This window comes from Exiguobacterium sp. s48, from assembly GCF_018617395.1.
In the GTDB taxonomy this organism is placed as follows: domain Bacteria; phylum Bacillota; class Bacilli; order Exiguobacteriales; family Exiguobacteriaceae; genus Exiguobacterium.
The window spans coordinates 1668260-1725930 of record NZ_JACSKC010000001.1 but is presented as its reverse complement, the minus strand read 5'-3'; the positions used below and the strand labels follow the sequence as shown (position 1 = coordinate 1725930).

56 protein-coding genes and 1 riboswitch (2 of these 57 running past the window's edge) are annotated in these 57671 nt (G+C 50.2%); of the genes, 39 read left to right on the top strand and 17 right to left on the bottom strand.

Features of this window, described 5'->3' with window-relative positions:
* Both KNO66_RS08675 and KNO66_RS08670 read left to right on the top strand, forming a co-directional pair.
* Positions 1 to 966: the 3' portion of a universal stress protein gene (locus tag KNO66_RS08675; RefSeq protein ID WP_251128075.1), read on the top strand. Its footprint begins 114 nt before the window's first position; 966 of the gene's 1080 nt are visible here — the last part of the coding sequence; its start codon lies off the left edge, out of view; the stop codon is at positions 964 to 966.
* A 60-nt stretch (positions 967 to 1026) separates the two neighbouring features.
* Entirely contained in the window at positions 1027 to 1884 is an 858-nt protein-coding gene (locus tag KNO66_RS08670) for an SDR family oxidoreductase (protein ID WP_214742043.1), read from the top strand.
* A gap of 38 nt (positions 1885 to 1922) precedes the next feature.
* On the opposite strand, the gene KNO66_RS08665 is transcribed toward KNO66_RS08670, so the two are convergent.
* The 5 genes from KNO66_RS08665 to KNO66_RS08645 all read right to left on the bottom strand — a co-directional run bounded on the left by KNO66_RS08665 (position 1923) and on the right by KNO66_RS08645 (position 5813).
* Positions 1923 to 3455, bottom strand: coding sequence for a methyl-accepting chemotaxis protein (locus KNO66_RS08665; protein WP_214742042.1), 1533 nt, complete (start codon positions 3453 to 3455; stop codon positions 1923 to 1925).
* Between the two features lie 129 nt (positions 3456 to 3584).
* Positions 3585 to 4226 (bottom strand): TVP38/TMEM64 family protein, encoded by a 642-nt coding sequence (locus tag KNO66_RS08660; RefSeq protein ID WP_214742041.1) that lies wholly within the window; start codon positions 4224 to 4226, stop codon positions 3585 to 3587.
* Between the two features lie 78 nt (positions 4227 to 4304).
* Positions 4305 to 4736 (bottom strand): DUF1801 domain-containing protein, encoded by a 432-nt coding sequence (locus KNO66_RS08655; RefSeq protein ID WP_214742040.1) that lies wholly within the window; start codon positions 4734 to 4736, stop codon positions 4305 to 4307.
* A complete protein-coding gene (locus KNO66_RS08650) occupies positions 4733 to 5089 on the bottom strand; it encodes a DUF2200 domain-containing protein (RefSeq protein ID WP_214742039.1) in 357 nt (118 codons plus the stop codon). The genes KNO66_RS08655 and KNO66_RS08650 overlap by 4 nt, the downstream gene beginning before the upstream one ends.
* Before the next feature lie 58 nt (positions 5090 to 5147).
* Positions 5148 to 5813, bottom strand: a complete 666-nt coding sequence (locus KNO66_RS08645; protein WP_214742038.1) for a haloacid dehalogenase type II — start codon at positions 5811 to 5813, stop codon at positions 5148 to 5150.
* 69 nt (positions 5814 to 5882) lie between these two features.
* On the opposite strand from KNO66_RS08645, the gene KNO66_RS08640 reads away from it, so the two are divergent.
* The 6 genes from KNO66_RS08640 to KNO66_RS08615 all read left to right on the top strand — a co-directional run bounded on the left by KNO66_RS08640 (position 5883) and on the right by KNO66_RS08615 (position 11128).
* The gene (locus tag KNO66_RS08640; protein WP_214742037.1) at positions 5883 to 6476 is read left to right on the top strand and encodes an FMN-binding negative transcriptional regulator; all 594 of its coding nucleotides are present in this window, start codon (positions 5883 to 5885) and stop codon (positions 6474 to 6476) included.
* Between the two features lie 144 nt (positions 6477 to 6620).
* Complete coding sequence (locus KNO66_RS08635) at positions 6621 to 7664, top strand: iron-siderophore ABC transporter substrate-binding protein (RefSeq protein WP_353048553.1); 1044 nt, start codon at positions 6621 to 6623, stop codon at positions 7662 to 7664.
* Positions 7661 to 8686 (top strand): FecCD family ABC transporter permease, encoded by a 1026-nt coding sequence (locus KNO66_RS08630; RefSeq protein WP_214742036.1) that lies wholly within the window; start codon positions 7661 to 7663, stop codon positions 8684 to 8686. Before KNO66_RS08635 ends, KNO66_RS08630 begins: the two co-directional genes overlap by 4 nt.
* On the top strand, positions 8686 to 9714 hold the full coding sequence (locus KNO66_RS08625; RefSeq protein ID WP_483299185.1) for a FecCD family ABC transporter permease: 1029 nt from the start codon (positions 8686 to 8688) through the stop codon (positions 9712 to 9714). Before KNO66_RS08630 ends, KNO66_RS08625 begins: the two co-directional genes overlap by 1 nt.
* Positions 9715 to 10551 carry an ABC transporter ATP-binding protein gene (locus KNO66_RS08620; protein ID WP_214742034.1) on the top strand — a complete coding sequence of 279 codons (837 nt, stop codon included), beginning with the start codon at positions 9715 to 9717 and terminating at the stop codon, positions 10549 to 10551.
* Between the two features lie 178 nt (positions 10552 to 10729).
* Positions 10730 to 11128 carry a cytidine deaminase gene (locus KNO66_RS08615; protein WP_214742033.1) on the top strand — a complete coding sequence of 133 codons (399 nt, stop codon included), beginning with the start codon at positions 10730 to 10732 and terminating at the stop codon, positions 11126 to 11128.
* Between the two features lie 32 nt (positions 11129 to 11160).
* On the opposite strand, the gene KNO66_RS08610 is transcribed toward KNO66_RS08615, so the two are convergent.
* The gene (locus KNO66_RS08610; RefSeq protein WP_214742032.1) at positions 11161 to 12105 is read right to left on the bottom strand and encodes a M23 family metallopeptidase; all 945 of its coding nucleotides are present in this window, start codon (positions 12103 to 12105) and stop codon (positions 11161 to 11163) included.
* Between the two features lie 128 nt (positions 12106 to 12233).
* Here KNO66_RS08610 and KNO66_RS08605 point away from each other — a divergent pair, with 128 nt between their 5' ends.
* The 3 genes from KNO66_RS08605 (at position 12234) to KNO66_RS08595 (ending at position 13555) form a co-directional block, all read left to right on the top strand.
* Entirely contained in the window at positions 12234 to 12551 is a 318-nt protein-coding gene (locus KNO66_RS08605; RefSeq protein ID WP_214742031.1) for an ArsR/SmtB family transcription factor, read from the top strand.
* A 76-nt stretch (positions 12552 to 12627) separates the two neighbouring features.
* Positions 12628 to 13056, top strand: a complete 429-nt coding sequence (locus KNO66_RS08600) for a DMT family transporter (RefSeq protein WP_214742030.1) — start codon at positions 12628 to 12630, stop codon at positions 13054 to 13056.
* A gap of 16 nt (positions 13057 to 13072) precedes the next feature.
* Positions 13073 to 13555 (top strand): DMT family transporter, encoded by a 483-nt coding sequence (locus KNO66_RS08595; RefSeq protein WP_214742029.1) that lies wholly within the window; start codon positions 13073 to 13075, stop codon positions 13553 to 13555.
* A 37-nt stretch (positions 13556 to 13592) separates the two neighbouring features.
* On the opposite strand, the gene KNO66_RS08590 is transcribed toward KNO66_RS08595, so the two are convergent.
* On the bottom strand, positions 13593 to 14354 hold the full coding sequence (locus KNO66_RS08590) for an MBL fold metallo-hydrolase (protein ID WP_214742028.1): 762 nt from the start codon (positions 14352 to 14354) through the stop codon (positions 13593 to 13595).
* Between the two features lie 118 nt (positions 14355 to 14472).
* On the opposite strand from KNO66_RS08590, the gene KNO66_RS08585 reads away from it, so the two are divergent.
* Positions 14473 to 14889 carry an Lrp/AsnC family transcriptional regulator gene (locus KNO66_RS08585; protein WP_214742027.1) on the top strand — a complete coding sequence of 139 codons (417 nt, stop codon included), beginning with the start codon at positions 14473 to 14475 and terminating at the stop codon, positions 14887 to 14889.
* Between the two features lie 24 nt (positions 14890 to 14913).
* On the opposite strand, the gene KNO66_RS08580 is transcribed toward KNO66_RS08585, so the two are convergent.
* The gene (locus KNO66_RS08580; protein ID WP_214742026.1) at positions 14914 to 15813 is read right to left on the bottom strand and encodes a helix-turn-helix transcriptional regulator; all 900 of its coding nucleotides are present in this window, start codon (positions 15811 to 15813) and stop codon (positions 14914 to 14916) included.
* A 66-nt stretch (positions 15814 to 15879) separates the two neighbouring features.
* On the opposite strand from KNO66_RS08580, the gene KNO66_RS08575 reads away from it, so the two are divergent.
* Together KNO66_RS08575 and KNO66_RS08570 are read left to right on the top strand one after the other, a co-directional pair.
* The gene (locus tag KNO66_RS08575) at positions 15880 to 16413 is read left to right on the top strand and encodes a dihydrofolate reductase family protein (RefSeq protein ID WP_214742025.1); all 534 of its coding nucleotides are present in this window, start codon (positions 15880 to 15882) and stop codon (positions 16411 to 16413) included.
* A gap of 232 nt (positions 16414 to 16645) precedes the next feature.
* The gene (locus KNO66_RS08570) at positions 16646 to 17656 is read left to right on the top strand and encodes a GGDEF domain-containing protein (RefSeq protein ID WP_214742024.1); all 1011 of its coding nucleotides are present in this window, start codon (positions 16646 to 16648) and stop codon (positions 17654 to 17656) included.
* A gap of 72 nt (positions 17657 to 17728) precedes the next feature.
* Here KNO66_RS08570 and KNO66_RS08565 read toward each other — a convergent pair whose 3' ends face one another.
* The 6 genes from KNO66_RS08565 to KNO66_RS08540 form a co-directional block, all read right to left on the bottom strand.
* Positions 17729 to 18424 carry a polysaccharide deacetylase family protein gene (locus tag KNO66_RS08565; RefSeq protein WP_251128074.1) on the bottom strand — a complete coding sequence of 232 codons (696 nt, stop codon included), beginning with the start codon at positions 18422 to 18424 and terminating at the stop codon, positions 17729 to 17731.
* Between the two features lie 77 nt (positions 18425 to 18501).
* Positions 18502 to 18975, bottom strand: a complete 474-nt coding sequence (locus KNO66_RS08560) for a GNAT family N-acetyltransferase (RefSeq protein WP_214742022.1) — start codon at positions 18973 to 18975, stop codon at positions 18502 to 18504.
* Positions 18976 to 19096: 121 nt separating this feature from the next.
* Positions 19097 to 20596, bottom strand: coding sequence for a gluconokinase (gene gntK, locus KNO66_RS08555; RefSeq protein ID WP_214742021.1), 1500 nt, complete (start codon positions 20594 to 20596; stop codon positions 19097 to 19099).
* Between the two features lie 16 nt (positions 20597 to 20612).
* Positions 20613 to 21956 (bottom strand): GntT/GntP/DsdX family permease, encoded by a 1344-nt coding sequence (locus KNO66_RS08550; protein WP_214742020.1) that lies wholly within the window; start codon positions 21954 to 21956, stop codon positions 20613 to 20615.
* An 89-nt stretch (positions 21957 to 22045) separates the two neighbouring features.
* Positions 22046 to 22927, bottom strand: a complete 882-nt coding sequence (gene gnd, locus KNO66_RS08545; RefSeq protein WP_214742019.1) for a phosphogluconate dehydrogenase (NAD(+)-dependent, decarboxylating) — start codon at positions 22925 to 22927, stop codon at positions 22046 to 22048.
* Between the two features lie 137 nt (positions 22928 to 23064).
* Positions 23065 to 25515, bottom strand: a complete 2451-nt coding sequence (locus KNO66_RS08540) for a bifunctional diguanylate cyclase/phosphodiesterase (RefSeq protein ID WP_353048551.1) — start codon at positions 25513 to 25515, stop codon at positions 23065 to 23067.
* Between the two features lie 166 nt (positions 25516 to 25681).
* Between KNO66_RS08540 and KNO66_RS08535 the strand changes: the two genes are divergently transcribed.
* From KNO66_RS08535 to KNO66_RS08525, 3 genes are all read left to right on the top strand, one after another.
* Positions 25682 to 26530 (top strand): MurR/RpiR family transcriptional regulator, encoded by an 849-nt coding sequence (locus KNO66_RS08535; protein WP_214742017.1) that lies wholly within the window; start codon positions 25682 to 25684, stop codon positions 26528 to 26530.
* Positions 26531 to 26613: 83 nt separating this feature from the next.
* Complete coding sequence (locus KNO66_RS08530) at positions 26614 to 27000, top strand: hypothetical protein (RefSeq protein WP_214742016.1); 387 nt, start codon at positions 26614 to 26616, stop codon at positions 26998 to 27000.
* Positions 27001 to 27054: 54 nt separating this feature from the next.
* On the top strand, positions 27055 to 28629 hold the full coding sequence (locus KNO66_RS08525; RefSeq protein WP_214742015.1) for an FMN-binding glutamate synthase family protein: 1575 nt from the start codon (positions 27055 to 27057) through the stop codon (positions 28627 to 28629).
* Between the two features lie 123 nt (positions 28630 to 28752).
* Here the strand turns inward: KNO66_RS08525 and KNO66_RS08520 are convergent, their stop codons facing one another.
* Positions 28753 to 29610 carry a glycoside hydrolase family 191 protein gene (locus KNO66_RS08520; RefSeq protein ID WP_214742014.1) on the bottom strand — a complete coding sequence of 286 codons (858 nt, stop codon included), beginning with the start codon at positions 29608 to 29610 and terminating at the stop codon, positions 28753 to 28755.
* A 40-nt stretch (positions 29611 to 29650) separates the two neighbouring features.
* Positions 29651 to 29737: riboswitch (cyclic di-GMP riboswitch) on the bottom strand.
* 69 nt (positions 29738 to 29806) lie between these two features.
* On the opposite strand from KNO66_RS08520, the gene KNO66_RS08515 reads away from it, so the two are divergent.
* The 7 genes from KNO66_RS08515 to KNO66_RS08485 all read left to right on the top strand — a co-directional run bounded on the left by KNO66_RS08515 (position 29807) and on the right by KNO66_RS08485 (position 38418).
* Positions 29807 to 31033, top strand: a complete 1227-nt coding sequence (locus tag KNO66_RS08515; protein WP_214742013.1) for a nucleotidyl cyclase domain-containing protein — start codon at positions 29807 to 29809, stop codon at positions 31031 to 31033.
* Positions 31030 to 31944, top strand: coding sequence for a hypothetical protein (locus tag KNO66_RS08510; RefSeq protein WP_214742012.1), 915 nt, complete (start codon positions 31030 to 31032; stop codon positions 31942 to 31944). Before KNO66_RS08515 ends, KNO66_RS08510 begins: the two co-directional genes overlap by 4 nt.
* Positions 31941 to 33782 (top strand): DUF2194 domain-containing protein, encoded by a 1842-nt coding sequence (locus tag KNO66_RS08505; RefSeq protein WP_214742011.1) that lies wholly within the window; start codon positions 31941 to 31943, stop codon positions 33780 to 33782. The genes KNO66_RS08510 and KNO66_RS08505 overlap by 4 nt, the downstream gene beginning before the upstream one ends.
* Positions 33779 to 35197: a GT4 family glycosyltransferase PelF gene (gene pelF / locus KNO66_RS08500; RefSeq protein ID WP_214742010.1), complete on the top strand. Its 1419-nt coding sequence runs from the start codon at positions 33779 to 33781 to the stop codon at positions 35195 to 35197. The genes KNO66_RS08505 and pelF overlap by 4 nt, the downstream gene beginning before the upstream one ends.
* Positions 35139 to 36638 (top strand): exopolysaccharide Pel transporter PelG, encoded by a 1500-nt coding sequence (gene pelG, locus KNO66_RS08495; protein ID WP_251128119.1) that lies wholly within the window; start codon positions 35139 to 35141, stop codon positions 36636 to 36638. The genes pelF and pelG overlap by 59 nt, the downstream gene beginning before the upstream one ends.
* Positions 36639 to 36679: 41 nt before the next feature.
* Positions 36680 to 37696, top strand: coding sequence for a UDP-glucose 4-epimerase GalE (galE, locus tag KNO66_RS08490; RefSeq protein ID WP_214742410.1), 1017 nt, complete (start codon positions 36680 to 36682; stop codon positions 37694 to 37696).
* 107 nt (positions 37697 to 37803) lie between these two features.
* The gene (locus KNO66_RS08485) at positions 37804 to 38418 is read left to right on the top strand and encodes a flavodoxin family protein (protein WP_214742009.1); all 615 of its coding nucleotides are present in this window, start codon (positions 37804 to 37806) and stop codon (positions 38416 to 38418) included.
* A 36-nt stretch (positions 38419 to 38454) separates the two neighbouring features.
* Here KNO66_RS08485 and gnd (KNO66_RS08480) read toward each other — a convergent pair whose 3' ends face one another.
* Positions 38455 to 39381, bottom strand: a complete 927-nt coding sequence (gnd, locus tag KNO66_RS08480) for a phosphogluconate dehydrogenase (NAD(+)-dependent, decarboxylating) (RefSeq protein ID WP_214742008.1) — start codon at positions 39379 to 39381, stop codon at positions 38455 to 38457.
* 84 nt (positions 39382 to 39465) lie between these two features.
* Between gnd (KNO66_RS08480) and KNO66_RS08475 the strand changes: the two genes are divergently transcribed.
* The 15 genes from KNO66_RS08475 (at position 39466) to KNO66_RS08405 (ending at position 57409) form a co-directional block, all read left to right on the top strand.
* The gene (locus tag KNO66_RS08475) at positions 39466 to 40311 is read left to right on the top strand and encodes a YihY/virulence factor BrkB family protein (RefSeq protein WP_214742007.1); all 846 of its coding nucleotides are present in this window, start codon (positions 39466 to 39468) and stop codon (positions 40309 to 40311) included.
* 101 nt (positions 40312 to 40412) lie between these two features.
* A complete protein-coding gene (locus KNO66_RS08470; RefSeq protein ID WP_214742006.1) occupies positions 40413 to 41336 on the top strand; it encodes an LCP family glycopolymer transferase in 924 nt (307 codons plus the stop codon).
* An 89-nt stretch (positions 41337 to 41425) separates the two neighbouring features.
* Positions 41426 to 42631: an alpha-amylase family protein gene (locus KNO66_RS08465; protein WP_214742005.1), complete on the top strand. Its 1206-nt coding sequence runs from the start codon at positions 41426 to 41428 to the stop codon at positions 42629 to 42631.
* A 6-nt stretch (positions 42632 to 42637) separates the two neighbouring features.
* Positions 42638 to 43405, top strand: a complete 768-nt coding sequence (locus KNO66_RS08460) for a tyrosine-protein phosphatase (protein ID WP_214742004.1) — start codon at positions 42638 to 42640, stop codon at positions 43403 to 43405.
* Positions 43406 to 43718: 313 nt separating this feature from the next.
* Positions 43719 to 44870 carry an ROK family transcriptional regulator gene (locus tag KNO66_RS08455; protein WP_214742003.1) on the top strand — a complete coding sequence of 384 codons (1152 nt, stop codon included), beginning with the start codon at positions 43719 to 43721 and terminating at the stop codon, positions 44868 to 44870.
* A 166-nt stretch (positions 44871 to 45036) separates the two neighbouring features.
* Positions 45037 to 45483, top strand: a complete 447-nt coding sequence (locus KNO66_RS08450) for a hypothetical protein (protein ID WP_214742002.1) — start codon at positions 45037 to 45039, stop codon at positions 45481 to 45483.
* A 24-nt stretch (positions 45484 to 45507) separates the two neighbouring features.
* On the top strand, positions 45508 to 46809 hold the full coding sequence (locus KNO66_RS08445) for an ABC transporter substrate-binding protein (RefSeq protein ID WP_251127323.1): 1302 nt from the start codon (positions 45508 to 45510) through the stop codon (positions 46807 to 46809).
* 67 nt (positions 46810 to 46876) lie between these two features.
* Positions 46877 to 47830, top strand: a complete 954-nt coding sequence (locus KNO66_RS08440) for a carbohydrate ABC transporter permease (RefSeq protein WP_214742000.1) — start codon at positions 46877 to 46879, stop codon at positions 47828 to 47830.
* 12 nt (positions 47831 to 47842) lie between these two features.
* Positions 47843 to 48628, top strand: coding sequence for a carbohydrate ABC transporter permease (locus KNO66_RS08435; protein ID WP_214741999.1), 786 nt, complete (start codon positions 47843 to 47845; stop codon positions 48626 to 48628).
* Between the two features lie 18 nt (positions 48629 to 48646).
* Positions 48647 to 50635, top strand: a complete 1989-nt coding sequence (locus KNO66_RS08430; RefSeq protein WP_214742409.1) for a beta-galactosidase — start codon at positions 48647 to 48649, stop codon at positions 50633 to 50635.
* Positions 50632 to 52698: an alpha-galactosidase gene (locus KNO66_RS08425; protein ID WP_214741998.1), complete on the top strand. Its 2067-nt coding sequence runs from the start codon at positions 50632 to 50634 to the stop codon at positions 52696 to 52698. The genes KNO66_RS08430 and KNO66_RS08425 overlap by 4 nt, the downstream gene beginning before the upstream one ends.
* 22 nt (positions 52699 to 52720) lie before the next feature.
* Positions 52721 to 53905, top strand: coding sequence for a galactokinase (locus KNO66_RS08420; RefSeq protein ID WP_214741997.1), 1185 nt, complete (start codon positions 52721 to 52723; stop codon positions 53903 to 53905).
* On the top strand, positions 53902 to 54906 hold the full coding sequence (galE, locus tag KNO66_RS08415) for a UDP-glucose 4-epimerase GalE (protein ID WP_214741996.1): 1005 nt from the start codon (positions 53902 to 53904) through the stop codon (positions 54904 to 54906). The genes KNO66_RS08420 and galE (KNO66_RS08415) overlap by 4 nt, the downstream gene beginning before the upstream one ends.
* Complete coding sequence (locus KNO66_RS08410; protein WP_214741995.1) at positions 54903 to 56432, top strand: UDP-glucose--hexose-1-phosphate uridylyltransferase; 1530 nt, start codon at positions 54903 to 54905, stop codon at positions 56430 to 56432. Before galE (KNO66_RS08415) ends, KNO66_RS08410 begins: the two co-directional genes overlap by 4 nt.
* Before the next feature lie 14 nt (positions 56433 to 56446).
* Positions 56447 to 57409 (top strand): aldose epimerase family protein, encoded by a 963-nt coding sequence (locus KNO66_RS08405; RefSeq protein WP_214741994.1) that lies wholly within the window; start codon positions 56447 to 56449, stop codon positions 57407 to 57409.
* A 55-nt stretch (positions 57410 to 57464) separates the two neighbouring features.
* On the opposite strand, the gene KNO66_RS08400 is transcribed toward KNO66_RS08405, so the two are convergent.
* Positions 57465 to 57671: the final stretch of a 6-phospho-beta-glucosidase gene (locus KNO66_RS08400; protein WP_214741993.1), read on the bottom strand. The gene runs 1245 nt beyond the window's last position; 207 of the gene's 1452 nt are visible here — the last part of the coding sequence; its start codon lies beyond the right edge, outside the window; the stop codon is at positions 57465 to 57467.

Below are 57671 nucleotides of genomic sequence, written 5' to 3'. Positions count from 1 at the left end.
TTGATTGAGACACACGGGCGAAATGAAACAGAGGCGATGATCGGTGATCTACCGGTCGTCCCTCTTCTTTCGTTATTTTATAAAGGACACGAACTGAAAGAGTTAGACGTCGATAAGATCTTGTCGCTTTACCCAGATATCGTCCTCGTCGATGAACTGGCCCATACGAACGCCCCGGGCTCGATGCGGGCGAAGCGATACCAGGACGTACAGGTGTTGTTAGAGAATGGGATCGATGTATACGCGGCCGTGAACATCCAACATTTCGAGAGTTTGTTACTGACCGTGAAAGGAATCACGGGCGTCGAGGTAAGAGAACGCATCCCGGACCGATTCCTCAATCAAGCAGACGAAATCCTGCTTGTCGACGTGACACCACAGACGTTGCAAGAGCGGATGCGACAAGGCAAGATTTATCGCCCCGATAAGATCGAGCAGAGCCTGACCTCATTTTTCACATTGACCAACTTATCGAGCCTTCGTGAGATTGCGCTTCGGCAAGTGGCGGACGAAGTCGATGATCAAGTGTATCGAACGCGAAAAAATGTGGTGTCTGATCCAACGCTTCTTCAAGAACGGATCATGGTCTGTATTCAACTCAATGACAATGCGAGACATTTGATGTATCGGGGATTTCGCATGGCAAGTCGACTCAAAGCGAAACTCTATATCCTGTCCGTCCTCCATAATGATGAAAGGAAATTATCGCCCGAACAGACTGCCATTTTGAAAGAGGTTCGGGAGCAAGGTGAGTCCTTTCAGGCGGAAGTCATCGTCTTGAACGTACCTCGAAAAGAACTGACGAGAAGTCTGACAATGGCGGCACGCGAAAAACGCATTACGCAATTGATTCTTGGACAATCGGCAAGGACACGCTGGCAAGAAGTCATGCGTGGGTCGATTGTGAACGTCATCATGCGTGAGCTGAAACAAGTGGACATCCATATCGTCTCGGATCAAACGTGATAGGTGTGAGGGAGCGAATGAACGGGAAGAGTGAATCATGCGAACAAAGGAGGTTTTTTGATGAAATATTTAGTCACAGGAGCAACCGGTAAATTAGGATCGAAAATCGTAGAGGAGTTACTCAAATCAATCGATGCGAGTGACCTCGCAGTCAGTGTACGTAATCCGCAGAAAGCAGCATCGCTAAAAGAGCGCGGGGTTGATGTACGACACGGAGATTTTGATCAGCCGGACACACTCGATGAAGCGTTCAAAGGTGTTGAGCGTCTGTTGATCATCTCGGCAGATGGCGATAACGATACGCGCATTCGTCAACATACGAACGCGGTTGAGGCGGCGAAACGGGCAGGTGTTTCCTTCATCGCCTACACGAGTCTAGCCGATGCGACAGACAGTGAGAACTTGATGGCACCTCCACACGTCGTCACAGAGGAAGCAATCGTAGAATCGGGGATTCCGTATGCGTTTTTGCGGAACAATTGGTACTTAGAGAACGAATTGCCGAGCATGCAAGCAGTCGTGGACGGTGCGCCGTGGATCACAGCGGCTCGGGACGGGAAGGTCGGTTGGGCGCTTCAACAAGACTATGCGGAAGCAGCGGCGAACGTCCTGTTGAAAGAACAGCAAGAGAGTGCGGTGTATGAATTGTCAGGACCGCTCCATACGCAAAAAGATTTAGTAGATGCACTTAGTGAGGTGTTAGGTCGTGACGTCATGATGCAGGAGCTAAATCTCGAAGCATATGAAGAGACGATGCGCGGGGCAGGGATGCCTGATGACGTAGTTTCCCTACTAGCAGGCATTCAAAAAAGTATTCGTCAAGGGACACTCGAAATTCACGAGAGTGACTTTGAACCGGTTCTTGGACGCCCGGTCACACCGCTCGCGGACGGAATTCGTCAATTACTCGACCGATAATGAAAATGCCCTCGACCGCTTGGTCGAGGGCATTTATGTTAGGCGCGAGTGGCGTGATCTTCGAGTTGAGTCGTCACGTCTTCGAGCGAATTCGCTGTTAGAGCGAGTCGGTCCGACATGGAACTAAGTTCTTTTTGAATGGCGACTTGTTCTTCCGTTGCTGCGGCAACGTGGTGAATCTGTTGCTGGAGTTCGTTCGCCGCATATTTCGTCGATTCAAGTCGTGTTTCGAGTGCTTCCATTTGTGTCGTGACCTGTTGGCGTGTCTCTTGAATCGAAGCGATCTGTTCGTCGATTTCTGAAACATCTTCCGTTAGACGTCCAAAAACAGCCGTCACATCGTTCGTGACCGTTTGACAGTTTTCCGTCGCTTGTTTGAATAGATGCGCCGATTTGGAGACGACGGTCGTATCCTCCATCAACCCACCGAGGACACGGGTCATCTCGGATGCATATTCACGCGATTGGACAGCGAGTTTCCCGACTTCAGAGGCGACGACTGCGAATCCGCGACCAGCCTCACCAGCGCGTGCTGCTTCAATGGATGCGTTCAAGGCGAGCATATTCGTCTGTTCACTGATCGAGCCGACTTGTTGCAAGATTCCTTGGATTTCGGTTGAACGAGTCGACATCGTTGCGACGATTCGATCGAGCTGTTCCGACTCGGTGATGATTTCTTGTACTTTCGCTTCCATGAGATGCATGTCTTTGTTCCCGGCAAGGGCATCTTTAGCGATACGCGAGGACGCTGCGGCTGTCTGGGCCATTCGTTCTTGAATGAGCGCAGTCAATGAACGAATCGAGTGAATTTCATCAGCCCCTTGCGCCATGGATTCCTGTTGGGATGAAGCATGCGCGACAATCGGGTCGACCGTGACAGCGATTTGTTCCCCGGATTCGAGAGACTGATTCGAAGCGGATTCAAGCTCTTCTGCATGACTGTTTAAAGATTGGACAAGCGCACTGACATCGTGAATCGCATGTTGTAATAACTGTCGCGTTTCTTGCTCCTGTGCCTCGACACGTTCCGTCTCTTTGTTACGGAAGTGGATTTGCGCGACGAGGACGGTACTGAGAAGAATCAAATATACGGCATGGACGAGGAGTAAACTGAACGGATAATCGCTCGTCCCACAAATCATCTCAGGAATCAAAAAGTACCCGAGTAAATGTTGCGCAGCAAAGATTCCGGCGCTATACAAAATCAAATCAATTCGACGCATGAACGACAAAATCGCCAAGACGACAAAAATCGAAAAATGATACTCGACGAGTCCTTGTCCACCGGCAACGGTCGAGATGCTTGCGAAGGTGAGCGTCAACATCATCCAATAGGAAAAGGACGCAGAGTCTCGTTTTGCTGTAATGAGCATCATCCCGAATAAAGCGATCGGGATTGCGAAAAGGACCCATGTCACGCCGGAGTACACATAACCATCTGCACCATTTCGTAAAATTGTATAAGCATAGGCAAAGTCGGTAAAACGATGGAGCACATGAACAATAACCGACGTCATCACAATCAATAACGTCGTCAACAACATCAACTGATTTCGTTTCGTAAAACTCATCTTTCATTCCTCACATTCTCGTGTTCATTTGTTGTAGCTCTATACATATCGGACGAAGTTCACAGAAGTTTATACAAATTGCATGTTCGAAGCACAAAAAAAGAGCGCGTGGCTCCTTTTCACATGTTTTCAATTTAACCCGAGCCACTTTTTCACTGGTTCCCGGAAGATATACGTCACGACAATCAAGCCGACGAAGACGAGCGCGGCGATGAAGATCGTGGTGACACTGCCTGACGCGAGACTCGCTCCGAGGAAGCTGTAGGCGAACGTACCTGGAATCATGCCGAGCACGGTCGCCGGTACAAACGCACGGAAACGGACGCGCGAGATCCCTCCGGCGTAACTGAGTAAGTCAAAACTGACGAGTGGGATGAGCCGAAGGACAAACACGTACAGAAATCCACGACGCTCCATTTGGGTGAACAGTTTTTCGGACCATGGATAGCGCTCGACGTTGATGACCGAACGTCCAAAGAAGCGTCCCATGACGTAACCGGTCGTCGCGGCAGCAGTCGCGCCAAAAATAATATAGAGAACTCCTGGCCATACGCCGAACGCGAGTCCGGCTCCGAGTGACAGGACGGATGTCGGTAAAAATGCAACCGGACCGATGGCGTAAAGAAAAATAAAGAAGAGTGGTCCCCACCACCCGAACGACAGAACCGTATCGCGGATGTCAGACGGACGCAACTCATAGTGGAAATGGGTGATGTAGAACAACGTGCCGAACACGAGTAAAAATAGAGTGATTTTTAGCCAACGTGGCATGAGGCGTCCCTCCTTTTTTCTAAGCATACCGTATACTCGGCTCTAGAAAGAAAACGGATGTGCGAAAAAACCGAAGCGTTAGCCTCGGCTTCTTTCATAGCGTTGAATCCATTGCTCGACCGTCATCTTCTCGACAAGTTCCCCAACTAAGTCAAACGGAATTCGTTTCACGTTATTGAAGCGAATACAGCTTTTGCCCATATCGAGCTTCGTTGGGACCCGATTCGCATACTCCTGTTCGAACCAGGCGAGCAATTCAGGGTCGGAGTAGATGCCCATATGGTAAAGCCCGACGTGACGCTTTTGCGCGATCACGCTAATGAACGGGAGCGGTGTCCCTGGTGTGACGTGATAACCCGACGGATATCGATCGAGTGGGACGACGTAATGGACACCCTGTCCGTCCGTCGTCTTTTCAAAGCCTTCTGGCAAATGGTCATCGATAACTTCGATCAGATGAATAAATGAATCGAGTCGTTCCTCGTCGACGAGTGTCGTCACGTCCATCATGATTCGCCACCTCGTAAAATTTTCTCCATTTTCTTTCCTTTTGCCAACTCATCGATGAGTTTGTCCAAATAACGGATCTCACGCATAAGCGGTTCTTCCACGTTCTCGACGCGGACCCCACAGACGACGCCTTTGATGAGAGCACGATCTTCATTCAGGCGAGGTGCGGCAGAGAAGAACGTATCGAAATCAACCTCGTCAGCAATCTGACGCTCGAGCCCGGTTTGATCATAACCCGTCAACCATTCGATAATCGTGTCGACTTCTTCTTTCGTCCGTCCTTTTCGTTCGGCTTTGGCGACGTAGTGTGGATAGACGCTCGCAAAGCTCGTCGTGTAAATGCGGTGTGCCATCTGTATCCCTCGTTTCGGTCTTATTTTCTTTATTTTCTCATACTTTGACCGAAGCAGGTTACACCCATTCCAAGATTCCGTTCAAATCGTCATAAATCGTGTCTGGCGCTACATCAAATTCTTCGAAAGGTAAGGCATTCCGATTGATCCATGCCGCGTGGAAGCCGAAGTTCTTCGCCCCGGCGATGTCCCAGCCGTTTGACGATAAGAAGAGCACCTCGTCACGACGAAGACCGGATGTTTTGAACCAGTGCATATAGGCGGCAGGAGATGGTTTTGGTTGTTTGATGCCGTCAACGCTGACAACTTCATCGAAATATTCGCTCAGACTGGCGTTGTGAAGCAGTGCCTCGAGCATCTCGTCCGTCCCGTTTGAGAGAATGACGGTCTTTACGTCATGCAACTGTTTGAGGACCGATTCGACTTCCTCATACGGGGTGAGGTGCGCATACGATGCGATCAAGCGTTTCTCGATGTTCTCCGTCGATGTTGCATCATGCACGGCTAATGCGTAACGGAGTGCGTCCCGGGTCACTGACTCGAAATCTTCATAGCGTCCCATGATGTGGCGCCAAAAGAAATACTCGAGTTGTTTCGTTCGCCATACTTGGCTGATGGCATCTCCTTTTTCCGGGAACTCTTGTTCACAGGCATCCTTCACCGAATGAACGTCGAACAATGTGCCATATACGTCAAAGACGATGGCTTTGATGGGTTGTTTCATAAAAACATTCCTCCTTCTGTGTCGTTATACCCGTCTTTTGAGAATATAATAGGAGAAAGGGGGTTCGACATGTATATCCAAAACCGATATTCCGTCAACGACGAAGCTGATATCTATGCTTTTTTACATGCCCATCCATTCGGCACGATTGTGACACATGACGGGGACAAGCCGATTGCGACACATGTCCCGTTACGATTCGATGAGGCGAACAGTCAACTGACGACGCATATTGCGAAAGCGAATCCGCAGTGGCGAACGATTGAAGATCAAACTGTTCTCGTCATGTTTCAAGGACATGATGCTTACGTTTCGGCGTCCTGGTACGGACACGAGGACGTATCGACATGGAACTATCAGGCCGTACACGTGTATGGACGTGCGACGATTCTCAACGAGGACGAATTAGTAGAGGAACTTGCTAGTATGCTTCATGAGCATGAAGGGGAACGTGAGCATGCGGTACGTTGGGAGGCGTTATCGGAACCAGTGAAGCGGCAAATGAACGGAGTCGTCGGGTTTCGGATTGATATCACTGACATTCAGGCGACGTTCAAGTTAAGTCAAAACCGAAATGATATGGACCACGAGCGAATCGTATCAGAGCTTCAAAAACAAAATGAACCGATTGCAGACGTCATGAGACGGCATCGGAAGTCTTGACCCACCTGTCCTAAAACGACAGGTTTTTTCATTTTTCTAGACCGAATAGCGGTTGACATGACTTAGGAGCAGGTCTATACTCATAAATGATAATGATTATCAGTATCGACAAAATACAGAGAAGTTCGAAAAGGAGAAAATCACGTGAACAACACATTCAAGAAATGGTTACATATGTTTATCTTTGTGTCGGCATTTGCACTAATTTTAGCCGGTTGTGGTTCGGAAGAAGCTGAGAACGCTTCCACGAATGAAGGGACGGAAGAATCGGCAGAAGGGTTCCCAATCACAATCGAGCACGCATTCGGAGAGACGGTCATTGAGAAAAAACCGGAACGTGTCGCAACGATTTCATGGGGAAACCATGATGTCGCACTTGCCCTCGATGTCGTACCGGTCGGATTCTCGGCTGCGAACTACGGTGTCCAGGACGATAGCGGTATGCTTCCATGGACGTCAGAGAAATTGAAAGCACTCGGGGAAGAGAACCCGAACATCTATCAAGATACAGACGGATTAGACTTTGAAGCGATCGCGGATTCAAACCCGGACGTGATCTTGGCGGCCTACTCAGGCATCACGCAAGAAGACTATGACACGCTCAGTCAAATCGCACCGGTCGTGGCATACCAGGAAACACCTTGGGTCACGTCATGGCAAGACATGGTTCGCTATGATTCACTCGCGATGGGACTTGGTGAAGAAGGCGAACAATTAATCAAAGACACGGAACAGTTGATCACAGACAAAGCGACAGCCGTTCCTGAGATTGCTGGCAAGAAAGCCGCATTCGTCTCGATGAGCGCGGAAGACCTTTCAAAATTCTATATCTATACAACGGGTGACCCACGTGGTGCCTTCATCGAAGAACTCGGGATGGAGTATCCACAAAACATCTTAGATGAAGCAGAGAAAACAGACAGCTTCTATCTTGAACTCAGCAAAGAGAACGCTGACATCTTGAACGACGTCGACATCTTCGTCACGTACGGAAATGAAGACACGTTGAAGGCGCTTCAAGCAGACCCGCTCTACAGTAAAGTACCAGCCATTGAACGCGGATCGGTCGTTTTGATTGAAGATAACACACCACTCGCAGCGGCAGGAACGCCGACGCCACTCTCGATTGAATATACGATTGATGAGTACGTTTCACGCGTATCGGATGCCCTCGCGAAAGCTGAATGATGCAAACACAAATCAAACAGATGCATGCCCCGAAGTATTTCCCGCTTCTCTTGATCGGGACGCTCGTACTGACGGTGCTATGCATCGTGGCATCCCTTGCCTTCGGCTCACGAACAGTCGGGTGGAATGAACTGCTGGACGGTTTATTCCGTCCGGCTGTTCAGTCGTATGAGGCGGACATTGTCCGGGAGCGGGTTGTTCGGACAATCTTTAGTTTCATGTGTGGCGCGGCACTTGGCGTGGCGGGGGCGCTCATGCAGTCGGTGACGCGTAACCCGATCGCCGATCCGAGTATTCTCGGAGTCAACACGGGAGCGGCGCTCGCTGTCGTCATCGGGATTGCGTTCTTTAACATCTCGACAGCGAGTGCGTTCATCTGGTTCGCGCTCGTCGGGGCGCTATTGACGGCTATTTTCGTTTTCGGTATCGGTTCGCTCGGAAGAGGAGGGGCGACCCCGCTCAAACTCGTCTTAGCGGGAGCTGCGACAAGTGCAGCCTTATCCTCGCTCGTCATGGCGCTCATGATTCCACGTTCGAACGTCATGGATCAATTCCGTTTTTGGCAAGTCGGGAGTGTCGGTGCAGGAAACATCGATTCGATTTATACATTTTTACCGTTTCTTCTAATCGGTCTCGTGATTGCGGTCGTGACCGCGCCTTCCTTGAACGCACTCGCACTCGGGGAGGAGATGGCGAAAAGTCTTGGCGTTCGGACGGGTACGTTGAAGCTGACCGCCTCGTTCGCAGGCGTCATTCTATGCGGGGCGGCGACGGCGCTTGCCGGCCCGATCGGCTTTATCGGGCTACTCGCCCCCCATTTGATTCGACTCGTGCTCGGTCCGGACCAGCGTTATCTCATGCCGATGTCTGCTTTTGCGGGCGCCATCATCTTAACTTTCTCGGACGTCATCGGACGTTTGCTCGGAAGTCCGGGAGAGCTCGAGGTCGGGATTGTGACGGCATTTATCGGGGCACCGATTCTGATTCTATTGACAATGAAAGTGAAAGTAAGAGGACTATGATGCAACCAGCGATTGAACAAATCAGACAAGGTCGCATGAAGCGACGCCGTCGTTATGTCGGGATGACACTTCTTTTGACCATCATAGCGGTAGTATTGAGCGGGTTAATGCTCATGTTGGGCAATACGATTTATCCGATTCAGGATGTCATCCGTGTCTTGCTCGGGGAAGACGTAAAAGGGGCGACGTTCGCCGTTGAAGTGTTGCGTCTACCGCGTATGCTCGCCGGGATATTTGCCGGGGCGGCATTCGGGGCGGCGGGAACCATCTTCCAAACGATGCTTCGAAATCCGCTTGCCAATCCGAATGTCATCGGAATTACGACCGGCTCAAGTGCGGCGGCTGTCTTTTGTATCGTCGTCCTCCAGTCGAGTGAAGCGGTCATCTCGATTGCCTCGATCATCGGAGGACTGGTGACCGTGCTCGTCATCTATTTCCTATCGAAAGGTGCCGCGTTCTCCATTGGTCGTCTCGTATTAGTGGGGATTGGGATTCAAGCGATGCTGACAGCTGTCATCAACTACTTACTGCTCATCAGCCGACAAAATGATGTCGCGATGGCGATGCGGTGGTTGACAGGAAGTTTAAATGGGGTGAAGCTAGAGGAGTTGCCGCCTTTAATCATCACTGTACTCATCTGTTTACCGATCGTCCTGTTACTCACCCGTCAGCTTGAAATGCTAGAGCTTGGTGAAATGGCGGCGACAGGGCTCGGGATCAATACGAACCAAACCCGATTGCTTCTCATCGTTGCGGCGGTACTCATGCTCGCGCTTGCGACAGCGACGACAGGACCAATCGCCTTCATCGCCTTTTTGGCAGGACCAATCGCCAAACGGCTCGTCGGGACGAGCCACGCCGGGATCTTGCCGGCAGCGCTTGTAGGCATCATCTTAGTGCTCGCGGCCGACCTCGTCGGACAATTCGCCTTCACGGCACGCTATCCGGTCGGTGTCATCACCGGCATCATCGGCGCGCCTTATCTCTTATACTTGTTGATTCGGATGAACCAGAAAGGGGACTTCTAAATGGCATCCATTATGAAAGTGGAACATCTCACCTCAGGATACGAGGACAAAATGATTTTGAACGATATCAGTCTTGAAATTCCGAGCAATCAAATCAGCATCATCATCGGTGCGAACGGTTGCGGGAAGTCGACGCTACTGAAGACGATGGCACGCCTCATCAAGCCGAGTGCTGGTCAAGTGACGCTTTACGACAAGCCGATCTCGAAGATGGCACCGAAAAAGCTAGCACGTGTCCTCGGGATGTTGCCACAGTCCCCGGTCGTACCGGAAGGGATCACGGTCGCCGATCTTGTTGGTCGTGGTCGTTATCCGCATCAATCGTTCTTGAAGGGATGGACGAAAGCCGACTATGAGGCCGTCGCTGAGGCGATGGAGATGATGAACATCACCGAGTTTGCGGACCGTCCAATCGATGAGTTGTCAGGTGGGCAACGCCAACGCGTCTGGATTGCGATGGCACTGGCTCAACAGACGGACGTCCTCTTTTTAGATGAACCGACGACGTATCTCGATATCACGTATCAAGTCGAGATTCTCGACTTGTTGACGGACTTAAATCGGAAATACGGGACGACGATTGTCATGGTGCTTCACGACATCAACTTGTCGGCACGTTATGCGGACTATATCTTCGCACTCGATAAAGGGAAGTTGATTGCGGAAGGGAAGCCGTCGGACGTCATCACGTGTGATTTGATTCATCGGGTCTTCAACCTCCGCTGTTCGGTCATGTGTGATCCGGTATCCGGTTCACCGTCCGTGATTCCGATTGGTCGCCATCACGTGCAGACGGAAACGGAAGAGGCGCCTATCGCGCAGCTTGAATTGGTATAACTGCGTATAGACAGTTAAGAAGGGGTGAGCGCTCCTTCTTTTTTGTTTATTCATGAAAGCGTTTGTAAAAAAGTCATTGACTTCTATTTGGGCTGGGTGTATGCTAAAAATCCTGCCCAAAATGAGAGGCATGGGGACTGGCATCAGTTCATTCGATATTCGAGAGGAATGACTTAAGATGAACCAACAACAATTAGTCGAGCGCGCACGCCAATTGAAGGACAATGCGTATTCACCATATTCGAAGTTCCGCGTCGGGGCGGCACTTCTCATGAAGGATGGTACGGTCATCGACGGCGTCAACGTCGAGAACGTCTCGTTCGGAGCAACGAACTGTGCAGAGCGCACAGCCATTTTCACAGCGGTCGCCCAAGGATACAAAAAGGGGGACTTCGAAGCGGTTGCCGTGTCTGGTGACACGGAAGACTTCTTGCCACCATGTAGCATCTGCCGTCAGGTCATGGTCGAGTTTGGTGGTCCTGACTTCAAAGTACTGCTCACAAACGGCAATGCCGATGTGAAAGAAGTGACGCTTGGGGAGCTCGTCCCGCTCGCGTTCACCGATTTGGATATGTAATCGCAGACCCCTCAGATTTCTGAGGGGTTTTCTCATCTGAAAAAGTGAAAGAATAATCGCGGAATGGCCTGAATAATATAAAAAATCAATTCTAAGAAATCGAGGCCAGCGAGTCCATTTGACCAACTGTCCTCTTCGCGGAAAGTGACTACTTTTCCACGCACTGGTCGCTTTCGTCCTTTCCATCGAATCGGGAGAGCGGTCGCGTTGTCCACGTCCGGGTGATTCATGACACGCATATGCAAGCGTGGCTCTACTGTGTTTCCAGAGTGTCCGCAGCGGGCAATCAACTTTTTGGTTTTCACTTGGTCTCCAACTTTGACGGCGATCGAACCGCTCTCTAAGTGAGCGAGAAGCGTGTATTCATCATGTTTATGTTGAATGATGACGTGATTGCCAAGTGGATGATCAGTATTTGGTTCATCTGGTAGCCCATCGACGACCTGATGAACTGTACCATCGAGTGGGGACAGGACTTGTTCTCCAAACGCATACGAGCCATCGATTCCGACTTTTCTACGATTGTAAGGTTGCTGATCTTTTGTTTTTAAAAAGTCATAGCCATCACGTTTCTTTCGAATCGGTTCATGAAAATACATTCCGACGTTCGTTCCTTCTGAGACAACGAACCACTGCTCTTTGAATGGAAGGTGGTATTTGTTTTTCGTGAAAGGATTGGTCTCTTTTGAAGAGGATGTGACCGTCATCTGAATGGATTCAATCTGATTCACGCGATTAAATTGAACGCTCAATAACTTTTCTTTTCGGAAATCCGACCATAATACATATCGATTCCCATTCAAGACCATCTCATTGATTAGACGATAGCGACGGATTCCATGATGAAAAGAAGACGCTTCGTGATGAAACGTGTCCATGGAATAATGAGATTTGCACGAATCGGTCATTTGATGATAAATGTCATCGAATTGACCATCTTTGAATAAGTGGATGAACTGTATATTCTCATAATGCATGGGCATACCGCCTTTTTTTAAATTAGTCCTTTATACGAATTTAGGTATATGAATGTTCCGTTATGAATAAAAAAATCATTCGAGGAAGTTTTTTTGACATTTCGAGAATTATCGAATAACATGAGCGTATGAAAAATGCTGTGGAACTTTTTAAAGTGTTGGGAAATGAGACGAGACTCGAAATGTTGCATTGGTTAAAAGAGCCGATGCGTCACTTCGACAAACCGACAGCGCATCTTACGAAAAATATGAGCGAGAAAGGAGGCGTATGTGTTGGGGATATCCAGGAAAAGACTACGTTATCTCCATCGACGGTCTCACATTATTTAAAAATGATGCAAAGCGTTGGATTGTTAGAGTCTGAGCGACACGGGCAGTGGACGTACTATCGAAGAAATGAAGAAGTGCTCCAAGAACTGTCTCGGTATATCGGAGAAGAGCTTTGACTCTTTTCCACGCTTTTAATTTCGATTTTTCTCGAAATATAGATATAAGCAGCGTATGGAAATGGAGGAAAAGAGTATGAAATCAATTTTTTACGTCCTCGCTTTTTTAGCGGGTGTGGCGCTCAGTCTTGAGGGAGCAATGTATGCGAGTTTAGGAGAAACGATTGGAAAACTCGAAAGTAGTTTATATAACTTTGCCGTCGGTACGATTATTTTAGGTGTGGCGCTATTATTCTTCGGCAAAGGCAAATTGTCTTACACGAAAGAAGCACCGAAGTGGCAGTTGACAGGAGGACTACTTGGATTGATTTATCTCACGATTCTTGTCGTCGGAATCCCGTTGATTGGAGTCGGTATGGCAATGAGTAGTGTCGTCGTCGGTCAATTGATCATGTCGATGGTAATCGAACACAACGGTTGGCTTGGAAGTCCGAAAGTCACAGTACGAAAAGAAAAAATTATGGCGGTCGCACTGATGATCGTATCGTTATTCTTAATCTATTAATCGGGAGGTTGTAAACATGTCTATCTTATTATTGCTCGTCACTGTGATTGGAGGCGCACTCCTCAGTGCTCAATCTTCGGTGAATGGCGCGTTTAGCCGTAAAGCCGGTACATTAGAAAGTGCATTCTTAACATTCATTACGGGAGCTATGATGTTGTTCTTACTCGTATTGTTCTTTGGCAGCGGGAAAATTTTAAGCATTTTAGACGCTCCTGTGTGGCAACTTAGTGCCGTGTGGCTCGGAGTGGGTTATTTATTTTTGACGATTTTAGCAGTACCTAAAATCGGTGTCATTGCAGCGAATCTAGCCGCGATCATCGGTCAACTTTCGATGGGAATGGTCATTGACCATTTTGGCTGGTTCGAAGGTGCTGTGATTCCATTCGACACGAAACGGTTAATTGCGTTGATTTTGATGATTGTCGCATTGCGATTATTGTATGTAGGGAACATAAAACAAGCGAAAGAAAGGTCTACTTCCAAATCGATCGCATCATAAGAAAATCTCCTGAAACACGAGTTTCAGGAGATTTTTGTTATAGACTGATTGATTCACCGTCTTCAGGAACAATTAGTGGATTGGCAAATTCATGCTCGTCTGCATAAGCTCGTAAGTCAGTCCGTGACAAGTTCCAGTGGTTCACTGCCTCCATATGGACGGCGATGATGCTAGCTTCCGGGGCAGCTTCTGCTACATGACGTACGTCCACTTCATTCATGACGAGCGAGCCACCTTCTAAGAATTGATTGTCTCCAGCATTAACGACGATCACCTCTGGACGATGTGATTGAATGGTGTCAGCGACACCTTCATACCAAACTGTATCTCCTGCGACGTATAACGTTTTTTCTGTTTCATGTGTAAAGACGACACCGCACACTTCACCAGTCAACGATAAGATGTCGCCTCGACCATGCTCACCGACCGTTTTGGAGAGATGAACATCTTCGAATTCGATCGATTCAGCCAGCACGCGCACGTCTTTAAATCCATCTTGTTGAATCGTGTTCTGGTCTGCCTCGTTTTGAACGAAAATCGGAAGCTCTTTTGAAAGTGCTTCTTTTGCGACTTCGTCATAGTGATCGAGATGAAGGTGAGTCAAGATGACGGCATCTATTCCGTATAGAAGGTCATCAATCGAAATCGGTAATTCGACGAGTGGATTTTGCTCATCTTGACGAGCCGAGTTTGGGAAAGGTGGATACGTGCCTTTCTTCGCAAGAAATGGATCGATGAGAAACGTTTTCCCAGCATACTCGAGTCGTAGTGTCGCGTTTCGGATCAATTGAATGTTCATAGATGATTCTCCTTTTTCCATGTAGTATATATGTAGTGTAGAGCCTACCCTGTTTGTAAGACATCACTTCGTTCAAGTCTTTTGGTCGATTTACTTGAATGATGAAAGGAGTGAACGTATGGACGCAACAGATCGACGTATCATTGAAGCCTTGCAACAAAACAGTCGTATGACAATGAAGGAACTAGGAGAACACGTTCACTTGACGGGGCAAGCAACAGCCACACGGGTGAAGAAGTTAGAAGACCTTGGAATTATCGAAGGATACACGATTCGAATCAATGAGGATCAAATCGGTTTGCCAATTCATGCGATGATTACGATTTACACGACGAGCACATTTCACGATCCCTACCTTCTTTTTCTTAAAGAGCATCGGCAATACGTACGACATAACTACAAGGTGAGTGGGGATGGATGCTATCTACTCGAGTGTCGTTTCCCAACGAATCACGAACTGAATGCATTTTTAGATGGACTCAGCAAATACGTGAACTATAAACTATCACTTGTCATTCATCAAAATACCCAGTGAATTCAATCGTTCACTGGGTATTTGTTAAGCGTACAAATTCATCAAGCGTTCCGCATGCTCCTTCATCATCTCCCGCAACGTACTTGGCGATTTGACCTCCACTTCAGCCCCTGCCTTCAACAGCTGTCTCGACAAAAACGGAAGCTCTTCTTCGGGTACGTCCCATTCATTCTTCTCTTCAATATCGGGTAATACATCTTCAAGTAAACGACGACCGAGTGACGTCAGCTCGAGTTGAACGGTCATACCGCCTCGTTCATCACTTGTCTGAAGCAAGGTCACCAAATCCTCTGACTCAAACGATTCTTCGAGCAACTTGACCGCTTCCACTCGATCAATCCGATATTGCCGGAATCCGAGATCGGAGAGCCCGAAGACGTACCACTTCAAGTCAAGAAGTGCCATGCCGACCGGTTCAACGATGAATGTACGTGATCCTTTCGTCGTTTGATACGTCATCTCGATCTTGTTCTTGCGCTCGACCGCCTGATAGATGTCCTTTGTGAACGGAGCCTTTGGAATCTGTTTGTTCCCGAGCCACAGGATATTTCGTTCTAAGTGATGAATCTTCGTTTCTAAGTCCTGAGGTAACTCGTTCACGTACCAGTCGGACAGGGTATTTCGTATATCACCGAACGGAACGTCCGGGATGTGTTCCATCCATTTGAGCGTAAGATAAAGGGCGACGGCTTCTTGCTCGCGAAGGTGGAGTGGTGGCAACAAGCGATTCGGTAGCACCTCATATCCACCACCAATCCCGGGCACACTCCAAATCGGATAACCGAGTTCTTCGAGCGATAGCATATCCCGTTGAATCGTCCGAATGGAGGCGCCTGTCTCTTGGGCCAGTTCTTCCGCCGTGAAACGTCGTCCGCGATTGAGTAGCCGAATCAGTTGCAAGTGTCGTTTTTTCAAAGTCATCATTCCCGTCATCTTTTGTCGTGTTTGTTCGTTAAGTTGAATGTATCACGAATCAAGGAGGAAAATATGATGCCGAATGTAGTGTTGTATATTGCGATGAGTTTAGATGGGAAGATTGCCCGGTCGAACGACCAACTCGATTGGTTGTTCGCCGTAGAGGGGGACGGGGACAATGGATACGCTGAATTTTTCAATACCGTTGGTGCTGTCATCATGGGACGGAAGACATATGAGGAAGTCCTTCAATTGTCAGAGGAGTATCCATATCCAAACATGCCGAACTATATTATGACGCGTCAGCCTGACCGTGCAGCCGAGCATGTCACGTTCACGGATGAATCAATCGAAGAACTGATTCATCGGTTGAAAGGAGAAGTCGATCAAGACATCTGGCTCATCGGCGGGGGAGAAGTCATCAAAGCAGCGATGGAGCATGACTTGATTGACCGGTATGAGATTGCGATTGCACCGGTCGTGTTGGGTGAGGGAATCCCACTTTTCCCAGAAGGCACGAAAGAAACGAAGCTTCGACTGACAAGTCAACGCGCATCCGGTCAGTTCATCATGGCGACATATGAGAGTTCAAAAATCGAGTCCAAATAAGGATTCGATTTTTTTATGACGAATAAAAATGAAGAATCGATTTACTTCTAAAGTAAAAATATTCTTTCAAATAAATAATAAAAACCTTAAAATGTTAGTAAATGATGCTAATTGGATATTAAGAAGAGAATAGTACTGACATGACGGATACCGAGGGGATCAACGTATGTTCATTAGTCTAATCGCTAACTCTTGTATTTCTTTTACCGGGATTTACTTCATTTCTAAAATCATGAATTATGATACAAAGCACGAAGGCGTTAAAAATATGCTGATTGGATTGCTATCAGGGTGTCTAGGAATTTTTTTGATCACACAAGGTGTGGTAGTTGAAGAGGTAATCAAAATCGACTTTCGTTTTCTCGTGCTCATTTTACTTGGTTTCTATCGATTAGTGTCTCCTTTGATTATTGCAGCGACGATTATTGCAGCTTATCGATTTAGTTACGGCATTGATTTTCAGTCCATTATGGCATGCATCTGTCTCGTCTTGATTGTGATCGGAATACTCATCTCATACAAAATGGTTTCACTAGAGAAGCAATTATTTCGATTCAGTCTCACTTTGAATCTGTTCACGTGTTCCATTGTCGGACTTTCAATATATACGAGTGGAACATTCAGTGAAAATGCTGCATCTGCTGCTTTACTAGTCGTCATGATTAGTTTTCCAGTTGGGTTGCTGATTACTGTCCTGAATATTGATTTATATCTCATCAACCACCGTGTGAAAGAGTATAAAATATCGGCTGAAACGGATCATTTGACGGGGCTTGCGAATCGTAGAGCATGGGAAATGCAAATGAAGAAAATCAGAGAACGTTACGACATATGCAACGTGTTGATTTTAGATATCGATCACTTCAAACAGATCAATGATCAATATGGTCACGCAAACGGTGATGAGATTTTGAAGCAGTTCTCGGAACTCTTGCATCGCGAAACGAGGGACCATGACATTAAAGCGCGAATCGGTGGAGAGGAGTTCGGTATTTTGATTCCGATGCTGTCGCAATCCGAGGTGATTGGAGTGGCGGAACGAATCCGGAATTGTATTTCAAAACATGCATTCAAATTACTGGATCAGCAAGTCATTCATATATCGGTCTCAATCGGCATCGCCAATGGAAAAAGTACGCAGCTTCATGAAATGGTTCATCTGGCAGATGACTGTTTGTACCATGCGAAGAATCAAGGCAGAAATCGTACCCACATCCATGGAGGTGTGGAATACGTCCAATGAAGCATTCACGTAAAAACGCATCGGATATTTCCGATGCGTTTTTTTGCACAAATGTAACGAGAAACTGAGCGATTAGTTCGTATAAGGTTCCCACACATCGGAAAAGTTGTGAACCGGTTCGACACCCTCTAATGTACGGAATTCATAGTCTCGTTCTTTCGCATAACGAATGATTGTATCGAGTGCTTTCGGCGTCATCGAGTGATCGTGCGCAAGGATGATCGAGGCAACCTGTGCGGCGCGATTCGCCTCGAGGCGGTCGAACACGCGTTGCTCGACGCGGGCATTGTCTTTCTTATACACATGGTCAAGACTGCCGACATTCCAGTCCCAAACTTCAAAACCGGCATCGGTCATCGCCTGCCAGTGTGCAGGTGTCATGCCGGCATCACTCCCGTAAATGGTGCGGGCCATGTTCGTATGAATGCCTGTCACTTTATAGATGAGTGCTTGTACTTCCTGCATCTGACGCACGGCCGTCAACGGTGTTTCATAAAATTCATCCCGGTCGTGTCGCATCCCGTGTAAGGCAATCAAATGACCTTCCACAATCATGCGATGAAGCAGATGCTCATTTCCTTCGATGTTCTTCCCGAGAATGAAGAAGGTTGCCTTCACTTGATGTTTCTTTAAGACATCGAGTAGCTTTCCCGTTTTCCAGTTCGGTCCATCATCGAGCGTCAAATAGATGAGACTCGGATCGTTATACGCTTTCGGCTCCGGGATTGCAGCCTGTGACAAAGTACCAATCAACAAAAAAATAGACATGAGTAAAAGAACGCGTTTCATCATTCAATTCAAAACTCCCTCAAATCAAAACCAAGCGACATGTGATACATACTTTATCATATGTTGGAGGCATCGAGACGATAAATCTGTTCGTCAAGTTCTGTCGTGAGATAGGTGAAGTTCAATTTCTTTAATAGCGCGATGGATGCTGTGTTCGTCTTGAGGACGCCGGCTTTGAACGCTTCTGCTCCGTGGTCAGCCAAGTGACGAATCAGTCCTGACATCACTTCAAATGCATAGCCTTGTCGAGCGCGTGTGGGGGTAACCGTGTAACCAATCCAATAGGTTGTGCCTTCTTGCTGGATATACACGTCCCCAATCAATTCATCGGTCGCTTGGTCGATGATGGCGAGTTGCATACCGTGTTGAAGCGATTGTTCGCCGAGTAGAGCGTTCTCGTATTCAATATAGCTAAGACCTTTAAACGATTGGTGCTGCATCCAGTCCAAGTCGTTTCGATAGGTCATGAACGATTCGATGTCTTGGCGTTCGAATGGGCGGATGAGGCAGCGGGTTGTTTTGAGTTGCATGAGTTTTTCCTCCTGTAACGTTTCATCCTTTCATCTCAGTGTACAGCGAATGATGGAGAGGGGATAGAGGATGGATGGGGAAAAAAGACCCGTCAATCGAGTGACTGACGAGTCTTCAAACTTATACATGCTTCCGCTGAAATGCTGAAATGGCTTCATATTCTTCTGACAAGTGACGTGACAGGCGAATGTAGATTGGCAAGAGCTCTCGATACACGTTCGTCGCTTCCATGTTCGGTGCGTGCTCGTGGGTCACTTGTGGCACTTCTTGGAATTCCTCGATGTCCCCGAAGGCGTACTCCCCGAGCATGACAGCCCCAAGGCATGAACTCTCGTGACTTTCCGGTACGACGACCGGCGTGTCAAAGATGTCTGCCATCATCTGACGCCACAGGCTTGATTGAGCAAAACCACCCGTTGCATGGATGCGGTTCGGTGCGCCTGTCAACTCATCGAGTGCGAGCATGACCGTATAGAGGTTAAAGATGACGCCTTCCAATACGGCACGGATAAAGTGTTCCCTTTTATGGTGAATGCTGAGTCCGAAGAACGAACCGCGAGCGTTCGAATCCCAAAGTGGAGCCCGTTCACCCATCAAATACGGATGGAACAACAGTCCGTCGGCACCAGGTTTGACCGTCTCGGCGATTCGTGTCAACACATCGTACGCATCGATGCCGAGTCGTTTCGCCGTCTCGACCTCACTTGCTGCGAACTCGTCACGTAGCCAGCGGAGGATGATGCCGCCGTTATTGACCGGACCACCGATCACCCAATGCTTATCTGTCAGCGCATAACAGAAGATGCGACCTTTTGGATCTTCGACCGGTTCTGAGACGACTGTCCTAATGGCGCCGCTCGTCCCAATCGTCACGGCGACGACTCCTTGTTCGAAGGCACCAACACCGAGGTTTGAGAGTACACCGTCGCTTGCCCCAATCACGAGTGGGAAGTCAAAGCCGAGCGTCTCGGTCACCTCAGGCGTCACTTGTAAAATCTCGGTCGTCGGCACGAGTTCAGACAAGCGCTCTCGTGTCACACCGGCGACTTCAAGTGCTTCTGTGTCCCAAACCTGTTGTTTCAAATTGAATAGCCCGGTCGCAGAGGCGATGGAATGATCGACGACGAAGCGTCCCGTCAACCGATAGAAGACATATTCTTTGATGGAGACGAACTTAGCTGTCTGTTCAAAGACGTCAGGATGTTCTGATTTCAACCAGCGCAGTTTCGACAGCGGTGCCATCGGATGGACCGGGGTGCCGGTGCGCATATGGAGCGCACTCGCATCAACATCGCGTTTGATTTCTTGCGTATATGGATTCGCGCGACTGTCGGCCCACGTGATACTGTTCGTGAGCGGACGTCCTGATGCATCGAGCGCGATCAAACTGTGCATCGCCGAACTGAACGATGCGAAGCGAATCGGACCGTCCGCTTTGGCGCGGACCGCCGAGACGGCTTCAAGCACGGCCCCGTAGATGACGACCGGGTCTTGCTCGGCCGTCTCCGTATCGGGCGTGAGAAGCGGATACAACACGTTATGTACCGCCAGTTGTTGATGACCGTTGAACAGGACGGCTTTCGTACTCGTCGTCCCGATATCGACCCCAATCGTAAACACACAATCACTTCCTAACTTAGATGATAAATAGGCTAATCAAGAACACAACGGCAAAGCCGGTGAGTCCGATAATCGTTTCCATGATCGTCCATGACTTGAGCGTGTCTTTCACGTCGAGACCGAAGTACCGGTTGACGAGCCAGAAGCCTGAGTCGTTGACGTGTGAGAGAACTGTCGCCCCTGAAGCGATGGCGATGACGATCAAACCGAGCGCTGCACCCGTGATATTTTGAATTTCAAGTAATGGCGTGATGAGTCCAGCTGCCGTGACCATCGATACCGTTGCCGACCCTTGGGCGACACGGACGACCGTCGCGATCAAGAAGGCGAGAACGATTGCCGGAAGTGGTGACCCGGCCATCATTTCACCGAGCACGTCACCGACACCAGAGTCGATGAGCACTTGTTTGAACACACCACCGGCCCCTGTGACGAGGATGATGATTCCGGCTGGTTCGAGTGCTTTCGTTGCGATTTCTTGTACTTCGTCACGTGAGTAGCCACGGCGTGTCCCGAGGAAGACGAACGTGAGGAGCGTCGCAATCGTCAAGGCGACGAACGGATGTCCGAGGAACGTCAAGAAGTCACGGATAGCGTTACCTTCATCCAAGAGAACCGCTGAGAGCGTGTTCGCTAAAATCAAGACGAGCGGAATCAAGATGAGCGACAAAATCATTTTGAAGCTTGGTAATTCTTTTGATGAATCGATTTCTTTAAATTCCATGTAATCCGGAATCGTCACATGAATCTTCTTAGCAATATACTTCCCAAAAACAGGACCGGCTAAAATCATGGCTGGAATCCCGGCGATAACACCGAACAAGATAACCCATCCAAGGTCGGCACCAATCAAGTTCGCAACAGCGATCGGACCAGGCGTCGGTGGGATGAAGCTATGTGTGACCGCGAGACCCGCGAGGAGCGGGATTCCATAATAGAGAAGCGAACGTCCCGTCTTTTTGGCGAGACCGTATACGATTGGAACGAGAATGATGAAACCGACATCGAAGAAGACAGGGACGGCAACGATGAACCCGGTGATGCCGAGCGCCCATTGTGCCTTATCTTCCCCGAACTTACTGACGAGCGTCTGGGCGAGGCGTTCCGCGCCACCTGACACTTCAAGCATTTTCCCGAACATCGCGCCGAGACCGACGACGACGGCGACGAAGCCGAGCGTTCCGCCCATCCCGCTCTGGATGGAGGCGATGACGTCCCCGAGCGGCATGCCAGCTGCCACCCCGACGATTAAACTAACAAGTAACAACGAAACGAATGCGTGAAGCTTTGTGCGAATGACTAAAAATAAGAGCAAGAAGATCCCGGCTAAGGCGATCAAAATAAGTGTTGAGCCAGACATTGAGTATTCCCCCTAAATTCCAAATATGTAACCGTTTACAGTTCCTGGCAAAGGAAAAGGCCATTTCCCCGTGACCTTTTCCGCATTTCTTACTTCTTGACGACTGCGTGACCACCGAACTCGTTGCGGAGCGCGGCGACGACTTTACCTGAGAACGTATCGTCTTCGAGTGAGCGATAGCGCATCATGAGCGACAAGGCGATGACGGGTGCCGCCGCCTGAAGGTCGAGCGCCGTCTCGATTGTCCATTTGCCTTCACCTGATGAATGCATGACCCCGCGAATCTCATCGAGCTTCGCATCTTTCTTGAAGGCATTCTCTGTGAGTTCCATGAGCCAAGAACGGACGACCGAACCGTGGTTCCACACGCGAGCGACTTGTTCATAGTCGTAGTCAAACGGACTCTTCTCCAAGATATCGAATCCTTCGGCGATTGCCTGCATCATCCCATACTCGATGCCGTTATGGATCATCTTCAAGAAGTGACCGCTTCCGGCAGGACCTGTGTAGAGATAACCATTCTCGACAGACAAGTCTTTAAAGATCGGTTCGATCGTCGGCCATGCATCCGCGTCACCCCCGACCATCGTACAGGCGCCGTTTCGTGCACCGTCCGTCCCGCCGCTCGTCCCGCAGTCAAAGAACTTGATGTCCTTCTCAGCAAAGTGTTCGGCGCGTGCGACCGATAGTTTGTAGTTCGAGTTTCCTCCGTCGATGACGATGTCGCCCGGTTCGAGTCGCTCATACAATTCGGCGAGCACGGATTCTGTGACGTCTCCGGCCGGGACCATCGCCCAGATGACACGTGGCGTCGACAATTGATTGACGACATCCTCAAGTGTCGGCACGATTGTGAACGCGTCCGATGTGACGTCCCCGACGTCCGTCCCGACGACCGTGTGTCCGTGGTCGCTCAAGTTGAGTGCCAAGTTGTACCCCATCTTTCCTAAACCAATCAAACCAATTTCCATATTGTCACCCCTGAAAAAGAATTTTTTTCCGTCTCTGCATTCATCATATCAAAATAAATTCGATTTACAAGTGTGATTACGGAATTTTTTTCTTTTTGAATAAAAAAATCAACCTCCACAATGGGAGGTCGAACGGATTAATTCGATGACGCTTTCTTATATTGTTGGAAGAAGACTTCGATTTCTTCAGCCGGCAACGGACGATTGTAAAAATATCCTTGCGCCTGATTACATGATTCGGCTTTTAGGAAGGCGACTTGATGTGCTGTTTCGACACCTTCTGCGATGACGTTCAAGTCGAGTTCGTGCGCCATCCGAATGATTGTTTTGACGAGAGCCGCGTCCTTCTCGTCGCTCTCGATATTTTTTGTGAAGTGCTGGTCGATCTTGAGCGTATCAATCGGGAACAGCTTCAAATAGCTGAGAGATGAATACCCGGTTCCGAAATCATCGATGGAGAGATGGACGCCAAGGGCGACGAGTTCATGCATCGTCTCGATGGCACGGTCCGCGCTTTGAATGACGCTCTCGGTCAACTCAAGCTCTAAATATTGCGCCTCGAGACCGGATGCGGCGAGGGCACGACTGACGACTTCCGGTAAATCTTTTTGAGCGAACTGGATGGCCGAGATATTGACGGCGACCCGGAACGGCGGAATCCCTGCATCTTGCCACGCCTTATTTTGACGACACGCCTCATTTAAAACGAACTCGCCGAGACGATGGATGCTCCCTGTTTCCTCAGCAATCGGAATAAACTCACCAGGGGAAATCATCCCGAACTCTGGATGATTCCAGCGGACGAGCGCTTCCATGCCAATGACCATTTCAGTCTCTAGTTGGATTTGCGGTTGATAGTGTACGGTGAACTCACCACGCCCAATGCCTTTCCGTAGTGCCATCGATAAGTTGGAGCGGCGGGAGACGGACTCATTCAATTCATTCGTGAAGAACTGATACCCATTCTTGCCGTCCGCTTTCGCCCGATACATGGCGATGTCAGCGTTCTTAATCAATTCCTCGGCTGTATCGCCGTCGGACGGATGGAGACTGATGCCGATCGAGGCACCTGTGAACACCTCTTCATGTTCAAGCTCGAACGGAGGATTCAGGACGTTGATCAGTTCTTGCGCACGATGGGCCGCGAGGTTACTTTTCGTATGCGGTGACAAGATGATGAACTCATCTCCACCGAGACGGGCGAGCGTGTCCGATTTTTGAATCGTCGACTGGATGCGGGTCGTCACTTGTTTTAAAAATTGGTCTCCGATGGAGTGACCGAAGCGGTCGTTGATGACTTTGAAGTTGTCTAAATCGATATAGTACAAGGCAAACTGTTCAGATTGACCTTGTCCAAGCAGGGCATCGAGCCGATCGCTGAACAGGCGGCGGTTCGGAAGTCCCGTGAGCGGGTCCAAATAGACAAGGTCGTTGATTTGTGCCTCGATCCGTTTCCGTTCACTGATGTCACGGATGATGCTACTAAAGAAGAGGCCTTTCTCTGTCTTCCACGTGCCGAGTGACATTTCAATCGGGACTTCGACACCGTCTTTTCGTAAGCCGATGAGTTCGACCGTTTGACCGATGACGCGTTTTTCACCTGTCGCTTCATAACGCTTCATCCCGCGCTCATGCGCGTCACGGAACCGTTCCGGGATGATAGCGACAATCGATTGCCCAATCATCTCGTCGTAAGTGTAGCCGAATAAGTCGGTAGCCCCTTGATTCCATTGGAGAATGACCCGGGTATGGTCGGCAACGATAATCGCATCAGATGCTGACTCGATGATGGATTCGAACTTCATCTCGAGTTCTTCAGATTGTGCCTCAAGTTGAGAGGCCGTTCGGAGTGAGATATACATGATCACAAATAAGGTCATCACGCTCGCCGCAATGACGTAGGCGAGAAGCGTACTATCAACCGAGTATCCATTGACCGGTTGCATTCCTCCGCTCATCGGTGTGAAACGAGCCGCGCCCATCCCAACGTAATGCATGCCGGAAACGGCGACCCCGATCAAGACTGAACTGGTAAGACGACGCCAATGGAATCGGGAGACGTTTGGGATATAAAAGAGAATGTATAGTCCGACGAGTGAAGCCACGAAGGCGACGATGGCAGAAGCGATCCACATGACCGGGTCGTAGGTAAGAATCGCGTTCATCTGCATCGCTTCCATCCCGATATAGTGCATCGAAACGACCCCGACACTGATTAAGAAAGCGCCAAAGACGAGCTGCGTCGGTCGCGTTTCAGGATGACTGATGATCCAAAAAGCGAGACCGGAGGCGACGACGGCCGGCACGATGGATAAGAGCACGATACCGAGGTGATACGTCACGTCAGCGTGAAGATGAAATGCCAACATGCCGATGAAGTGCATCGCCCAAATGCCGAGTCCGAGACTGAAAGCTCCCGCTGCGACCCAGCTGAATCGAGAGGCGTGCTTCGCATATTTCAAACGACTGCTAATATCGAGAGCGACACCGGCAGCAAAGATGGCGACGGCGATAGAGAGAATGACGAGTGGTAGGTTGTACGAGCTACTCAGGTGATGTTCGATGAGAAACAGTCCTTTCGATTTCAAATGGTACAAAGAGTGAATGAAAAAGTGCTTTATTAGAGTAGCACATTCACGAATGGCGCTTCTTGCTTACTTTTGTAAGGTGGGTCAATCATTTGCATGAATCACACATTGCGGAATTTTTTTCGAAACGGTATCGTTAAGTGAAGAAGAGAAAGGGTGATTCTTGATGGAAACGATGAACGGGACGGCCCGCATTCGTGGCGCCTATTCGACACTGAGCAAGAAAGAACAGCGCATTGCCGACTATATTTTGAAACAACCAGAACAAATCATTCATCATACGATCAATCAAGTGGCAGACGACCTCGATGTCGCCGAATCGACCGTGTTCCGCTTTTGCCAGCGTGTCGGGTTTAAAGGCTATCAGGCGCTTAAAATCGCGCTCGCCTCGGATGTCGTCGCTCCGCTCCAAGACATCCATGAAGACATCGCTGAGACAGATACCGTACTCGAAATTGCAGAGAAAATTTTTTCGACGAACGGGAAGACAATCGAGTCGACGCGTCAGATTCTAGAGGCTCCCTCTCTTGAAAAGACGGTCGAGCTATTCCTCAATGCACGTCGCATCGAATTTTTCGGGAGCGGCGGGTCGGCCGTCGTCGCCCTAGACGCGTATCATAAGTTTGTCCGAAGTGGGCTTCAAGTGAGCGCGATTCTCGAGTCGCATATGCAGCTCATGTCGGCCTCACAATTGACGACAACAGACGTCGCCGTCGTTATCTCGCATTCCGGTGCCTCGAAGGAGACACTCGATATCGCCAAGCTCTTAAAGGAGAAGGGTGTGCCGATGATTGCCATCACGAACTATGCGAAGTCCCCTCTCTCGAAACTGGCGGATGTGTCGCTCTATACCGTGTCACAAGAGACGGCGTTTCGTTCGGAGGCGCTCGCTTCCCGGATTGCCGAACTGAGTCTCATCGATGCATTGTTCACAGCCGTCATGATGCGCCGGGGCGAAGCGGCCCGTGCGTCTCTCCAACAGATGCGTGAAGCCATTTCGATGCGCCGAATCTGAAGAAAATAGGGTTAATTTCTACAAAAAGGTGGAAATTATAAACCTTGAGAGCAAAGTGAGGCTTAGAGAGAGAAGGTGGACCGATGAACCACATTGATTTTTTATCTTCCGATCACTACAACGAGTTCAAACGGTTGGCACAACGGCTCACGGATCCCGGCAGTACCGGTCGAGAATACTTCGCCGCACTGTATGTGATTGCGGGAAATGAACATATACGTGAATGCCTACTTCCTTACATGGATCTTGAATCGGGTAAGATTCGCACCTCAACGATTATCGATGACAATACGTTTGATAAACGAGAGTTTGTACTTGCTAAACTTGTCATCCATTTATATAACTCAAAAGAATGGGTTCTTCCCACTGAACTGATTGCATTACCGGAAGAGGATTATAAGTTGGCGATGCAAGCAATCACGCTTTGCCGAAATGAACAATTTGATGGGATCACCATCCCGAATCATTGACGACACCTTGTTTGACGACAAGGTGTTTTCGTCTCGGGAAAAGGAGGAGAAGGAATGTCTTTTAATACAGCGATGTTGACGATTTTACTCATACTATTGCTACTGATTATGACAACCCCACCGCTACTCCTGCTTTATTTGTGGCGTCGTGACCGAAACCAACGTGAACATTCTGTCCTCCGTAACTTCCCGATTCTCGGGAAACTCCGGTATATGTTCGAGAAGATGGGACCCGAGTTACGGCAGTATCTATTCTTAAACGATAATGAAGCGAAACCATTCTCACGGAACGACTATGAAGCAGCGGTCATTGCAGGGAAATACAAATCGCGCATCATCGGATTCGGCTCGGAACGTGATTTTGAGTCGGGCGGGTTTTATCTTCAAAACGCACTATATCCAACGAATCGGAACGAGTTACGGATCGATAATGAGACGAAAGTGGCGACATGGGTGTATGAGCTCGATGAAGATAATCTCTTCACCCGAAAAGAACATCTCGTCGAACGTGACATCTCACCCTATCTTTTAAAAGAAGAAGATACGGTCATCATCGGAGAAGGGACCTGTCGGGAACCGTTCCATGTCCGCGGGCTCGTCGGTCAGTCAGCGATGAGCTTCGGGTCGCTCGGGGACAAGGCGATCACGGCTCTCTCAATCGGACTCGGTCGTGCAGGTGGCACGTGGATGAATACAGGGGAGGGCGGGCTCTCCGACTATCATTTAAAAGGGAACGTGGATATCATCTGTCAAATTGGACCGGCCTTATTCGGTGTCCGAAATGAGGATGGCTCCTTCTCGATAGAGGCGTTTAAACAAAAAAGTGAGCTTTCTCAAGTGAAGGCGTTCGAGCTGAAACTCGCGCAGGGAGCGAAGACACGCGGAGGACATATCGATGGATCCAAAGTGACCGAGGAGATTGCAAGAATCCGTCATGTGAAAGTTGGCGAGACGATTGACAGTCCGAACCGATTCTCTGAGTTTCATACCCATGGGGAACTGTTGACCTTTATCGAGAAATTGCGTGACGTCGGTGGGAAGCCCGTCGGCATCAAACTCGTGGTCGGAAATTTGAAAGACATCGAATCGTTCGTCCAAGAGATGGCCATATCGGGCCGGGTGCCAGATTTCATTACCATTGACGGGAGTGAAGGGGGAACCGGGGCGACGTATCAGGAGCTGGCGGACACGGTCGGCTTGCCACTGAAAGCGGCACTCCCGTATGTTCATCGATTACTAATCGAGCATGGGCTTCGAGACCGCATCAAACTGTTTGCCTCGGGAAAACTCATCACGGCAGACAAAGTAGCGATCGCCCTCGCGCTCGGAGCGGACTTCGTCAATATCGCTCGAGGGCTCATGTTCAATGTCGGTTGTATCCAGGCGCAGGTGTGTCATACGAACCGCTGTCCGGTCGGGGTGGCGACGACCGACCCGAAACTGCAACGGGCCCTCGTCGTCGACGAGAAGAGCTTTCGGGTGACGAACTATATCATCTCGCTTCGGGAAGGATTGTACAATATGACGGCTGCGGCAGGCGTTCGCTCGCCGACGGAATTGTCTCAAGAACATGTGATTTATCAAGAGCCGGATGGTCAAGTAAGATTGATCCGTGATTTATATCACTAGAATGGAGAGAATCAATCAAAACATCCCACGCATTTGCCGATAAAGAAGGCAAACACGTGGGATGTTTTTTAGATTTTACATTGTAGAGACTACCAGATATTTGTACAATCATGTCAATGAAAGTTAGAATTTATTATAATCTAGTGAAGCATTTGAATGGAAATGGATAAACCCATTTTTTTCAGCATATGCGGCACTCTTAGGGCGTTGTTTCGAAGACACGGTCAACGCTTTGATGCCGTATCGTGCATCGAGGTCACGCAATTCTTGAATACGATCTTTTGACCATTGGTCTTTTGCTACAGTTGTATAGTTAAAGCTCTCCCACATCACACCATCCACGTATGGATACGTATACGTCTTCAATGTCGCGAATCCCCAGTTCTGAATAAGAGAAAGGGAAGGGTGAGTAGACTTGATTGATTTCATGAACTGACTCATCCCGGCGCGTTGCGCTTTTAGAATGGTTGGTTGTTCCGAATGCTCGTTATCGATATTGCCGACGGTATCGAGGAATGCGCCATCCAATCCTTTGGCGACGATTTGTTTCTCCACTTCACGCGTTAACAGTTCACGATAGTGTGTTGATGTCATATCGACCAAGTAAGAATCCCATTCCGCATAATGGACACGTTGTCCGTTGCGGTGGAAAAAGTCCGACTCATTCATCTGTTGGATGAAATCGACATTCCAATTGTCCGCTTCCATCGTGTTGATGTAGCCGTACACTTTTGTTCCGTACTTTTGTAATTCTTTGATTTGCGCTGCTGTATAATAAACAGGCTCGATGATAACAAGGTCATACTGTTGCATCTTTTTGATCTTTTTCTTACTTGGAGCGTCGTAATAAATTTTGTACGACTCGACGTTTGCGAGTGGATTGCTCGCTTCGGCGACTGCTTGGTGCGGCGTTAGAAACGCCAATCCAACGAGGAATGCACAACAGATGCTGACAATTCGTTTGGCTGAGAAAATACCCATAAAAAAACCCTCCTGATAGTTATCAGAGAGCGGCTGCGGCTATTGCAGACTGGCGATCGGTATCTATAAAGATCGACGACCCATGTCTTTGCGCCCTTACTTTTCAGTAAGTTTGCCCGTCTCGATATGAAATTTTTGTCGACAATCCATTGAATGTCCTACTACTAAAATACCACGTAAAGGAATGAGTGACACTATGATTTATACCCAACATCGCACATCTATCAAATGGATTGAAATGATTGTGACTATTTTACTTATCGGCATTTTGGACTATACATTTAGTCTTTCTTTGTCGGATTGGGCGATTGACCCGCTTATTTTTTACATTCTCCTGTTTTCGTTACGATATGGATTGCTCGGTGCGTTCGTCAGTTTCGCATTGACGTGTTTCTATCATTTCTCATTCCTTTTGATGGAAGGATCTGATTTGCTTTTATTCCTTTACGACACGAATGAGTTGGCTTGGATTTTACTACACTTCTTCGTCGCGCTCAGTGCGGGTGTCTTCAGTACGTCTTATCGAGAGCGATACCAGTCTCTCCACATTCGTCAAGAAGAAGTGGTCGATGAGAACGAACAATTGAAACAGACGATGCAACAACTTCAGGAGTCCCAGGGAGAAATGCGAAAACGGGTACTCGACTCGACTTACACATTGTCCAAAATTTATGAGATTGGGCTACAACTCGATCAAGATTCGACCGATTTGGTACGTGACCATTTGATTGGAACGTTTACTCGCGTCTTCCGTGCTCGTCAGATTGCCTTATATCATTTGGATGCGTCACGACGCACGCTTCGTCTTCATGTCCGTTCAGGGGATGTGGAGCGTTTGCCACAGACACTCTTTATCGATTCGGAACAAGGGATTTTCGCACGAATGTTCCAATCCAAAAAACCAACGATTCGTTTGGCAGATGAGTTAGATGGACCGCTTCTCGTCGCTCCGATTTGTTATGAGGGAGCGGTGAAGGAAGTATTGATCGTCCATGAGATTGATATTCTGCGCTTACGCAGCCATGAGATGAACATGATGAAGCTCGTCTTAGACTGGACGGGAACTCGAATCGAAAAAGCGGATGCACTCGAGTGGATGCTCGTCAGCGACCAGCTCGTCGACGGAACGCACATGTTCCGAATGGAAGCGTTTGAACAAAAAGTGGCCCAACAAGTGCTACGTCATGAACAATATGGCCAACCGTATAGTACGGTCACGCTACCTGTAAAAAGCGTAGACTTATCATTGATTGAGATGGAATTGATTTTAAGACAGTCCATGCGTGAGATTGATGTGATCGGATATGACGAAGACGAGCGCATCCTTCACTTCCTTCTCCCAGGAACACCGATTGAGTCGGCAGAACGATTCAAAGAACGGATTGAACATGTCTTCTATGTGAAAGGTGGGAATCGTCTATGACCGGTTGGATGATTCTCCTGTTCTTTCTTCTTCATACTGTCATCTTATTTGTCATCTACCGTCTTGTCGTCCGAACGAAAGTCGATGTGTCCGAGAAGGGTGTTTGGCTTTCCATTTTTCTCGTCAGTGCCGTCATTCCGGTGATCGGTGAGCTGTTTGGCTTGATCGCTTACGCCATCGCCCATCGCTTCGCCTCGTCGAAGACGCTTCTCGACTATGACGAATACATCCATTTCGATACAGTCAACGTGGAGCGATTGCAACAGCAGGCAAAAGAAGACCTCGATCTCGTTCCGTTAGCGGAAGCCCTGCAGATGGATGGGAAGAAGCGAAAACAGTCGATCACGCAACTCATGTCGACACCGCTCATGAATACGGAGGAGTACTTAAACTTAGGTCTCGAACATGAAGACACGGAAACGGTCCACTATGCGGCGACCGTCCGGAACACGTTGTTCGAACGATATGATGTGATGTTTAAACAGCGAATCGCACAAGTGAACTCCGAACGACCAGAAACGATTTATCCGGTCATCGAGACGGGTGTTTCCTTTTTAGGGAGTGGTCTTTTGGACCAAGATATGAAAGCGCGTATTCAGCAGCGTACGTTGTTTTATCTCGACCAATTAGGCAAGTATGATGCGACGGACGAGATTTATTTACGTACGAAAGCACGCTTGTCGTTCCAGTCTGGTGATATCGAGACAGGCGAGCGATTGGCGGAAGCGCTGACGTTCAATCACCCAAAAGTACCTGATGGTTATGTCATGTTGATTGAACATCACATGACGAAGGGGGATTGGGTCAAGTTACGCCCCATCCTCGATCGACTCCATCAGCATCTTGATTTGCAAGACGTTCCAGAAGATTATCGCTTTGTCATTCAACAGTTAGAAGGTGCCCATTCATGAATAAATCGATTACGACGTATCTCGCATCCTTGTTTTCCTTGCTCATCGCGATGATTGTCGTCGTCCAATTTTTACGGCTTGACTATGGTCATCGGCTCATCCCAAAAGAAGCGCACGAACCGAAGTCCTTTACGACACTAGCGGGTGAGGTAAGAACGGTGGAAGGAAATCCGATTCAGATCTATATTCATCAGAATGAAGATGCGTTGTCGACGGCCGTTTTGAATAACTTCAAATACGCACTCGATTATGCCAAATTGTCTTATTCCTCGATTGAAGCAGAGGCAATCGCATCAATCGAGCCGTCTCCGCAACACGTTCTCGTGGTCAGCGGGGAAAACACGAAGTCGTGGCCGTACGAGGCGATTCGATCGTTTGTCGAAAAAGGCGGACGTCTCTATGTTGCCGGACGATTCATTGATCAAGACTGGGCGGACCTCGTCGGCGTAAGGGATTTCGGAGACTTTAAAGATGGAATCAACGGGCTGATTTTCGAAAAAGAAATCTTCCCCGGATATGTTGATTTGCCCCAAGATTCTGGTTTGTTCGTTCACAGTATCGCTGACGTCAAATTAAAGGAAGAAGCGGACGTGCTCATCTCCGCTAAGAACGAACCGATTTTATGGCAATCTCCTTATGGGAAAGGAGAGGTCATGTTTTGGAATACGACGTCGTTGACGGACAAGAACTCACGAGGCTTGATGGTGCAATCGCTCTCGATGTTGTTCCCGGCACTCGTTATGCCACAAGCTGGCATCAAGGTCGTCCATCTTGACGACTTCCCGGCACCGGTGCCGAATTACTCGAATCCGGTCATCACGAAAGAATATGACTTGTCCATTAAAGAATTCTTCTCAGAGGTTTGGTGGAAAGATATGAAACAAATCAGTGCCGATTATGACGTCACTTATACGGGCTTCTTGATTGGCAGTTATAAAGCGACGAATGAGGAGACGACGGAACAACTCATTGAAAAGATTCGAGCACCGATGCTCGAATACGGTCGCGGTTTACTCCAAGAAAATGGGGAAGTCGGGTTGCACGGATTTAACCACCAACCGCTCATCACGGGAAATGAAACGATGGATCCGGAACTTGGCTATACGAGATGGAAAGACGGGGACGCAATGCGTTCCGCGATTGATCGTGTCGTCGAGGCGTTTGACTATTACTTACCGAATGAACGGATTCGTAGCTACGTGCCACCGTCAAACATCATCGGACAAACCGGACTCGCCGTGTTGAACGAGAAGTTCTCAGAAGGATTGATCGTCGCCGGGCTTTACAGCGGGGATGCGACGAAAGGAAGTTACATCCAAGAGTTCGGGCCCGATCCGGTATATCCGAACTTGTATGACTTTCCTCGTGTCTCGAGCGGGTACAATGAGACACCGGATGACTTGTTCGTCGTCATTGACGCTGTCGCTAACTTCGGTCTCGTCTCCCATTTCATTCACCCGGATGATGTGTTAGATGATGATCGCTCGAAAGGGAAAGGCTGGGAGATGATGAAAGAATCGTTTGGCGGTTTGTTCCAGACGCTCTACGCCAAGTATCCGCATCTCGAGGGCTTGAGCCAATATGATGCGTATCGGAAGTACAAACTATATCAAGATGCGCAAATCGATGTCGCTTACACGAACGATGCGATTGATATCAATGCCCAACAACTGCCTGTCCCGTCGACGTTACTTGTCCGTGTACAACCTGGCAAGCGTTTAAATACCGGGACATTCGAATTTGGCGAAGTCAAGCCGTTCGATGAAAGCGGTACGTTATATCAAGTCGAATTGAGAGACACGTCCGTCCGTCTCCCAATATTGGAGGATCGCCCATGAAAATAGGAATCGTTGTCGAAGGGAGTTATCCGTATGTGAGCGGAGGGGTATCGAGCTGGGTTCACATGCTGATGCAACAAATGCCGATGCATGAGTTTGAAATTATCTCAATCATGCCAAACCCGAAAACGGAGGCAGATTATCGCTATGCGTTACCACAGAATGTCACCGGCGTGACCACGCTCGCCCTTAATCAGCGTGCAACACGGAAACGTCGACCGGAGGAATTGTCGAAAACGGAGCGAGAACGAATCAAAACGTGGATGACATTCGGTCAAGTCGATTCATCCATCTATCCGCTACTTGAGAATCAAATCGGGACACCGGAACAGTTCTTTTCGAGTCGTCTCTTCTATCAGCTCGTCACGGAGAGCTATCAGGAAGAAGGACAGGCCGGTTCGTTCATCGATTACTTTTGGATGTGGCGCGGTATGTATGCGCCTGTCCTGGATTTGCTCCAATCCGAGTTACCTCAAGTCGACCTCGTGCACGCTGCCTCCACTGGATACGCAGGTCTGATTGCGAGTGCGATGAAAGAGCGACAGAACATCCCGTTCCTCCTGACTGAACACGGCATTTATTCACGTGAACGCGAAGAAGAACTGTTACAAGCATCATGGATTCCAACTGAGTTTCGCTCCCACTGGATTCAGTTCTTCCACCATATTTCCCGGGAAGCGTACCGGACAGCGGATGACGTCATCACGCTCTTTGAACGAAACGGCGAGTTGCAACGTCAGCTCGGGGCACCGGTCGAAAAGTTGAGTATTATTCCAAACGGGATCGATGTGACGGGATTATCCGCACTCGGTCATATCCAAGGGACGGATAAACTTCGAATCGGAGCAATCGTCCGCGTCGTGCCGATTAAAGATATTAAAACGATGATTTATGCGGCGAAACTACTTCAGGATATGCTTGTCCCGTTCGAACTGACCATCATGGGGCCGCTCGATGAGGATGAAGAGTATGCGGCCGAGTGCGAGATTCTCATCCGGCAACTCGAGCTCGAACAGTCCGTCTTTATGGTCGGAAAAGTGGATATCCGACAGCACCTTCCCGAGTTCGATGTTTGTCTGTTGACGAGTATCTCCGAGGGACAACCGCTTGCAGTTCTTGAAGGGATGGCTGCGGGCGTTCCGTGGATTGTGACGGACGTCGGGGCATGTGCGGAACTTGTGAACGGACGACCGGATGAACCGTTCGGTCCGGCCGGGTTCGTCGTTCCACCGGTCAATCCGCGCCGAATCGCGGAACGGTGTGTCTGGTTCCATCAGAACCGCGAAGATGCGCGCCGACTCGGACGAAACGGTCAAGAGCGCGTCGAGACGTATTATCGAACCGACCAGTTCATCGATGCGTATCTACATTTATACGAAGAGAGGAGAGCGGCATATGGCGGGCATCGGGTTTAAGTTACAACAGTTATTCCAAGAAGATTATTTTTCATCACGCATCAAAGCATACGCCTTTGCCGGTCTCGTCACGTCAGGGCCGTGGCTCATCGTCATCGTCACGATTGCCCTCATGCAGTGGCTGACGAGTTATCTGTCCATCGCGACACTCGAGGAACGGACGACATTCAATTTGATCGTCTCGTACAGTTTTATCTTTTCGCAAGTCGTGCTCGGTGTGCAACAGCTCGTCGTCACGAGATACTTAGCCGACTGTTTTTATGAGAAACGATATGAGGACCTATTTCCTGCCTTTATCGGCATGATGAAGACGACCGTCGGGATCGCTTCTGTGCTGTTCGCCATCTTCTTGTCGTTCTCTGAACTTCCGGCTTTGTTGAACGCGTTGGCGTTTGTTCTGTTCATGACGGTCAACTTGATTTGGGTACACTTCTTGTTCCTCAGTGCGGCGAAATTTTATCAGGCGGTCGCTTATAGTTTTGTAGCCGGTGGTGTCGTCGCCGTCGCCATGGTCCTCATCACGGACCAGTTCTTGATGCAATATTTGACGGAGTCTTACATGAAGAGTTTCGCATTGACGGCGAGTATGACGCTCGGTCTTGTCGTGACGTTGTTCGGCTTGTTCATGTCGATGCTCCTCACATTCCCGAATCGGAGTACGGTCGGTCAGTTTTCGTTCTATCGCTATTTTGACCGCTATCCCGCGCTCTTTTGGACCAGTTTTCTCTATAACATCGGGATTTGGGTCGGTACGTGGATCATCTGGTTCGCAGAAGGAGGAAGCGTCCATCTCGATACGTTCCGGTATCATCCGATTTATGACACGGCCATCTTCCTGTCCTACTTGACGATTATCCCGACGATGACAATCTTCGTCGTATCGGTCGAGACACGTTTTTATGAACGATATCGCGTGTTTTACGGATATGTGAACGAAGGGGGTACGTATCAACAGATTCAACGGTCGAAGGCGGCGATGCTTCTCGTCTTACGACAGGAATTACAACGACTGTTCCGAAACCAAGGGCTCGTGTCGCTTCTCTTTATTCTGTTCGCGGCCGTGTTGTTCCCGCTCCTCGGTCTATCACCTGAGATTCGTGACGTCTTCCAAATGACGACGATTGGGGCTTTCTCAAACGCCATGGTGCTCGTCCTCACACTCGTCTTGCTCTATTTTGAAGACCATCGTGGAGCGGCATATACATCAGCACTCTTCATCACGATGAATGCCGGGTTGACGTTCTTCCTATTACCACTCGGGCCGGACAGTTACGGTCTTAGCTTTGCGATTGGCTGCACCATTGCGTTCGCCTTCTCGCTCATTCGATTGATTCGATATGTGTCCGAGATTGATTACCATACGTTTAGTCGAAGCGAATCACCTCCGCGGACGGATACGTTCCGTCGTGTCGGGGAATGGCTCAACGATCGCTCGGCTTAATAATCATTGCAGACGGACTTTTAGAAAATGGGGTGAAGAAGATGAAAACAATTTTTGTGACAGGTGGCGCGGGGTACATCGGGACACACACGACGGTTCAGTTGCTTGATGCAGGATATGAAGTCATTATTTTGGATAATCTGTCTAATAGCCGCCATGAAGCCATCCAACGAATCGAAATCCTGACGGGGAAAACCGTCACCTTGTACGTGGGTGATATTCGAGATCAAGAATTGCTTGATGAGATTTTCTCGACACACGCGATTCATGCGGTCATTCACTTCGCTGGGCTAAAAGCAGTCGGTGAATCCGTCAGTCAACCTCTTCACTACTATGATAATAACGTAGCTGGGACGCTCGTCTTGTTACGCATGATGAATCAGTATGGGATCAAACGCATCGTCTTCAGTTCATCCGCGACCGTTTATGGGATTCCGACCACGTCGCCGGTCGATGAGTCGTTCCCGCTTAGTGCGACGAATCCATATGGTCGTACGAAACTGATGATTGAAGACATATTACGTGACCTATATAGGGCGGATCCGTCTTGGTCGATTGCGATTCTTCGCTACTTCAATCCGATTGGTGCACATGATTCTGGAACGATTGGTGAAGATCCGTTCGATGTCCCGAACAACTTGATGCCATATATCACGCAAGTGGCAGCCGGACGCCTGAAAGAACTTCAAGTGTTCGGGGATGACTATCCGACACATGACGGGACAGGGGTACGCGACTATATCCATGTCGTGGACTTGGCAATCGGTCACTTGAAGGCGTTGGAGTATGTAGGGAAACACGACGGAGTGGAGGCGTTCAACCTCGGGACGGGGAAAGGGTACAGCGTTCTCGACTTACTTCACACGTTCCAACAGGAAAGCGGACAGACGATCCCGTATCAAATCACGGGGAAACGTGATGGGGACGTCGCGGCGATTTTTGCCGACCCACAAAAGTCGAAAGTGATGCTCGGTTGGGAAGTGCGACATGACATCGAAGCGATGTGTCGGGACGCCTGGCGTTGGCAATCGAACAATCCGAAAGGATATAGTGAATAAGTTCTATGAAGTAGGCGGTCATCACACGATGGCCGTCTCTTTTTGTATTAGAACGGGTGGTGAACGGGAACATCTAATGGAACATCATTTTACTTAGGAGGGATCGAATGAAAGCCTTGTTTTTGAACTGTACGTTAAAAGGTGGCGACACGACGTCGCATACGGAAGGATTGATTCGTGACATCATTCCGCACTTTGATGCGCTCGACGTTGAAACCGAGATCGTTCGGATCGTTGATTACAACGTCGCCTTCGGTGTGACGGAAGATGAGGGGGATGGGGACGAGTGGCCACAGATTTTTGAAAAAGTGAAGGCCGCGAACATCGTCGTCATCGGGACGCCACTTTGGCTCGGGGAGAAGAGCAGTATCGCTACTCAAGTGATCGAACGTCTTTATGGCGGCAGCGGACTGACGAATAAATCAGGACAGGCCATCTACTACAACAAGGTCGGCGGAGTCGTCGTCACGGGGAATGAGGACGGGGCGAAACATGCCTGCGCCTCGATTCTTTATGGATTGTCCCATATCGGTTTTACTGTGCCGCCAAACGTCGACACGTACTGGGTCGGAGAAGCAGGACCGGGTGACTCGTATCTTGACGCCGGACGCGACAACGAATTCACGAAGTCTCACGGGAAGACGATGGCATATAACCTCGTTCACTTTGCGAGAATGCTCAAAAATCATCCGATTCCGGCAGAAGGGAATACGATGGAATAAATAAGGGTCTCGACAATCAGTCGAGACCCTAATCGTTTACTCTTTCTTCTCCACCGCGTGCCCACCGAACTCGTTGCGGAGCGCGGCGACGACTTTACCTGAGAACGTATCGTCTTGAAGAGAACGTTGACGCATCATGAGGGAGAGTGCGATGACGGGTGTCGGGACGTCGTATTCGAGTGCGGTCTCGACCGTCCACTTACCTTCACCCGACGCATGCATGACGCCGCGAATGTCGTCGAGCTTCGCATCTTTGGAGAAGGCACTCTCCGTCAGTTTCATGAGCCACGAACGAATGACTGACCCGTGGTTCCACACACGTGCGACATCCTCGTAGTTATAGTCGAACGGACTCTTTTCAAGTACTTCGAACCCTTCGGCGATCGCCTGCATCATCCCGTATTCAATCCCGTTATGCACCATCTTCAAGAAGTGACCACTTCCGCTCGGTCCCGCGTACAGATAGCCGTGATCGGTCGAAACGTCTTTGAACAATTGCTCGATTTTCCCGAACGCCTCCATGTCGCCGCCAATCATCGTACACGCCCCGTTCCGAGCCCCATCCATCCCACCGCTCGTCCCGACATCGAAGAAATAAATCGATTTGTCTTTAAAGTGCTCGGCACGTCGCATCGACTCTTTATAGTTCGAGTTTCCTCCGTCGATGACGATGTCACCTGGGGAGAGAAGATGGTACAAGTCATTCAAAACGTTTTCAGTCACATCACCTGCTGGTACCATCACCCAAATGACACGTGGCGCTTTTAGTGCAGTGACGACTTCTTCCAATGACGATTTCGTCTCAAATTGACTCGTCGACACGTTTCCCGGGTCATACCCAAGCACGCGATGTCCGTTGTCCGTCAAATTTAAAGCCAAATTCAGGCCCATCTTGCCAAGTCCAATCATACCGATTTCCATTCGTTCCACCCCATTTATCAGATTTAGTCCTCTATAGGGCATACCCGAAATAACGATTGCTCAAAAGGACAGGTGGACGAGGGTGTAGAATGATATAAGTGCAGAAGTGATGAGAGGAGGGTGGCGATGTTTGAAAGTATGTTTCGACTGGCCGTGGACGTCAGACATCGATTCAAAGATCATCATATAAACGATTATAGTGCGACATTGGCCTTTTTCTGGTTTCTAGCAATCTTTCCGACGTTTTTTGTCCTCTTCGCCGTGATGGCGTGGTTTCAAATCGATGATGCGCTCCTTATCGAACAGATTGAAACGCTCATTCCGGGTTCGAGTGTTCGCGAACTGTTGTCCATCGTTTATGATGTGAGCGGAAACTTGAATGGCGGATTATTATCGGTCAGTGCCATCATCGCCTTCTGGTCCGCCTCAAACGGAACGGCGCGCCTCGTCAAACTGACGGTGTTCGCATATGGGGAAACGGAAGCGCGTGGCTACATATTCCGCCGATTCATTGGTCTACTCGCAATTTTAGCTGGAAGTATCGGTGCGGTCATCTTGATCGTCTTTCATCTATTTGGGCAGGAATTTGTGGACCTGATTTACGCCTTGTACCCTAGAGTGGAAGAGTTTGACCGATTGTCGACCCTGACACGTTACACGGTCTCGACCATCATCTTGATTATCGCGTTCTCACTCTTTTATAAAATCGCGCCCCAGCAGCGAGTGCGATTCGTCGAAACACTTCCCGGGGCCGTGTTCGCGGTCATCGCGTGGCAATTGCTGTCGACCGGTTACAGTGTGTATGTCGAACGGTTCTCGATTCTCGGGGATACATACGGCACGATCGGTGCGGTCATCCTGCTACAAATTTGGCTCTATCTGACGGCTGCGACGATGCTCATTGGGGCAGAAATCAATGCAGCCTGGCCCTACCATATGACTCGCCAACCAATCAGGACCCATTTCCCGTAACAAAAAAAGGGATATCGTGATTATTCTTTGTGAACATGCTTTAAAACAACCCGTGGCATGGGAATAAATTAGTACTATTTCACGGAAGAAGGTGTGGCCACATGGCGAAACATCGTAAACCATCAAAGTGGAAAATCGTACTAGGGGTTGTAGCAGGCGTCATGGCCTTAGTGCTCATCACGGGTGGCGCGTTCGTCTGGTCGATGGTAAAAGAAGTCGATGACACCGTAACACAAGTGAATGACAACTTGAAGATCAGTAAGGAACGGAAACAGGTCGAGACCATTGAGCGAAAAGAATCGGTCTCAATCCTATTGCTCGGGATTGACCGTCGAGGCACCGAGCAAGGACGAAGTGACTCGATCATCGTATTGACCCTCAATCCGGAACTCGATGAAGGCGCGATGCTCTCGATTCCGAGGGACACGAAGACGGAGATTGTCGGGAAAGGGACACAGGATAAAATCAATCATGCGTATGCGTTCGGTGGAGCCGAAATGGCCATGAACACGGTCGAGAACCTTCTCGATATCCCGATTGATTATGTCATTGAGACAGATATGGAGGCGTTCAGCGATGTCGTTGATGCGCTCGGAGGCATTACGGTGATGAATAATTTTGCGTTCTCGACAGGAGATTACACGTTCCCCGTCGGTGAAGTGACGTTAGACGGTGACGCGGCGCTCGATTATACACGGATGCGTTATAACGACCCGAATGGTGACTTCGGACGTCAAGAACGTCAACGTGATGTCGTCGCAGCCATCATTGAAAAAGGACGAACCGACTTCTCACTCGACAAAGTGACGGCGATTCTTGATGTCGTCGGTGATCAGGCGAAGACGAATATCGAACTGAATGAATTCGTTTCCTTATCAACGGATTACATGAATGCGTTCCGCAATGCGAGCGTCTTGCGCCTAGAGGGATCGGGTGGGTTAGAAGAAGACGGAATCTATTATTGGCATCCGAATGCCTCCTCGTTAAATGGCGTACGAGGCGAATTGAAGCGATTGATGGAGTGAACTGTCTGACGGAAGTCAGGCGGTTTTTTTTGTGTTTCAAACAGAAGAGAAAGTGGGAGAAATAAAGAGATGCCAAGGAGGGATGAGCCATGAAATGGGAAGCGATTGAAGAAGTGATCCACGAATTCGGGGACACGTCGCAACAAAAATGGGAGCGGTTGATTGAGAAGTGGTCGAATCACAACTGGCACGACCATGAGCGCCCTTCTGAAAAAACGAACGTATTGTTAATGGATGCAGGCTTTATCCTGACGGACGGACGAGCCAATTTAGAAGCACTCCATCAACTATTGTCCGACCATGTCCAAACGACAGTGAGTGATCTCTATTTGGTCTCTTTGTTTCCATACAAAACAAGACAAAATGACACAGCGCTTGATGCGCGCGTACAACTATTTGAAGATTTGGGACGTTTCACGGACGAGTTTGATTTGATGTACGAAATGATGCCTGAAGCGTACAACGACAGTCAATTTGATGTGATTGTCGAAACGGATGCACTGATTGAACGATTGGCGTATGGAGCGACAAAAATCCGCGTTCATGTCGAGTCGTTTCGAGGAATGGAACCGGCACGAATCAAGCAGATGTTGAAGCTATGGAGAACGGTCATACATGCGTATAAACCGAATGCGCAACTCATCGTCGCCCATGAACGTGTCGAGGATTCTTTCCCTTATGAGGAAGAGGCGGACGTCGTCTGTCACTTTGATTTATCGAGTCATGTGATTTTAGCGTTTGCGCAGTCGGATGTGACACGTCTAGGTGATTGGGCGAGACAGGTCCATCCACTGAGAGCGGATCAAACGTATTTCAACTTCCTCTCTTCTGCGGAACGTGATCCGTTCGAAAAAAATCTGATGAATGCGGATCCGGATGTCATCCTTGCCGCCCATAGCGTGCTCTTGTCGCTGCAGGGAATCCCGTTGATTGATTACCGCACGCTCTTTGGAGTGGCACAACCGATCGAACAAGAAGAGTTGATTCAAGCGTTGAAACGTGATCCGGACCGTCTCCGTGTTTATGAAGGTGTGTTGAGTCAACTCAATGTCAAACGGCTACATCCTGCCTTTTCACCATATGTGAGTCAAGAAGTCGTGAATCTCGACCGGCGTGTCTTTGCTCTCAAGCGGAAACATCAAGAGGAGACTCTTCTCCTATTGACAAATATGAGTGAAGACACGATACAAACCGATTGTGAAGGGACAAGTCTTTTTACAGAAGAATGGATGACGAACGTGACACTGAATCCTTTTGAATACGTTTGGTTAAAACAATCACACATTGGAGAGTGAATCCTCATGATTGATGTACATTGTCATTTGTTGCCTGAGGTGGATGACGGACCGCGCACAATCGAAGCGTCGCTTCAACTCGCAAAACGCGCAGTGGAAGAAGGGATGACATCGATTGTCGTGACACCCCATGCGTATCATCCGTACTTTGAGACACAACATCACGACGTGACCCAAGAAGTCGCGCACCTGCAACAACGACTCGATGAAGAAGGAATTTCATTGACCTTGTATGTCGGCCAAGAGATTCGAATCTTTGGGGAGTTGGTCAAGGCACTTGAGTCCGGGGAGGCGCACTCGCTCGCTGGATCTCGCTATGTGCTCGTAGAATTGCCGAGTCAGAGTGTGCCGGCCTATACCGAATCTTTATTTTTTCAATTGCAAACGGCTGGATACGTTCCGGTCATCGCGCATCCGGAGCGGAATCGTGAGTTTGCCCTTCATCCTGAAAAATTGCATCATCTCGTATCATCGGGTGCCCTGTCACAGGTGACGACAAGCAGTTTGACGGGACAGTTCGGGAGACAAGTACGTGAACTCGCGCTCTCGTTTATTAGCAACGGGTTAAGTCAAATCATTGCCTCGGATGCACATAACGTGGAACATCGTGATTTCAATTGGCTAGCGGCTAGGCAAGAGATCATCAACGAATTAGGAGAAGACATGTGGCAACAGCAGCTCCGCTTCACAGAACATATCTTAGCGGATGAACCGATTGCCGCGAACCAACCCCATTTGCCAGAGAAAAATTGGCGTGGGCGCTGGAAGTGGTAATCGAGTAAATAACGAAGAAAGAGCATAGTTTATAGGTTGGCGATTTGTGCATCGAGAGAACGGATGTATGAATCGTCAATTTTTCTTATCTAGCATAGAGTTGTTGATTGAGAAGCCAAAAAATTGTTTGACAAAAATAGGAGAGAAGTTCTGACCTCTGAGCTTTTCAGAGCAAAGTGATTAAAGAAGTGGTGCGAACTTCACAATCATCTTCCCTTGATTATATATTTTGATGAAAAATGAAAGCGTGACAAATTCTGTATTGAACAAATGATATACTGAAGAAAAAATGACAGGAATAGGTGGAATGGTCATGGGGAACACAACACCACGCAACTCCAAATGGATGAGGTCCTATAATCGGGCGCTCATCCTTCGGCTCATCCGGCTCCATCAGCCGGTGTCCCGCGTTGAGCTCGCCAAGAAGACGAGTTTGACGAAGCCGACAATTTCAAACATCGTCAATGAGCTGAAAGAAGAAGGACTGATCAATGAACGGGAGCTCGGCGTCTCGAGTGGGGGACGACGACCGATCATGCTCGAACTCGCAGCGAGTGACCGTTTCGTCATCGGCATCGATGCGACGCAGCGAAAGTTACATGGGGTCGTCACGAACATCCATGGGGAACTGCTCGACGAGGCATGGCATGACGAACGATTCGATACGAACGAGGAGTTCATCGACGCTATCGTCGCGCTGTACATAACGTTGAACGACCGTACGAAAGGCGACGTCATTGGACTCGGTGTCTCTGTCCACGGGATGGTCGAGGCAGGTGACGGGGTCGTCTTGTTCGCACCGCGCTTTCACTTGCACGACATCCCATTGAAACGCGAACTTGAGAAGCGTCTCGGCCAGCACGTCTTCGTCGAGAATGACGTGCGGACGCTCGCCCTCGGCGAACTGTATTTTGGGGAAGCCATCGGCATCGAGGAGTTCTTTTATGTGTATGCCGGATACGGGATTGGGGGAGCGTATGTCCACGCAGGCGAGTTGATTGACGGAGAACACCATATCGCCGGTGAGATTGGCCATATGCGTATCATGCTCGATGGACCGATTTGTTCGTGCGGGAACCGTGGCTGTTTAGAGGCGGTCGCAGGTGAGCGAGCCATCTTGAATGAAGCTCGTCAACTCGCACATGACCTGACGCTCGACGACCTCCGTGATTCCGTAAGCTCGAATCAAGACGTCCAAAAGCTGTATGAACGGGCAGGCGAATATATCGGCATCGCCACGCTCAATATGATCCATCTGTTAAATCCGGGCCGTATTCTTCTCGGGGGACCACTCTTCAACTATGCGCCGGACGTCGTGACGAACATCCAGGAGCGTGTCGCTCAAACGGCACTTACTCTCGATGCCCGTCAGACCGATATCCGTGTCGTCCCATGGAACGTTGCCCAAGGCGCGCTCGGAGCAGCAGCACTCATCACGAACGAGATGTTCGGTGAAATTCAATGAAATCATAAGTCGTCTTTCTCTTATAGAAAGGCGATTTTCAATTTCTTGATAAGAAAGCGTTTACAACATAAAACAGAGCGTGCTATAGTCTATGTGTAGTTAGATAATAAATTTAATTTACTAAGTAAGGGGTGACACTCTCGACGACACGTTTGGAGGGGTAGCGATGCAAAAAGAGACACCATTGAAAGACCAGTTCCACGCGATCTTCGGTCGCTACGGGGCGACCCGATTGTTCGCACGACACGACTTCGCCTTCGACGAAATGGAAGCGTTCACAGGCGAGGAAACGAGCATGATTATCACGCGCTCTAGACGCGACGGCATCTTTCGTCTCTATGACGAGGAGACGCGTGACATCCGATTGTTCCGGGCATCAACGCTCTCTCGCGACGTGTCGTTCGACGACATGGACGGCTTGTTCGAACTGCTGCTCTGGCGATTGAAAGAACAAGACGCATTGCCGTTCGGGGCGGACCTTTACGTCGTCGGCCCATACATAGACGGACCGAAGCTCGATTTGGAACTGATCACGTACACGTTGACACGGCTCGGGGATCGCCCGATGCCAGACCATCTTATTCGGGAGTTATGCCATCATATCGTGGCGTGACAACACATTCAAAGGAGAATGAACATGAAAAAAACGACGATTGCACTCGCATCATCTGTCTTGATGCTCTCATCTTTACTCGCTGCCTGCGGTGACGACGAACAAGCGGCGGCGACAACAGAAGACGGTAAGCCGGTCATCACATGGTGGGGCTGGGCGCCGCAACCTGAAGTCGGGGAAGAAATGGCGAAGGCGTTCAACGAATCGCAAGACGACTATGTCGTCAAATTCAAGCGTCTCGAAGACTACGAGCAACAGCTTCAAGTCGCGATGCTCGGGGGAGACGGTCCGGACGTCATCGGCCTCAAAGAACCGATGATTCCGCAATACAAGGATCGCCTCGTACCAGCGAAAGATTATATGGACAAAGCGGCCGGCGAAGGCTGGAAAGACAAATTGATCGAGCTCGGTATCGAACAGACGACGGTCGACGGCGAACAGTACGCGGTACCGGTCGGCTTCACAGGACAGGCATACCTCATGTACAACAAGACGCTCCTCGACAAATACGGCGTGACACCGCCGAAGACTTATGACGAAACGGTCGCCGCAATCGACAAGATCAATGCGTCAGGCGACAAGGTCATCCCGATGCAACTCGGTGCGAAAGATGCATGGGTCGGCGTCGACGTCTTCAACGTCTTGAGCCACCAGGTCGCACCAGGCTACATTCAGGACGTACTCGCAGGTGACGCGAAGTGGACGGACAAAGAGATGGTCGAGACTGCTGAACTTTGGCAACAACTGTACGAAGACAAAGTGTTCCAAGAAGGGGCATTGGGTCTCGCGACATACATGGACGGCATGAACAACTTCTTCGACAAGAAAGCTGCGATGTGGATTATCGGTTCATGGGAAGCTCACTCGATGACGACGGTCGAGAAGCGTGACAAGTGGAACAACTTCGAAGACGAGATTGGCTTCGTCCCGATGCCGAACCTTGCAGGTGGTACAGAACAACCGGTCATCGCTTCAATCGACATGGCACTCGGAGTCAACAAAGAGTCGAAACAACAAGACGGTGCAGCTGCCTTCATCGCCTACATGACGCAAGGCGAAGGTCAAGCGCTCTACATGGAGAAGTTTGAGATGGCACCAGCCGTTAAAGACATCGAAGTGGCTTACGAAGACAAGTTCACGAATGACGTCGAGCGTCAGTCTTACGAAATCTTGAATGAGACAGTGAAGAACGCTGTCGCAGGACGCGGAATCCGCGACCCGAAAGTGTACGACGCACTCGGTAAAGAACTTCAAAACATCGCTGCCGGACAAGATGCGAAAGAAGCACTCGCACGCATTCAGGCGATTGCGGATCAAGGTAAATAATCGAACGAGCGCCAGTAGCCAGACTGACTGGCGCTCGATTTTTTCATTCAGAAAGTGAGGGAACCTTATGCAACAAGCAACCGATTTGAACAAGTCCAAGCCGAAGCTCGTGGCGATGCCGCCGAGCGCGCCGAACCCGATTCGAAAGAAGGAACGGATGAAGCAAAACTTGATCGGCTGGGCGTTCGTCGCCCCGACCGTTCTATTCGTCATCGCCTTCATCTATTACGGTATCTTCTATAATGCCTATCACTCGCTCTTCTCTTGGGACGGAATCTCGTTCGAGAAAGTGTATGTCGGATTTGAGAACTTCACACGGATGTTCCAAGATCCGGAATTTTATAACGCGCTCAAGAATACGGGCATCTTCACAATCTTGACTGTCACGATTCAGGCGGGTCTCGGGCTCGTATTGGCCTACTTGCTTCACACGAAAGGTGCAGGCAGGACGTTCTTCAAATCGGTTTTCTTCTTCCCTGTTGTCTTGAGTCCGGTCGTTCTCGGGGCGGCATTCACGCAAATTTTTGACTTCCAGTTCGGCTACATCAATGAATTCCTTCGCATGATCGGGCTCGGTGCCCTTGAGCAGAATTGGCTCGGCGACCAAGATGTCGCACTCTATGCCATTATCTTGATCAACATCTTCCAGTGGACGGGCTCGTCGATGATTATGTACTACATGGCGATGCTCGCGATTGAACGGGAAGTGTTCGAGGCGGCAAATATCGACGGGGCCGGCTTCTGGCGCACGCTATGGAGTGTCGTCTTCCCGAACTTGAAAGGGACGACGTTCACATTGACAATCCTCGGGGTCATCGGTGGTCTAAAGACGTTTGATATCGTTTGGATTTCGACGCAAGGTGGACCGGGTAACTCGACAGAGGTCATCTCGACGTACCTGTTCCGGAAATCGATGCTACATCAAGAGGTCGGTTATGCCAGTGCCGTCGCCATCATCTTGCTTGCGATCGCACTCGGTATCACGTACTTCCAGATGCGTGTACAGAAGAAAATGGACTAAGGGGGAGTAGCTATGGAACTGCAAACGAAAAAAGGAAGATGGTTCACCAATATCGGTCTGTCACTCATGGCAATCCTTTGGTTGTTCCCAATCTTCGTCATGTTCAAAGAAAGCTTACGTGTCAATGGCTTTGAAAACTATATCGCGACACTTCAAAACCCGAACTTCCCACAGTTCGTCCTGAACAGCTTCATCGTCGCCTTCTTTATGATTCTCATTTCAATCTCACTTCTCGCCTTTGCAGCGTTTGGCTTCTCTAAACTTCAGTTCGCAGGGAAGCGCCTGTTGTTCAATCTCGTCTTGGCAGGGTTAATGCTACCGGTCGCCTCGCTCATCGTACCGCTCTTCTTCACATTGCGAACGCTTGACGGGCTCAATAGCTACTGGGGATTGATTGGAGCTGAGATTGCTTTCTTCCTTCCGTTCGGACTCATGTTGATTAAAAGTTACTTTGACGAGCTACCGAACGAACTGATGGAAGCGGCGCATATCGACGGGGCGTCGACGTTCCAAATCTTCTATAAAGTCATGATGCCGCTCGCCAAACCAGCGCTTGCGACGGCGACGATCTATGCGTTCCTCAACTCGTGGAACGAGTACTTGATGGTCCTCACGTTCATGACGGACCCGGCCAAGCAGACGGTGACGATGGCACCGACCTTCTTCACGGAAGCGCTCGGCGGGGACCCTGGTAAACTGTACGCCTCGCTCGTCTTGATCAGCTTGCCGACGATGGTGTTTTATATCTTCTTCCAACGCTTCTTACAAAAAGGGATGACTTCGGGAGCGGTCAAATAATCGATTGAGGTGAACAGTATGTATTTAGGAGTAGATTACTATCCAGAACAGACGGACCGTGCGCTTTGGGACGAGGACGTTCGCTTGATGAAAGAGCTCGGGGTCAACGTCATCCGTATGGCCGAATTCGCATGGACGATGATGGAACCGGCAGATGGTGAGTTCGACTTCTCGTTTTGGGATGAGGTCGTCGACACGTTCGGCGAACACTTTGATATCGTCCTCGGCACGCCAACGGCGACACCGCCTGCCTGGCTCACCGAGAAATGTCCGGACATCCTTCCGGTGACGAAAGACGGTGTTCGCATCAGTTTCGGTGCCCGTCGTCATTATACGGTCAACAGCCCCGTCTATCGCGAGTACTGTGAACGCATCACCCGCAAGATGGCAGAACGGTACGGACGACATCCACGCGTGATTGGCTGGCAGACGGACAACGAGTATGGACATGAACAGTCGGACCGCTCGTACGGCGATGTCGATCAAGTAGCGTTCCAGAAATGGCTGAAAGAACGTTACGAGACACTCGATGCGCTCAACACGGCTTGGGGGACCGTCTTCTGGAGCCATACATATACGTCATGGACACAGATTCCGGTCCCTCGCACCGTGTTCCAAGAACATAACCCGTCGCTTCTCGTCGATTTTGACCGCTTCTGTTCAGACGCATACCGCTCGTTCAATAAGCTCCAAGTCGACACGCTCCGTCCGCTCATCCACGAGGACGCGTTCATCACGCATAACTTGGTGTATAGCGAGATGGCGATCAATCAGCAACAAATGGCCCAAGACCTCGACTACGTCTCGTTCGACAACTACCCGGTCTGGGGCGGGTTGCCGGAACCGAATCGTTTCGAGAAGACGGCGCACGACCATGACCTGTGCCGCTCGTCGAAACAAGGAAAAGGCTTCTGGGTGATGGAGCAACTGAGTGGGGCTCAAGGATGGAGCCGTATCGGCTACTTGCCACGACCAGGACATATCCGTCTCTGGACACATCAAGCCGTCGCCCGGGGAGCCGAGGCGATCGTCTACTTCCGATTCCGTGCCGCTGACTTCGGTACAGAAGAGTTCTGTCACGGCATCATTGACCATGACGGAAAGCCGAAACGGAAGTTCGAGGAAGTGAAGCACGTCATGTCGGAGCTTCACGCGCATGGCGATATGATCAATGCGGCTGCATACAAGTCGGACGTCGCCGTCTATTTCGACCAAGAAAACTTATGGGCATGGACGCACCAGCCGCACTCGGACGCGTTCAATTTCAAACAAGAGTTCGTCCGCTTCTATGGTGCAGCCGTCCGTCAAGGGGTCAATACGGATATCGTCTTCCCAGGAGATGCGCTCGATTCGTATAAACTCGTCATCGTCCCACTCTATTTCCTCGGGAATGATGTGTTCGACGAGACGCTCATCGACTATATCGAAAACGGTGGGAACGTCATCTTCACGTACCGCACTGGAGTGAAAGACCCGATCAACCGTTGCCACAATTTGACGCTCCCTGGTAAGTTCGCTGAATATGCCGGGATCGAGATTGACGAGTATGAGAGTTTACAAGCCGTCCAGTCGAATGAGGTCCGCCTCGGCGACCAAGTGTCTGAGGCGAACATTTGGTGCGACTTAATCACGCCAAAAGGTGCCGAAGTACTCGCGACTTACGGGCAGGCGTTCTATAAAGGAACAGCGGCCATCACGCGTCACACGTATAAAGGCGATGTGACGTATATTGGCTCATCGGTCGACGATGCGATGCTCGACACGGTCTATCACGAGGCGCTCACACGTGCCGGAATTGACGCGCACCGACTTCCGGACGATGTCGAGAAAGTCGATCGTCATGGGGACGGGCAGTTGATCCGCTTCTATTTGAACCATTCGACCGAGGTCACGTCATCCGTCGAACTTGACGGCACGTGGCAGACGCTCGAAGGGGAGACGGTGACGGGCGCACTCGAACTCGAACCGCTCGCAGTCGTCCTACTCAAACGGGAGGTGAAGGCATGATCGTTCGTCACGACAATCGGTTCGCCCTCATCGGGACGAATCTCACGTACGTGTTTGATGTCGATGCACGCGGTCGTCTCGTCCATCAATATCTCGGTGGACGCCTACATGAGTCGGACATCAAAGAACTACCGGATGCGCGCGTGTTGCACTCGTCGTTCGAGACACCGGAAGGGGTGTCGGCTTACGAGTTCACCTCGTTCGGCGACCTCGTCTATACGGAACCGACATTGAAGAGCCATACCGAGACGGAACGGTTGCATGCGTTTGTATTCAGTGATGCACGGATTGAAGGAGAGACACTCGAGATTGATTTGTTCGACTCGATTCAGTCCCTTCACGTGACGCTTCAGTTCACGCTTTATCCTGCGTACGACATCATCGCCCGCTGCATGACTGTTAAAGCAGGTGAGATGGTCACGCTCGAGAGCGCGCAATCGTTCAGTCTCGGACTGATCGAGCGCGACATGCGACTCCGTCATTTCAGCGGGGCGTGGACGAGCGAGTTCCAGCTTCAAGAAGGGCCGCTCCTCCCGGGTAAGAAGACGATCGAGAGCCGTCGCGGGTTGACGAGCCATCAAAACAATCCGTGGTTCGCACTCGACAGTAATGCGACGGAGACAGATGGGGAAGTTGTCTACGGATTCCTCGGACATTCCGGTAACTGGGCAATCCATTTTGAGAAAGACCAGTTTGGCTTTACGCAAGTGACGGGTGGAATCAACTCGTTCGACTTCGCGAGAACGCTTCAAGCGGAGGAATCGTTCACGACGCCACCCGGCTATATCGGCTATACGCAACGTGGATTCGGGGGCATGAGTCAGAATGCACACGACTTCGAGCGCGACGTCATCATGCCGGAAGCGACGCGTGACGTGTTGCGCCCGGTCCTCTATAACTCGTGGGAAGCGACCTATTTTGATGTCAGCGAGGACGGACAGAAACGTCTTGTCGACGAGGCGGCCGCTATCGGTTGTGAGTTGTTCGTCGTCGATGACGGCTGGTTCGGTGAGCGCCATTCGGACGCGGCTGGACTCGGGGATTGGCACGTCAACGAGACGAAGTTCCCGAACGGGCTCGACCCGCTCGTCCGCTACGTCGAGGAGAAAGGTCTCCAGTTCGGGCTATGGGTCGAACCGGAGATGGTTAATCCGGATTCAGACCTGTACAGGGCTCATCCGGAGTGGATTTACCATACGAACGAACGTCCGTCGACGACATCACGAAACCAGTTCGTCTTGAACCTCGCCCTGCCTGAGGTCGAGGCGCACGTGACGTCTTGGCTCGACGAGTTGCTCGGACGACACGACATCCGATACATCAAATGGGACATGAACCGTGCCTTCTCAGAACCGGACAGTCCTCATTTGACGGATGCGAAGGAATTATGGCTCCGTCACGCGGAAGCCGTGTATCGCATCCTCGACACATTACGAGAAAGACATCCGAATGTCGCGTTCGAGTCGTGCGCCGGTGGCGGTGGGCGGATCGACCTCGGAGTCCTCTCGCGCGTCGAACAGGTTTGGACGAGCGACAACACGGACGCACTCGACCGTCTCACCATCCAGGAAGGTTTCACATACGCTTATAACGCGAAGATGATGAGCTGTTGGGTGACAGACGCGCCGAACTGGTTGAATAATCGTTCGATGCCACTCGGATATCGGTTCGTCAGTGCCATGCAAGGGACGCTCGGCATCGGTGGCAACCTGCTCGAATGGACGAAAGAAGAATTGGCAGAAGCGAAAGAATGGATTGCGACGTATAAAACGATACGGCCGCTCGTACAGCACGGGACGAGCCATCGTCTCGCCTCGCTCAAACGGGACGGCTTCCACGCTGTCGGCTATACGGACGGAGAAGACTACGTCATCCTCGTCAACGCCGACCGACGCCAATACGGGAAGAACCGCTTACGTGTGAAGCTGCGCGGACTCGACCCTGAACGGACGTACGAACTAGAAGGGCGCCGCGTGAGCGGACGCTATTTGATGGAACAAGGCATAAACCTCACACAACAAACAGACTATGACGCGTATTGCCTGGTCATCCACCCGGCATGAGCGATGGAAGGGATGAAGCCGTATGCTTTCATTTGATATGGGACAGCTGAAACAACAATTCGAGGAGGTGTTTGCCGCATCAACGGACCGGGCGTTCTTCGCACCGGGTCGCATCAATTTGATCGGCGAGCACACCGACTATAACGGAGGGCATGTCTTCCCATGTGCGATCACGTTCGGGACGTATGGACTCGTGAAGAAGCGGGAGGACGATTTGATTCGTGTCTATTCACGCAACTTTGAGGACGTCGGCATTGTGTCGTTCCCTGTGACGGACGAAACGTATGAGGCGAGCCACGACTGGGCGAACTACGTGAAAGGTGTCGTCACGCTCCTTCGACAAGACGGGCACGACATTCACGGGTTTGACTTCCTCCTTGCGGGCAATATCCCGAACGGGGCAGGTCTCTCATCATCGGCCTCCCTCGAACTCGTGACGGCGTTCATGTTGAATGAAGTGTACGGTCTCGGTCTCGAACGGATTGACCTCGTCCGACTCGGACAGAAGGTCGAGAATACGTTCATCGGCGTCAACAGCGGCATCATGGACCAGTTCGCCATCGGGATGGGCAAAGCCGGACAGGCGATGCTCCTCGATTGTGAGACGCTTCATCATGATTACGCACCAATCTTACTCGACGGGTACGATATTGTCATCATGAACACGAACAAACGTCGGGAGCTCGCCGACTCGAAATATAACGAACGTCGACGCGAGTGCGATACGGCGCTCGGATTGATTCAGCCAAAAGTTGAAGTGGAATCACTCGGACAGCTATCCTTAAAGATTTTCGAACAAGTCGCGCTCGACTTGCCGGAGACGCTCCGTAGACGGGCGCGCCACGCCGTCTCGGAGAATGAACGGACGAAACTTGCATATACCGCTTTACAAGAAGGACGACTCGAGGCGTTCGGTCAGTTGATGAATGCGTCACATGCGTCGCTTCGAGATGATTATGAAGTGACGGGGCTTGAGCTCGATACGCTCGTCGCGGCCGCGCAAGCGTGTGGAGGTGTCATCGGTGCACGTATGACGGGAGCTGGATTTGGTGGCTGTGCCATCGCCATCGTCCGGCAAACAGATACGGGCGCGATGATCGAACAGACATCTGCGAAATATGAAGAGACAATCGGTTACGCACCGACGTGTTACGTCGCCTCGGTCGGGGATGGCGTTCGAGAACTTGTAGAGGAGGAAGTGAAATGAGTGTACTTGTCGTCGGCGGTGCCGGCTATATCGGATCGCATGCCGTCCGTGCCTTATTGAAAGACGGCGAGGACGTCGTCATCCTCGATAATCTTCAGACGGGACACGTCGAATCGATTCCACAAGATGTCCGTTTTTATGAAGGGGACTTACGTGACCGCACGTTCGTGAAAGAGGTGTTCGCGAAAGAAGCAATCACGGACGTTCTCCATTTCGCGGCGAATTCACTCGTCGGTGAATCGATGACGGACCCGCTCGCTTACTATGACAACAATGTCTTCGGGACACAGGTGCTCCTCGAGACGATGCGGGACGCCGGGGTGAAGCGGATCGTCTTCTCCTCGACGGCCGCGACATACGGCGACCAGACCCGCATGCCGATCGATGAGACGGCGCTGACGAACCCGACGAACACGTACGGGGCGACGAAACTCGCGATGGAATCGATGATTCGTTGGTGTGACCAGGCGCACGACATCCGTTCGGTCGCGCTCCGCTACTTCAACGTTGCCGGCGCGATTGCGACCGGTGAAATCGGAGAAGACCACGACCCAGAGACACACCTCATCCCGATCGTCCTTCAAGTGGCGAACGGGCAGCGCGACGCCATCACCGTCTTCGGTGATGACTATGCGACAGAAGACGGCACGTGTATCCGTGACTACATTCACGTCCAAGACCTCGTCGATGCGCATCTTCTGGCACTCCGTTATTTACGGGAAGGAGGCGCGAGCGACGTCTTCAACCTTGGGACGGAAAACGGGCTATCGGTGCTCGAAATTATTGAAGCGGCACGACGCGTGACGGGTCATAACATCCCGGTCCGACTTGGGGAACGCCGCTCCGGTGACCCGGCCAAGTTGATCGCCTCGTCCGATAAGGCGAGACGCATCCTCGGCTGGACACCGACCCGCTCAAATGTCGAGACAATTTTGACGGACGCGTGGAACTGGCATGCGACCCATCCGTTCGGTTATCAGGCGAAAGAGGTGAGACGATGATCGATGTGACAATCGAGGCACTCGTTGAGGCGGCGATTCGTGCAGAGTTGATTGACGAGCAGGACCGGATCTATTCGCGGAACCGTATCCTCGCCACGCTTCATAAACTAGATATGGATGTCCCGACTTCAGTGCCGTCGATGGCAATCCCGGACGCATTAGAGGAGTTGGTCGCGTATGCGATCGAACAAGAGCTGGTTGAACCAATCCTTGAAGAGAAAGACCGCTTCATGGCCGAAGTGATGAACGTCTTCGTTTCGAAACCTTCTGAGGTGACACGTCGCTTCAATGAACTTCGCGCGACGGACGTGACGTCTGCGACTGACTATTTCTATCGCATGAGCCAGGCGTCGAACTATATCCAGACACGTCGGATTGCGAACAACATCACGTATCAAGCACCGACTCGCTACGGAACGCTCGACATCACGATCAACTTGTCAAAACCGGAGAAAGATCCGCGTGAGATTGCGCGAGCACGCCTACAACCGACCCCGACGTCTAATTATCCGAAAGGGTTACTGGCGATCGAGAATGAAGGCTATGGCGGGCACTTGAAACATCCGGCGCGTGCGAACCACCGTATCATCCCGCTCACGCTCGGTGGACAGCCGTGGTTATTCCAATATTCACCGTACTTGTACTACAACGAGCACTCGATCTTGCTGTCGAACGAAGTACGGGACATGGTCATTGACCGGGGTGCATTCGAGCGTCTGCTCGACTTCATCACACAGTTCCCGCACTATTTCGCCGGATCGAACGCGGACTTGCCGATTGTCGGCGGTTCGATTTTGACGCACGACCATTACCAGGCCGGCCGCTACCGGTTTGCAATGGACGATGCGCGTGTCGTCTCGACGTATCACTCGGAGCGCTATGACCAAGTCGAGATTGAGACGCTCTACTGGCCGCTCTCGGTCGTCCGTCTCCGTTCCCGTCAAAAAGAACAACTCGTCATGTTGGCGAACCAGTTGCTCAGCTATTGGCGTGACTATGAGGACGAATCGAGTGAGGTCATCCCTTATACGGACGGCGTCCCGCATAATACGGTCACTCCGATTGCGAGACGACGGGATAATCAGTATGAACTTGACCTCGTTCTTCGAAACAATCGGGTGAGCGACGCACATCCAGACGGGATCTTCCACCCGCATGCTGATGTGCATCACATCAAGCGGGAGAATATCGGTTTGATCGAAGTGATGGGACTCGCTGTCTTACCGGCGCGCCTGAAGACGGAACTCGAGCAAGTCGTCCGCTATGTGGCTGGTGAGAATGTCGAAGTTGAAGCGATGCATCAGGAATGGGCCGATGCGTTACGGAAGAAGGCAGGCGACCCGAAAACGATTGTCGATCAGGCGGTCGTCGACAAATTTGTGAAAGGACTCGAAGACGCCGGTGTCTTTAAACAGACCGAAACGGGGCAGGAACGGTTTGATGTGTTCGTCCGTTCGCTCCTGGGTCATGTCGATAAAGTGGAGTACGGAACACCAAGGTCGGGAATGAGAGAGAAAACGAACTAAAGGTGGTTGTACGAGTGAAACAAGCGACGATTCAAAACACCAACGGCATGCGACTATCCGCCATCGACTATGGTTGTGCGATGACGGAACTGACGGCCCCGGACCGGAACGGCAAGCTCGACTCGGTCATCTTAAAATATGGGGACGTCTCTCAGTACTTAGAAAACCCTGTCTATCTCGGATCAGTCGTCGGACGGATCGCCGGACGAATTCGCAACGCAGAGATTGATGGTGTCGCCTTGACCCCAAGCGAGGCGCCCCATCATATCCACGGAGGCGACAAAGGCATCACAGCCCGTCACTGGGAGATAGATGCCGACGAACAGTGCATCCAGTTCACGTATCTCAGTCCAGACGGGGAAGAAGGATATCCTGGAAACGTCTTCTTCAAAGTGTTATATGAACTGACAGATGACAATGAACTCATCATCACGATGACGGCGGAGACGGACCAACTGACGTGGGTCAACTTGAACCATCACAACTATTTCAATCTCGGGGGACGCCCGACCATCCATGACCATGAGCTGACGCTACCAGCGGATTCGGTCGGGGTGCTCGATGCAGATTCACTACCGACAGGAGAGTTGCATGATGTGAGCGGGACACCGTTTGATTTCCGAGAGGGTAAAGCGGTCCGAGAGGCGCTCGAGTCAGGAGACGAAGCGATTACAAAAGCCGGTGGACTCGATCATCCGTTCATTTTGAAGGACGGGGAGACGAGGCTACATGACCCGGTGAGCGGGCGGACGATGACGGTCGAGACGAATCAACCCGTCATGGTCGTCTATACGGGCAACTTCCTCAGTGAAGAGACACCGGTGACGCTCAATGGTCGACAAAAACATAGCGCGATTTGTCTCGAGGCACAGGCGTACCCGGACGCTCCGAATCATCCGAACATCGCGACCTCGATCGAACTGAAACCAGGTGAGTTGTATCACTCGCGGACGGTGTATCGGTTTGGGGTGGAATAAATGTACACAAAAGCAGGAATCCGAATGAAATCGGATTCCTGCTTTTTCATCAAGATCAAGTGGTTTGAACAGGAGACGAGACATCGGCCCCATTCGTCGCAATGACTTGCTTATACCAATCAAAGCTCTTCTTCTTCGTGCGGGCGAGCGTCCCGTTCCCATCGTTATCTTTGTCGACATAGATGAAGCCATAGCGCTTTTTCATCTCACCGGTCGATGCACTCACGAGGTCGATCGGACCCCAGCTCGTGTAGCCGATGAT

What these genes read in the sequence shown, in the direction of transcription:
- KNO66_RS08670 (WP_214742043.1), top strand. Translation starts at nt 1,027, where the DNA reads ATGAAATATTTAGTCACAGGAGCAACCGGTAAATTAGGATCGAAAATC.
- KNO66_RS08660 (WP_214742041.1), bottom strand. Translation starts at nt 4,226, where the DNA reads ATGCCACGTTGGCTAAAAATCACTCTATTTTTACTCGTGTTCGGCACG.
- galE (WP_214741996.1), top strand. Translation starts at nt 53,902, where the DNA reads ATGAGTGTACTTGTCGTCGGCGGTGCCGGCTATATCGGATCGCATGCC.
- KNO66_RS08665 (WP_214742042.1), bottom strand. Translation starts at nt 3,455, where the DNA reads ATGAGTTTTACGAAACGAAATCAGTTGATGTTGTTGACGACGTTATTG.
- KNO66_RS08615 (WP_214742033.1), top strand. Translation starts at nt 10,730, where the DNA reads ATGAACCAACAACAATTAGTCGAGCGCGCACGCCAATTGAAGGACAAT.
- KNO66_RS08535 (WP_214742017.1), top strand. Translation starts at nt 25,682, where the DNA reads ATGGAAACGATGAACGGGACGGCCCGCATTCGTGGCGCCTATTCGACA.
- KNO66_RS08425 (WP_214741998.1), top strand. Translation starts at nt 50,632, where the DNA reads ATGATCGTTCGTCACGACAATCGGTTCGCCCTCATCGGGACGAATCTC.
- KNO66_RS08580 (WP_214742026.1), bottom strand. Translation starts at nt 15,813, where the DNA reads ATGATGACTTTGAAAAAACGACACTTGCAACTGATTCGGCTACTCAAT.
- KNO66_RS08585 (WP_214742027.1), top strand. Translation starts at nt 14,473, where the DNA reads ATGGACGCAACAGATCGACGTATCATTGAAGCCTTGCAACAAAACAGT.
- KNO66_RS08600 (WP_214742030.1), top strand. Translation starts at nt 12,628, where the DNA reads ATGAAATCAATTTTTTACGTCCTCGCTTTTTTAGCGGGTGTGGCGCTC.
- KNO66_RS08590 (WP_214742028.1), bottom strand. Translation starts at nt 14,354, where the DNA reads ATGAACATTCAATTGATCCGAAACGCGACACTACGACTCGAGTATGCT.
- KNO66_RS08565 (WP_251128074.1), bottom strand. Translation starts at nt 18,424, where the DNA reads ATGTCTATTTTTTTGTTGATTGGTACTTTGTCACAGGCTGCAATCCCG.
- KNO66_RS08440 (WP_214742000.1), top strand. Translation starts at nt 46,877, where the DNA reads ATGCAACAAGCAACCGATTTGAACAAGTCCAAGCCGAAGCTCGTGGCG.
- gnd (WP_214742019.1), bottom strand. Translation starts at nt 22,927, where the DNA reads ATGGAAATTGGTTTGATTGGTTTAGGAAAGATGGGGTACAACTTGGCA.
- KNO66_RS08550 (WP_214742020.1), bottom strand. Translation starts at nt 21,956, where the DNA reads ATGTCTGGCTCAACACTTATTTTGATCGCCTTAGCCGGGATCTTCTTG.
- KNO66_RS08610 (WP_214742032.1), bottom strand. Translation starts at nt 12,105, where the DNA reads ATGCATTATGAGAATATACAGTTCATCCACTTATTCAAAGATGGTCAA.
- KNO66_RS08595 (WP_214742029.1), top strand. Translation starts at nt 13,073, where the DNA reads ATGTCTATCTTATTATTGCTCGTCACTGTGATTGGAGGCGCACTCCTC.
- KNO66_RS08655 (WP_214742040.1), bottom strand. Translation starts at nt 4,736, where the DNA reads ATGATGGACGTGACGACACTCGTCGACGAGGAACGACTCGATTCATTT.
- KNO66_RS08450 (WP_214742002.1), top strand. Translation starts at nt 45,037, where the DNA reads ATGCAAAAAGAGACACCATTGAAAGACCAGTTCCACGCGATCTTCGGT.
- KNO66_RS08525 (WP_214742015.1), top strand. Translation starts at nt 27,055, where the DNA reads ATGTCTTTTAATACAGCGATGTTGACGATTTTACTCATACTATTGCTA.
- KNO66_RS08435 (WP_214741999.1), top strand. Translation starts at nt 47,843, where the DNA reads ATGGAACTGCAAACGAAAAAAGGAAGATGGTTCACCAATATCGGTCTG.
- KNO66_RS08640 (WP_214742037.1), top strand. Translation starts at nt 5,883, where the DNA reads ATGTATATCCAAAACCGATATTCCGTCAACGACGAAGCTGATATCTAT.
- KNO66_RS08430 (WP_214742409.1), top strand. Translation starts at nt 48,647, where the DNA reads ATGTATTTAGGAGTAGATTACTATCCAGAACAGACGGACCGTGCGCTT.
- pelG (WP_251128119.1), top strand. Translation starts at nt 35,139, where the DNA reads ATGCGTATCTACATTTATACGAAGAGAGGAGAGCGGCATATGGCGGGC.
- KNO66_RS08420 (WP_214741997.1), top strand. Translation starts at nt 52,721, where the DNA reads ATGCTTTCATTTGATATGGGACAGCTGAAACAACAATTCGAGGAGGTG.
- KNO66_RS08470 (WP_214742006.1), top strand. Translation starts at nt 40,413, where the DNA reads ATGGCGAAACATCGTAAACCATCAAAGTGGAAAATCGTACTAGGGGTT.
- KNO66_RS08475 (WP_214742007.1), top strand. Translation starts at nt 39,466, where the DNA reads ATGTTTGAAAGTATGTTTCGACTGGCCGTGGACGTCAGACATCGATTC.
- KNO66_RS08650 (WP_214742039.1), bottom strand. Translation starts at nt 5,089, where the DNA reads ATGGCACACCGCATTTACACGACGAGCTTTGCGAGCGTCTATCCACAC.
- KNO66_RS08530 (WP_214742016.1), top strand. Translation starts at nt 26,614, where the DNA reads ATGAACCACATTGATTTTTTATCTTCCGATCACTACAACGAGTTCAAA.
- KNO66_RS08630 (WP_214742036.1), top strand. Translation starts at nt 7,661, where the DNA reads ATGATGCAAACACAAATCAAACAGATGCATGCCCCGAAGTATTTCCCG.
- KNO66_RS08560 (WP_214742022.1), bottom strand. Translation starts at nt 18,975, where the DNA reads ATGCAACTCAAAACAACCCGCTGCCTCATCCGCCCATTCGAACGCCAA.
- KNO66_RS08520 (WP_214742014.1), bottom strand. Translation starts at nt 29,610, where the DNA reads ATGGGTATTTTCTCAGCCAAACGAATTGTCAGCATCTGTTGTGCATTC.
- KNO66_RS08625 (WP_483299185.1), top strand. Translation starts at nt 8,686, where the DNA reads ATGCAACCAGCGATTGAACAAATCAGACAAGGTCGCATGAAGCGACGC.
- KNO66_RS08460 (WP_214742004.1), top strand. Translation starts at nt 42,638, where the DNA reads ATGATTGATGTACATTGTCATTTGTTGCCTGAGGTGGATGACGGACCG.
- KNO66_RS08570 (WP_214742024.1), top strand. Translation starts at nt 16,646, where the DNA reads ATGAATTATGATACAAAGCACGAAGGCGTTAAAAATATGCTGATTGGA.
- gnd (WP_214742008.1), bottom strand. Translation starts at nt 39,381, where the DNA reads ATGCCCTATAGAGGACTAAATCTGATAAATGGGGTGGAACGAATGGAA.
- KNO66_RS08575 (WP_214742025.1), top strand. Translation starts at nt 15,880, where the DNA reads ATGCCGAATGTAGTGTTGTATATTGCGATGAGTTTAGATGGGAAGATT.
- KNO66_RS08485 (WP_214742009.1), top strand. Translation starts at nt 37,804, where the DNA reads ATGAAAGCCTTGTTTTTGAACTGTACGTTAAAAGGTGGCGACACGACG.
- KNO66_RS08620 (WP_214742034.1), top strand. Translation starts at nt 9,715, where the DNA reads ATGGCATCCATTATGAAAGTGGAACATCTCACCTCAGGATACGAGGAC.
- KNO66_RS08445 (WP_251127323.1), top strand. Translation starts at nt 45,508, where the DNA reads ATGAAAAAAACGACGATTGCACTCGCATCATCTGTCTTGATGCTCTCA.
- KNO66_RS08465 (WP_214742005.1), top strand. Translation starts at nt 41,426, where the DNA reads ATGAAATGGGAAGCGATTGAAGAAGTGATCCACGAATTCGGGGACACG.
- KNO66_RS08455 (WP_214742003.1), top strand. Translation starts at nt 43,719, where the DNA reads ATGGGGAACACAACACCACGCAACTCCAAATGGATGAGGTCCTATAAT.
- galE (WP_214742410.1), top strand. Translation starts at nt 36,680, where the DNA reads ATGAAAACAATTTTTGTGACAGGTGGCGCGGGGTACATCGGGACACAC.
- pelF (WP_214742010.1), top strand. Translation starts at nt 33,779, where the DNA reads ATGAAAATAGGAATCGTTGTCGAAGGGAGTTATCCGTATGTGAGCGGA.
- KNO66_RS08410 (WP_214741995.1), top strand. Translation starts at nt 54,903, where the DNA reads ATGATCGATGTGACAATCGAGGCACTCGTTGAGGCGGCGATTCGTGCA.
- KNO66_RS08605 (WP_214742031.1), top strand. Translation starts at nt 12,234, where the DNA reads ATGAAAAATGCTGTGGAACTTTTTAAAGTGTTGGGAAATGAGACGAGA.
- KNO66_RS08505 (WP_214742011.1), top strand. Translation starts at nt 31,941, where the DNA reads ATGAATAAATCGATTACGACGTATCTCGCATCCTTGTTTTCCTTGCTC.
- KNO66_RS08515 (WP_214742013.1), top strand. Translation starts at nt 29,807, where the DNA reads ATGATTTATACCCAACATCGCACATCTATCAAATGGATTGAAATGATT.
- KNO66_RS08645 (WP_214742038.1), bottom strand. Translation starts at nt 5,813, where the DNA reads ATGAAACAACCCATCAAAGCCATCGTCTTTGACGTATATGGCACATTG.
- KNO66_RS08510 (WP_214742012.1), top strand. Translation starts at nt 31,030, where the DNA reads ATGACCGGTTGGATGATTCTCCTGTTCTTTCTTCTTCATACTGTCATC.